Origin of the sequence: Sphingobacterium sp. B29 (assembly GCF_001952815.1) — a bacterium.
Lineage (GTDB): Bacteria > Bacteroidota > Bacteroidia > Sphingobacteriales > Sphingobacteriaceae > Sphingobacterium > Sphingobacterium siyangense.
On sequence record NZ_CP019158.1, the window covers coordinates 1,326,443 to 1,384,113 of the forward strand.

The 57,671-nt window shown below is 38.9% G+C and carries 58 protein-coding genes (2 of these 58 running past the window's edge); 25 read left to right on the forward strand and 33 right to left on the reverse strand.

The window, feature by feature from the left end; all coding sequences use genetic code 11:
• From BV902_RS05590 to BV902_RS05605, 4 genes are all read right to left on the reverse strand, one after another.
• On the reverse strand, positions 1 to 395 hold the 5' portion of the coding sequence (locus BV902_RS05590) for a DsrE family protein (RefSeq protein WP_075991104.1). It extends 76 nt beyond the left edge of the window; the window shows 395 of its 471 coding nt (coding positions 1–395); it begins with the start codon at positions 393 to 395; its stop codon lies beyond the left edge, outside the window.
• Positions 396 to 426: 31 nt separating this feature from the next.
• Entirely contained in the window at positions 427 to 1,407 is a 981-nt protein-coding gene (locus BV902_RS05595; protein ID WP_075991105.1) for a c-type cytochrome, read from the reverse strand.
• A gap of 80 nt (positions 1,408 to 1,487) precedes the next feature.
• Positions 1,488 to 2,390, reverse strand: a complete 903-nt coding sequence (locus BV902_RS05600) for a LysR family transcriptional regulator (protein ID WP_075991106.1) — start codon at positions 2,388 to 2,390, stop codon at positions 1,488 to 1,490.
• 61 nt (positions 2,391 to 2,451) lie between these two features.
• Positions 2,452 to 3,822, reverse strand: coding sequence for a dipeptidase (locus BV902_RS05605; RefSeq protein WP_075991107.1), 1,371 nt, complete (start codon positions 3,820 to 3,822; stop codon positions 2,452 to 2,454).
• A gap of 107 nt (positions 3,823 to 3,929) precedes the next feature.
• Between BV902_RS05605 and BV902_RS05610 the strand changes: the two genes are divergently transcribed.
• The 7 genes from BV902_RS05610 (at position 3,930) to BV902_RS05640 (ending at position 12,628) form a co-directional block, all read left to right on the forward strand.
• On the forward strand, positions 3,930 to 4,244 hold the full coding sequence (locus tag BV902_RS05610; RefSeq protein WP_145327816.1) for a hypothetical protein: 315 nt from the start codon (positions 3,930 to 3,932) through the stop codon (positions 4,242 to 4,244).
• A 7-nt stretch (positions 4,245 to 4,251) separates the two neighbouring features.
• The gene (locus BV902_RS05615; protein ID WP_075991109.1) at positions 4,252 to 4,803 is read left to right on the forward strand and encodes an RNA polymerase sigma factor; all 552 of its coding nucleotides are present in this window, start codon (positions 4,252 to 4,254) and stop codon (positions 4,801 to 4,803) included.
• Complete coding sequence (locus BV902_RS05620; protein ID WP_075991110.1) at positions 4,796 to 5,149, forward strand: hypothetical protein; 354 nt, start codon at positions 4,796 to 4,798, stop codon at positions 5,147 to 5,149. Before BV902_RS05615 ends, BV902_RS05620 begins: the two co-directional genes overlap by 8 nt.
• A gap of 183 nt (positions 5,150 to 5,332) precedes the next feature.
• Positions 5,333 to 8,056, forward strand: a complete 2,724-nt coding sequence (locus BV902_RS05625) for an outer membrane beta-barrel protein (RefSeq protein ID WP_075991111.1) — start codon at positions 5,333 to 5,335, stop codon at positions 8,054 to 8,056.
• 18 nt (positions 8,057 to 8,074) lie between these two features.
• Positions 8,075 to 8,863: a GLPGLI family protein gene (locus tag BV902_RS05630; protein WP_075991112.1), complete on the forward strand. Its 789-nt coding sequence runs from the start codon at positions 8,075 to 8,077 to the stop codon at positions 8,861 to 8,863.
• Positions 8,864 to 9,117: 254 nt separating this feature from the next.
• Positions 9,118 to 11,835 (forward strand): outer membrane beta-barrel protein, encoded by a 2,718-nt coding sequence (locus tag BV902_RS05635; RefSeq protein WP_075991113.1) that lies wholly within the window; start codon positions 9,118 to 9,120, stop codon positions 11,833 to 11,835.
• Between the two features lies 1 nt (position 11,836).
• Positions 11,837 to 12,628: a GLPGLI family protein gene (locus tag BV902_RS05640; RefSeq protein ID WP_075991114.1), complete on the forward strand. Its 792-nt coding sequence runs from the start codon at positions 11,837 to 11,839 to the stop codon at positions 12,626 to 12,628.
• Positions 12,629 to 12,687: 59 nt separating this feature from the next.
• On the opposite strand, the gene BV902_RS05645 is transcribed toward BV902_RS05640, so the two are convergent.
• The 3 genes from BV902_RS05645 to BV902_RS27980 form a co-directional block, all read right to left on the reverse strand.
• Positions 12,688 to 12,867 carry a histone H1 gene (locus BV902_RS05645; RefSeq protein WP_070562307.1) on the reverse strand — a complete coding sequence of 60 codons (180 nt, stop codon included), beginning with the start codon at positions 12,865 to 12,867 and terminating at the stop codon, positions 12,688 to 12,690.
• Positions 12,868 to 12,987: 120 nt separating this feature from the next.
• On the reverse strand, positions 12,988 to 14,694 hold the full coding sequence (locus tag BV902_RS05650) for a S46 family peptidase (protein ID WP_237241983.1): 1,707 nt from the start codon (positions 14,692 to 14,694) through the stop codon (positions 12,988 to 12,990).
• A complete protein-coding gene (locus tag BV902_RS27980) occupies positions 14,666 to 15,127 on the reverse strand; it encodes a S46 family peptidase (RefSeq protein ID WP_237241985.1) in 462 nt (153 codons plus the stop codon). Before BV902_RS27980 ends, BV902_RS05650 begins: the two co-directional genes overlap by 29 nt.
• A gap of 176 nt (positions 15,128 to 15,303) precedes the next feature.
• On the opposite strand from BV902_RS27980, the gene BV902_RS05655 reads away from it, so the two are divergent.
• From BV902_RS05655 to BV902_RS05670, 4 genes are all read left to right on the forward strand, one after another.
• Complete coding sequence (locus BV902_RS05655; protein WP_075994642.1) at positions 15,304 to 16,674, forward strand: DEAD/DEAH box helicase; 1,371 nt, start codon at positions 15,304 to 15,306, stop codon at positions 16,672 to 16,674.
• 6 nt (positions 16,675 to 16,680) lie between these two features.
• The gene (locus BV902_RS05660) at positions 16,681 to 16,926 is read left to right on the forward strand and encodes a hypothetical protein (protein WP_075991115.1); all 246 of its coding nucleotides are present in this window, start codon (positions 16,681 to 16,683) and stop codon (positions 16,924 to 16,926) included.
• Between the two features lie 104 nt (positions 16,927 to 17,030).
• Positions 17,031 to 17,381, forward strand: a complete 351-nt coding sequence (gene gldC, locus BV902_RS05665) for a gliding motility protein GldC (RefSeq protein WP_075991116.1) — start codon at positions 17,031 to 17,033, stop codon at positions 17,379 to 17,381.
• A gap of 27 nt (positions 17,382 to 17,408) precedes the next feature.
• On the forward strand, positions 17,409 to 17,816 hold the full coding sequence (locus tag BV902_RS05670) for an EVE domain-containing protein (RefSeq protein ID WP_075991117.1): 408 nt from the start codon (positions 17,409 to 17,411) through the stop codon (positions 17,814 to 17,816).
• A gap of 110 nt (positions 17,817 to 17,926) precedes the next feature.
• Here the strand turns inward: BV902_RS05670 and BV902_RS05675 are convergent, their stop codons facing one another.
• From BV902_RS05675 to BV902_RS05705, 7 genes are all read right to left on the reverse strand, one after another.
• The gene (locus BV902_RS05675; RefSeq protein WP_046674180.1) at positions 17,927 to 18,454 is read right to left on the reverse strand and encodes an acyl-CoA thioesterase; all 528 of its coding nucleotides are present in this window, start codon (positions 18,452 to 18,454) and stop codon (positions 17,927 to 17,929) included.
• 14 nt (positions 18,455 to 18,468) lie between these two features.
• Entirely contained in the window at positions 18,469 to 19,383 is a 915-nt protein-coding gene (locus BV902_RS05680) for an SDR family oxidoreductase (protein ID WP_075991118.1), read from the reverse strand.
• Between the two features lie 101 nt (positions 19,384 to 19,484).
• Positions 19,485 to 20,429: a M20/M25/M40 family metallo-hydrolase gene (locus BV902_RS05685; protein WP_075991119.1), complete on the reverse strand. Its 945-nt coding sequence runs from the start codon at positions 20,427 to 20,429 to the stop codon at positions 19,485 to 19,487.
• Between the two features lie 88 nt (positions 20,430 to 20,517).
• The gene (locus BV902_RS05690) at positions 20,518 to 21,168 is read right to left on the reverse strand and encodes a lipoprotein signal peptidase (RefSeq protein ID WP_075991120.1); all 651 of its coding nucleotides are present in this window, start codon (positions 21,166 to 21,168) and stop codon (positions 20,518 to 20,520) included.
• A 55-nt stretch (positions 21,169 to 21,223) separates the two neighbouring features.
• A complete protein-coding gene (locus BV902_RS05695; RefSeq protein WP_046674049.1) occupies positions 21,224 to 21,610 on the reverse strand; it encodes a TraR/DksA family transcriptional regulator in 387 nt (128 codons plus the stop codon).
• A gap of 3 nt (positions 21,611 to 21,613) precedes the next feature.
• Positions 21,614 to 25,027, reverse strand: a complete 3,414-nt coding sequence (gene ileS / locus BV902_RS05700; RefSeq protein WP_157625896.1) for an isoleucine--tRNA ligase — start codon at positions 25,025 to 25,027, stop codon at positions 21,614 to 21,616.
• A gap of 215 nt (positions 25,028 to 25,242) precedes the next feature.
• Complete coding sequence (locus BV902_RS05705) at positions 25,243 to 25,593, reverse strand: HesB/IscA family protein (protein ID WP_046674047.1); 351 nt, start codon at positions 25,591 to 25,593, stop codon at positions 25,243 to 25,245.
• A gap of 285 nt (positions 25,594 to 25,878) precedes the next feature.
• Here BV902_RS05705 and glyA point away from each other — a divergent pair, with 285 nt between their 5' ends.
• The 8 genes from glyA (at position 25,879) to purE (ending at position 34,014) form a co-directional block, all read left to right on the forward strand.
• On the forward strand, positions 25,879 to 27,150 hold the full coding sequence (gene glyA, locus BV902_RS05710) for a serine hydroxymethyltransferase (RefSeq protein WP_075991122.1): 1,272 nt from the start codon (positions 25,879 to 25,881) through the stop codon (positions 27,148 to 27,150).
• 532 nt (positions 27,151 to 27,682) lie between these two features.
• Positions 27,683 to 28,279: an RNA polymerase sigma factor gene (locus BV902_RS05715; RefSeq protein ID WP_075991123.1), complete on the forward strand. Its 597-nt coding sequence runs from the start codon at positions 27,683 to 27,685 to the stop codon at positions 28,277 to 28,279.
• Positions 28,280 to 28,722: 443 nt separating this feature from the next.
• On the forward strand, positions 28,723 to 29,418 hold the full coding sequence (locus tag BV902_RS05720) for a zinc metallopeptidase (protein WP_075991124.1): 696 nt from the start codon (positions 28,723 to 28,725) through the stop codon (positions 29,416 to 29,418).
• 133 nt (positions 29,419 to 29,551) lie between these two features.
• Entirely contained in the window at positions 29,552 to 30,892 is a 1,341-nt protein-coding gene (gene ffh / locus BV902_RS05725) for a signal recognition particle protein (protein WP_075991125.1), read from the forward strand.
• A 333-nt stretch (positions 30,893 to 31,225) separates the two neighbouring features.
• Positions 31,226 to 31,816, forward strand: a complete 591-nt coding sequence (locus BV902_RS05730) for an NADH-quinone oxidoreductase subunit A (protein ID WP_075991126.1) — start codon at positions 31,226 to 31,228, stop codon at positions 31,814 to 31,816.
• A 2-nt stretch (positions 31,817 to 31,818) separates the two neighbouring features.
• Positions 31,819 to 32,322: an NADH-quinone oxidoreductase subunit B gene (locus tag BV902_RS05735; RefSeq protein ID WP_075991127.1), complete on the forward strand. Its 504-nt coding sequence runs from the start codon at positions 31,819 to 31,821 to the stop codon at positions 32,320 to 32,322.
• A gap of 31 nt (positions 32,323 to 32,353) precedes the next feature.
• The gene (locus BV902_RS05740; RefSeq protein WP_075991128.1) at positions 32,354 to 33,496 is read left to right on the forward strand and encodes a 5-(carboxyamino)imidazole ribonucleotide synthase; all 1,143 of its coding nucleotides are present in this window, start codon (positions 32,354 to 32,356) and stop codon (positions 33,494 to 33,496) included.
• An 8-nt stretch (positions 33,497 to 33,504) separates the two neighbouring features.
• A complete protein-coding gene (purE, locus tag BV902_RS05745) occupies positions 33,505 to 34,014 on the forward strand; it encodes a 5-(carboxyamino)imidazole ribonucleotide mutase (protein ID WP_075991129.1) in 510 nt (169 codons plus the stop codon).
• A 44-nt stretch (positions 34,015 to 34,058) separates the two neighbouring features.
• Here the strand turns inward: purE and BV902_RS05750 are convergent, their stop codons facing one another.
• The 4 genes from BV902_RS05750 to bshA all read right to left on the reverse strand — a co-directional run bounded on the left by BV902_RS05750 (position 34,059) and on the right by bshA (position 37,788).
• On the reverse strand, positions 34,059 to 35,042 hold the full coding sequence (locus tag BV902_RS05750) for a sugar phosphate isomerase/epimerase family protein (protein WP_237241987.1): 984 nt from the start codon (positions 35,040 to 35,042) through the stop codon (positions 34,059 to 34,061).
• Positions 35,043 to 35,273: 231 nt separating this feature from the next.
• On the reverse strand, positions 35,274 to 35,837 hold the full coding sequence (gene frr / locus BV902_RS05755) for a ribosome recycling factor (RefSeq protein ID WP_075991131.1): 564 nt from the start codon (positions 35,835 to 35,837) through the stop codon (positions 35,274 to 35,276).
• A gap of 29 nt (positions 35,838 to 35,866) precedes the next feature.
• Complete coding sequence (gene pyrH, locus BV902_RS05760) at positions 35,867 to 36,571, reverse strand: UMP kinase (RefSeq protein ID WP_075991132.1); 705 nt, start codon at positions 36,569 to 36,571, stop codon at positions 35,867 to 35,869.
• Positions 36,572 to 36,645: 74 nt separating this feature from the next.
• Positions 36,646 to 37,788 carry an N-acetyl-alpha-D-glucosaminyl L-malate synthase BshA gene (gene bshA, locus BV902_RS05765; protein ID WP_075991133.1) on the reverse strand — a complete coding sequence of 381 codons (1,143 nt, stop codon included), beginning with the start codon at positions 37,786 to 37,788 and terminating at the stop codon, positions 36,646 to 36,648.
• Between the two features lie 362 nt (positions 37,789 to 38,150).
• On the opposite strand from bshA, the gene BV902_RS05770 reads away from it, so the two are divergent.
• From BV902_RS05770 to BV902_RS05790, 5 genes are all read left to right on the forward strand, one after another.
• The gene (locus BV902_RS05770; protein ID WP_075991134.1) at positions 38,151 to 38,870 is read left to right on the forward strand and encodes a DUF1003 domain-containing protein; all 720 of its coding nucleotides are present in this window, start codon (positions 38,151 to 38,153) and stop codon (positions 38,868 to 38,870) included.
• Positions 38,867 to 39,271: an alternative ribosome rescue aminoacyl-tRNA hydrolase ArfB gene (gene arfB, locus BV902_RS05775; protein WP_075991135.1), complete on the forward strand. Its 405-nt coding sequence runs from the start codon at positions 38,867 to 38,869 to the stop codon at positions 39,269 to 39,271. Before BV902_RS05770 ends, arfB begins: the two co-directional genes overlap by 4 nt.
• Before the next feature lie 150 nt (positions 39,272 to 39,421).
• Entirely contained in the window at positions 39,422 to 39,790 is a 369-nt protein-coding gene (locus BV902_RS05780) for a BlaI/MecI/CopY family transcriptional regulator (protein WP_075991136.1), read from the forward strand.
• 30 nt (positions 39,791 to 39,820) lie between these two features.
• Positions 39,821 to 41,554, forward strand: coding sequence for an energy transducer TonB (locus BV902_RS27645; protein WP_075991137.1), 1,734 nt, complete (start codon positions 39,821 to 39,823; stop codon positions 41,552 to 41,554).
• Positions 41,555 to 41,570: 16 nt separating this feature from the next.
• Positions 41,571 to 42,461 (forward strand): hypothetical protein, encoded by an 891-nt coding sequence (locus BV902_RS05790; protein WP_075991138.1) that lies wholly within the window; start codon positions 41,571 to 41,573, stop codon positions 42,459 to 42,461.
• 22 nt (positions 42,462 to 42,483) lie between these two features.
• Here BV902_RS05790 and BV902_RS05795 read toward each other — a convergent pair whose 3' ends face one another.
• The 12 genes from BV902_RS05795 to BV902_RS05850 all read right to left on the reverse strand — a co-directional run bounded on the left by BV902_RS05795 (position 42,484) and on the right by BV902_RS05850 (position 52,539).
• The gene (locus BV902_RS05795) at positions 42,484 to 42,774 is read right to left on the reverse strand and encodes a chaperone modulator CbpM (protein ID WP_075991139.1); all 291 of its coding nucleotides are present in this window, start codon (positions 42,772 to 42,774) and stop codon (positions 42,484 to 42,486) included.
• A gap of 4 nt (positions 42,775 to 42,778) precedes the next feature.
• Positions 42,779 to 43,711 (reverse strand): DnaJ C-terminal domain-containing protein, encoded by a 933-nt coding sequence (locus BV902_RS05800; RefSeq protein WP_075991140.1) that lies wholly within the window; start codon positions 43,709 to 43,711, stop codon positions 42,779 to 42,781.
• Between the two features lie 155 nt (positions 43,712 to 43,866).
• Positions 43,867 to 45,441, reverse strand: coding sequence for a M28 family peptidase (locus BV902_RS05805; RefSeq protein WP_075991141.1), 1,575 nt, complete (start codon positions 45,439 to 45,441; stop codon positions 43,867 to 43,869).
• A gap of 179 nt (positions 45,442 to 45,620) precedes the next feature.
• Entirely contained in the window at positions 45,621 to 46,067 is a 447-nt protein-coding gene (gene rpiB / locus BV902_RS05810) for a ribose 5-phosphate isomerase B (protein ID WP_075991142.1), read from the reverse strand.
• Positions 46,068 to 46,075: 8 nt separating this feature from the next.
• Positions 46,076 to 46,942 (reverse strand): twin-arginine translocase subunit TatC, encoded by an 867-nt coding sequence (tatC, locus tag BV902_RS05815; protein WP_075991143.1) that lies wholly within the window; start codon positions 46,940 to 46,942, stop codon positions 46,076 to 46,078.
• Between the two features lie 76 nt (positions 46,943 to 47,018).
• The gene (accC, locus tag BV902_RS05820) at positions 47,019 to 48,374 is read right to left on the reverse strand and encodes an acetyl-CoA carboxylase biotin carboxylase subunit (RefSeq protein ID WP_075991144.1); all 1,356 of its coding nucleotides are present in this window, start codon (positions 48,372 to 48,374) and stop codon (positions 47,019 to 47,021) included.
• 73 nt (positions 48,375 to 48,447) lie between these two features.
• Positions 48,448 to 48,927 carry an acetyl-CoA carboxylase biotin carboxyl carrier protein gene (gene accB / locus BV902_RS05825; protein WP_075991145.1) on the reverse strand — a complete coding sequence of 160 codons (480 nt, stop codon included), beginning with the start codon at positions 48,925 to 48,927 and terminating at the stop codon, positions 48,448 to 48,450.
• A gap of 74 nt (positions 48,928 to 49,001) precedes the next feature.
• Entirely contained in the window at positions 49,002 to 49,991 is a 990-nt protein-coding gene (locus BV902_RS05830) for a beta-ketoacyl-ACP synthase III (protein ID WP_046672271.1), read from the reverse strand.
• Between the two features lie 7 nt (positions 49,992 to 49,998).
• The gene (gene plsX / locus BV902_RS05835) at positions 49,999 to 50,937 is read right to left on the reverse strand and encodes a phosphate acyltransferase PlsX (protein WP_075991146.1); all 939 of its coding nucleotides are present in this window, start codon (positions 50,935 to 50,937) and stop codon (positions 49,999 to 50,001) included.
• Positions 50,938 to 51,043: 106 nt separating this feature from the next.
• Complete coding sequence (rpmF, locus tag BV902_RS05840) at positions 51,044 to 51,235, reverse strand: 50S ribosomal protein L32 (RefSeq protein ID WP_046672269.1); 192 nt, start codon at positions 51,233 to 51,235, stop codon at positions 51,044 to 51,046.
• A 14-nt stretch (positions 51,236 to 51,249) separates the two neighbouring features.
• A complete protein-coding gene (locus BV902_RS05845; protein ID WP_046672268.1) occupies positions 51,250 to 51,786 on the reverse strand; it encodes a YceD family protein in 537 nt (178 codons plus the stop codon).
• 102 nt (positions 51,787 to 51,888) lie between these two features.
• On the reverse strand, positions 51,889 to 52,539 hold the full coding sequence (locus BV902_RS05850; RefSeq protein ID WP_075991147.1) for an epoxyqueuosine reductase QueH: 651 nt from the start codon (positions 52,537 to 52,539) through the stop codon (positions 51,889 to 51,891).
• 179 nt (positions 52,540 to 52,718) lie between these two features.
• Here BV902_RS05850 and BV902_RS05855 point away from each other — a divergent pair, with 179 nt between their 5' ends.
• On the forward strand, positions 52,719 to 53,888 hold the full coding sequence (locus tag BV902_RS05855) for a hypothetical protein (protein WP_075991148.1): 1,170 nt from the start codon (positions 52,719 to 52,721) through the stop codon (positions 53,886 to 53,888).
• Positions 53,889 to 53,896: 8 nt separating this feature from the next.
• Here BV902_RS05855 and BV902_RS05860 read toward each other — a convergent pair whose 3' ends face one another.
• From BV902_RS05860 to BV902_RS05870, 3 genes are all read right to left on the reverse strand, one after another.
• A complete protein-coding gene (locus BV902_RS05860) occupies positions 53,897 to 54,748 on the reverse strand; it encodes a transglutaminase-like domain-containing protein (protein ID WP_312352434.1) in 852 nt (283 codons plus the stop codon).
• A gap of 97 nt (positions 54,749 to 54,845) precedes the next feature.
• Positions 54,846 to 55,505 (reverse strand): ABC transporter ATP-binding protein, encoded by a 660-nt coding sequence (locus BV902_RS05865; RefSeq protein ID WP_046672265.1) that lies wholly within the window; start codon positions 55,503 to 55,505, stop codon positions 54,846 to 54,848.
• A gap of 101 nt (positions 55,506 to 55,606) precedes the next feature.
• Positions 55,607 to 57,671: the 3' portion of an ABC transporter permease gene (locus BV902_RS05870; protein WP_075991149.1), read on the reverse strand. 329 nt of this gene lie beyond the right edge of the window; only the last 2,065 of its 2,394 coding nucleotides appear in the window; its start codon lies off the right edge, out of view; it ends in the stop codon at positions 55,607 to 55,609.

Below are 57,671 nucleotides of genomic sequence, written 5' to 3' on the forward strand. Positions count from 1 at the left end.
AAATCAAATAGTTCTTCTTTGGCAATATGTTTCTCTTCCAACGTATTCAGGCACTGGGCTACGATAACGCCTTTCTCGACGAGGTCTTTCAAAGGTTTCTCATATTGGCTGTTCTTTTTTAGGTAAGCTTCGGTACCACCGGAAAATGCAACCAACTCAATCTGTAAGTGTCCTTTTAACCGTGGGTCTTTCAAAACATTGTTAATATTACGGATTGCTTTTTCAATTGTTTTTGGATCATTGCTGTCCAGCTGATAAATGGCTTTATACGCTTTTTTCTTAGCAACGGCACCGCTATATTGATGGTTATTGAGCAACAATTTATTGTCCTGTGCTTTCGCTTGAATAGTCATTATCGCTACTAAAATGCAAGCGATTGTAAATTGTTTTTTCATATTTATTATTGATTTAATGGGGTATTTATGTTTAAAAATTAAAAGGTCCGAGTTTATGTTGTTCTGTACTAACGTTATCGGCATAAGGTGGATAGGGGCTATCTTTGGGTTTTTTGCTTAGATTAGGATAGTCCAATTGCTTGTTTGTTTTTTGAGGTCTATCGAAAGAATTGATATATGCTGCGACATCATAGGCCTCGTCGTCTTTCAATTGAGGTGCATCATAAGTTGCGCCTAAAGGCATATTAGCTTTGATAAAACGAGCCGCGGTAAGCAATCGTGCCATTCCAGCACCATCATTGTAGCTGTCTTTTCCCCATAAGGGTGGATATTGATATCCTTTTCCCGCTGTTTGTGGTAGCCCCTGACCATCCTTTCCATGACAACTTGTACATTTATTCTCAAAGACCAATTGACCATGTTTCAAGTCCGCAGCACGGTTGGGAATATCCATTTTTATAAATCCTTGGCCTGCCAACCGACCTTTATTAACTGTATTTATGCTGATGTTTTTAATATAGGTGATAATGGCTCTCATTTCCTTGCTATTTTCAGGAATGGCTCGGCCGTTCATGCTTCTCTCAAAGCAACCGTTGATGCGCTCTTCAAGTGATTCAACCTTATTTTCTCGTCCAATATAGGTTGGAAAGACATTGGTGAGCCCGACATAAGGGGCGGCAAAAGCCTTTGTGCCTCCATTGAGATGGCAGCTGCTGCAGGCAAGCTTGTTCCCGATTTTGACCTCCCCATCATAGAAATAATCGTATGTATTTTTGATTAGCTTTTCACCATAACTGGCCATTTTACCTTCGGGATTATCTTTGAATGAGATTTCCTTAAATTGGGAAACGTGCGTAATAAGCGAGTCGTTGCGCATTTCAAGAGAATCTGTTTGCTTTTTGTTTTCCTCATGTTTTAGTGGAAATACACATAAGGTCGTACATGTAATAACCAATGCTACAATGATCCAGCTGAGTGCCTTTAAATAATCTGTTAGTTTTTTATATTCCATTACGCTAATTCATTTGTACAAATCTAGCCGCCTCAAATCTGGAATTAAAACGAAGTTTGTTTATGAGATATAACATTTGGTTATAACTTGAAGTTTTGCCGCAGACAGAATTGCAGAAACTGGTTGGGCGTACCGGCAAGGCCTCCATATAAATGGGTAAAATAGAAATAACGTTCTATTGTCAATTGTGGAATATCAACAATGGTCAATAGATTATTTAACACTTCTTTTTGCACTGTATGAATAGATAAAAAAGCAAAGCTATTGCGACGAGCAAGGTAGCCTTTGATACTCTCTGTTGAAGGCAAGATCATTTCTATCTGTACTTCGGATAGATTAATGCTTTTATCTTTTAGTGCATTCTCAATAATTGTTCGTGTACCTGAGCCCTGCTCGCGTAGTACCAAAGGTAAGCGCGTGATATCGGATAGTATTGGATTTTTTAATTGAGCTAATAGTGGGTTTTGGCTATTTGTGACCAGAACTAGCTCATCCTTCATAAAAGGAATGTATTTCAGCGCTCGGTTGTCGGTAGACCCCTCGGTGATACCTAAATCCAATGTTTTGTCGATAAGCTGCTCCTCAATACTGCGGCTATTGGATTGAAAAGACTGGATACGGTTGTTGGGATATTGGGATAGAAAATCGGCAAGCAGAGCAGGTAAAACATATTGGGAGATGGTTGTGCTGGCTCCTAAGACCAGATTTCCTTTTCGCCCTTCCTGCAACTCCTGTATTTCTTGGCCCGCCTGATTATACAGATTGATAATCTGTTGGGCATATTTATAGAGAATTTGACCTGAATCGGTTAAATTAAGATTGTTGCCCTTTCTTTCGAAGAGTGGTACGCCAAGTTTCTTCTCTAGTTCTTGGATGTTTTTGCTTACGGCTGGTTGTGAGATGAAAAGGGCCGAAGCCGTTTTGGTGAAATTAAGGTGCTGAGCCGCAGTGTAAAATACAATTAAACGAAAATCAAAATCCATAAAACGATAAAGGGTTATTTCTAAAATTTAAAAATAACCCTTTATCTAATGAAAAACTAAATTATTTGCTTAGTTCCGCGTAATATTTATGAAATAAAGGAATTGTTGATATTCCCATAAGGTAATTCTCAATACCATACTTTTCATTGGGAGAGTGTAGGTTGTCACTATCTAGTCCGAAGCCTAGGAGTACAGTCTTTAAACCCAATACTTCTTCAAAAAGAGCGACGATTGGGATCGAACCACCACCACGCGTTGGGATAGGTTTAACACCAAAGGTGTCATGCAGGGCTTTTTCTGCCGCTTTGTAAGCAACACTGTCGGTCGGTGTGACGACAGGTTCACCACCATGATGAGGTTTAACTTCTACTTTCACATAATCTGGTGCAATAGATTCAAAATGTTTTTTGAAAAGCTCCGTAATACGGTGAGAGTTTTGGTTTGGTACAAGACGCATTGAAATTTTTGCATTCGCTTTTGAAGGCAATACCGTTTTGGCGCCTTCACCGATATAACCACCCCAAATACCATTTACTTCTAAGGTTGGGCGAATACCGGTGCGTTCTAATGTTGTGAAACCTTTTTCTCCCCAGATATTTTGGATACCCAGGTCAGTTTTGTATGCTTCAATGTCAAAAGGTGCTTCATTTAATGCTTTACGTTCTTCAGCCGTCAATTCGACAACATCATCATAAAATCCAGGGATAGCGATATGATTATTTTCGTCATGTAATGATGCAATCAGTTTTGCTAATATCGTCGCCGGATTGGCTACTGCTCCACCATATACGCCGGAGTGTAAATCTCTATTAGGCCCCGTAACTTCAACTTCAACATAAGAAAGTCCACGTAAGCCAGTTTCTAACGATGGTTGAGCCATGCTGATCATCGATGTATCGGAAATAACAATAACATCAGCTTTCAGTCTTTCTGTATTTTCTTTAACAAATGTGCCCAAATTGACTGAGCCCACTTCCTCTTCACCCTCAATCATAAATTTGATGTTGCATGCTAATGCATCATTTTTAATCATGTATTCGAAGGCTTTTACATGCATATAAAACTGACCTTTATCATCGGCAGAACCACGTGCATAGATTTTGCCATCACGAACCGTCGGTTCGAAAGGAGGGGTATCCCACAACTCGTATGGATCAGCAGGTTGTACGTCGTAATGACCATATGTCAACACTGTAGGAAGTGCCGGATCGATAATTTTTTCTCCATAAACGATTGGATTACCAGCGGTAGGACAAACTTCTACATTGTCGGCTCCGGCTTCACGCAATTTCTGAGCAACAAATTCAGCAGTTTTTTCAACATCTCCTTTAAATTTAGGATCGGCACTTACTGATGGTAAACGCAATAAATCAAACAACTCATCCAAAAAACGTTGCTTGTTTGCTTCTACATATTCTTTAATGTTTTGCATATTGTTTGTGTTTGAAACAAATTTACACAAATCGAGACATTTAACTCAATTTGTTGTAACCTTTTCGGGGATGGTTGCGACTAATGTAAAAACTAATTCAAATAATTATGGAAAAGCAATCAGTAGGAGCCATTTTAGGAATCGGACTATTTACATGTATCACCTTGTGTGTTTATTTTATTATGCGGTATCGGAGCGTGGCTGTACAGATTCCGGGTGAAAATAAGAAAAGAGAGTCACTAGATTGGCAAAAGCCCGGGATTTTGGTACTTGGTATAGGAATAGGATTATTCATTGTGGGAATTTTGGACAACTACATGAATACTGATTTGCCAGATTCACTTGCCGTCGCAATTTTGATTATTTCTGCGGGTGTTGCAATGATAATTGCTAACCGATTGGATAAAAAACGCGATATTTAACCCGCCAATGGATGAAATCTATATTCGAAAAGTTCTATCAGGCGATGTGGAATCCTATCGTTATTTTATAAAAACGTATAAAGATATGGCATTTTCTGTCGCTCTTTCTATTGTAAAGGAAGAGCATTTGGCAGAAGATGCCGTTCAGGATGCATTTATAAAATGCTATCAATCGCTGTCTTCCTTTAAAGGGAAATCGAAATTTAGTACCTGGTTTTACCGAATTGTTGTGCATGTTGCTTTTAATGCCATTCGTCATAAGAAACTGGAGTTGGTCAATTTTGATCTATCCCACCATGACATGTCGCATGAAGATTCCGTATTGGATGAAATAATTGAACACGAAAGAAAAGAAATGATCAACGATGCACTCACTATTCTGCCCGCTCGCGAGTCTGTTGCATTACGGTTGTTCTATCTCGAAGAACAGTCGATGGATGAAATTAAAGAGATTATGGGCTGGACATTAGCGAATACCAAAGTGATCTTGCACCGGGCCCGTAAAAATATGCAGATCATTTTAAGTCAGTTAATTAAAAAAGCGGAGTATTATGGATAAGGAACAGGAAAAATTCAAGAAAGTTATGCAAATGAGTAAAATAGAAATGCCATTTGATGATTTTGAACAACGTATCATGAACGGTATTGCTGCGCTCGAGAAAGATAAAGAGAAAGCCCTGTCAAATAAAAAGTATGCGATTACATTTTTTCTTCTTGGGACTGTTTGTGGCATGATGTTCAATAATTATCTGATGGCCAAAATTCAAGTTGCAGACATTGCCCCGGATCTTAAAAATTATAGCACGATTGGTGGCCAGTTATCTTTTGCTGTTTTGATATGCTTTTTCTGTCTTCAGTTGTGGCGTTTGATCAATATGCAAAAGAAGAGGCATTATCAGGTATAGTGAAGATCTTTTGTATGAATACATCGGATCTGAGCTGCTGTAAAAAGGACCTCTTATTTTGCTCGAATGGGGAACTATGAACCAAAATCCAATTTTTAAGAAATAAAATTAAATTTACTGTAACAAAACATTGGTTTTATCTACTAATGTTATATTGATATTAATTTACTATCCAACAATTTTATGAAAAGAGTTTTACAAATTCTCTTATTTTTCATTTTTGCTATTCCTGGTTTGGCTTTGGGCCAATCCAAGATTGCTGGAAAAATAAGTGATGTAAAGGACCAACTAAAGTTATCAGATGCAACAGTTATGCTGTTGACCGCTAAAGATTCCATATTAACAGGCTTTACGAGATCTGACGAAAATGGTCTGTTTTCCTTAGCCAAGCCTGATACAGGAGCTTACGTGCTGATTGTGAGTTATCCCAAGTATGGCGATTTTTATACGGAGATTCAATCTGGTGTGGATTACTCCAAATTGGCTATTGGTCTAACAAATACAGCCACATTATTACAAGAAGTCATCGTTACTGGACGCATCCCAATCACAATTAAAGGTGATACCACAGAATATGATGCCGGCAGTTTTAAAGTTGAGAAGAATGCCAAGGTTGAAGACCTGTTGAAAGCTTTGCCTGGCATCACGGTTGATGCATCTGGAAAGATTACTGCACAAGGTAAAACAGTCAAAAAAGTATTGGTAGACGGTGAGGAATTTTTCGGTGATGATCCGACACTGGTGACACGAAATATCCGATCGGATATGGTGGATAAAGTTCAGGTATACGAGAAAAAATCCGAGCAGGCAGAGCGAACAGGAGTGGATGACGGTCAGCGTGAGCAAACGATCAATGTAAAGCTAAAAGAAGGCTCTAAAAATGGCATGTTCGGAAAAGCGCTTCTTGGCGGTGGAACCGACGACTACTATATGGGGCAATTGATGTTGAACAAGTTTAAGGGATCGCAGAAAATATCAGTTTATGGGCTTTTCGGTAATAATGGTACCACGAGCATGAACTGGCAGGATGCACAAAAGTATGGTGGTGATTCAGGTGTTTCCTATGGTGATGACGGATCGATGAGCTGGTCTAATTTTACGGATCCTTTTTCTGGACAAGGAGTTATTGGTGTACCTAAGGCCATAAATTCGGGCGTTAACTTCTCGGATAAATTTGATAAGGATAAACATACAGTCAACATTAACTATAAATACGGAAGATTGAGCAGCGATGGAAATGATGAAACGATTACAACTGGTTTGATCAATAACAAATCAGTGAAGAATGTAGATTCTGAAAATGACCAGCATCGTGCCAATCTGAAATATGACCTGAAATTAGATTCGTTAAATCTCTTAACCATACGAGGCGGGGCATCAAGAAAGAATCTCTGGTCAGATAACAAGCGTGAAGCTTATCAGTTTGGCCAAAATGCAGATACAACTATTGCTGAGAATACGCGAGAATTGGTGAAAAATAATATCAACGAGTTCAATTTTAGCACTTATTTTACGCACAAATTCAAGAAAAAAGGACGTTCTTTTACATTCGATGGTCAATGGAAAAGAAATGAGATGAAAGGTACTGGACATTTAAATTCCGACCTGAGAAATTATAGCTTAAAAACAGACTCAACTACAGATCAAAGTAAGGTGCGTAACAATACCAGTGACGTGTTAAGCGCTTCAATTTCCTATACCGAACCTTTATCCAAAATTTGGAACCTTGTTGTGGGAACAGGAATTGAGCAAAGTAATAGTAGTTCCATCGTGGAGTCTTTCAATAGTGATGGAGCCGGAAATTATACGCAATTGGATCGGCGTTTCAGTAATAACTATGATTTTGATAGAAGCAGCAATAGGTACAAATTGGCTGTTGTTCATACAACTGAAAAATTTAAGTTCACTGTGGCTAATAATTTCAATAATGACAAATTGAAACAGTTCAATAACTATACAAGCGAGGGGATTACAAGAAGTTACTTTACGTATAATCCAAATGTAAGTGCAGGTTATTCCTTTACAAAAACTAAGGGGTTATGGATGAACTATACCGGTAAAAATCAATTGCCTTCTTTAAGCCAGATCCAACCGATCTTGGATAACTCAGACCAGATTAATCGCTATTTGGGAAATGAAAACTTAAAACCATCATTTAGAAACTCATTAAATCTGAATTATAATTCGTTCCGTGTGTTGACCGGAAACTATGTTTATGTCGGTGGTAATATTTCTACCGAAAAGAACCCGATTACGCAGAATATTGATACCCTAAAAGGGATTAATACATATACTTGGAATAATGTTGATGGTAAGACAAATACTTCCCTGAACGTATGGTCTGGAGTTTATTTCAAGCTGAGCAAAAAACTTGGCCTGTCCAACTCGCCACAGTTTTATGTGAATATGAGTGATAATTATAATATGTTCAATCACCAATTGAATAAAGTAAATACGACGAACTTTAATTTTACGTATAATTTCAAGAGAGATACCAAGACAGGTTTAAATTTTGACCTGAACTTTAGTCCGCAATATCGTTTGATGAAATCAAGTTTGGAGCGCAATACCAACAGTAATGGTTTTGTTTTCGCTTCCAACGGAAGTGTGGAGTATTTTTTCAACAAAACATTTAAGGTTTATACCAATTATACCTACTCCTACGAGGCGGCCACCAAAGCTTTTGATGAGAAGTTTGAGCAGTTTTTGTTGCATCCGGGTGTAAGCAAGAAATTCCTGAAAAATGAATCGTTGGTGTTGGATTTTATGATCAACGATGTTCTTAACCAGAACAAAGGCTTTAGTCGATCGGCATCGACTTCTGTCTTTACCCAACGCCGATATGATACGATACGCAGATATTATATGCTTAAACTATCATGGGATTTTACAAAAATGTTTTTATAAAATATTAAGCGAAATACAATGTTAAAATATATCTTTTTTATCTTCTTCTGTTGTTCAGCCTTAGGTCTTAAAGCACAGTATACGTTGTTTGGTCGATCGGGAACTATTTCCTACGATAAGACGATGTATATGAAGAATATCGTAAGTAAAAAATTCATCGCTAAGGCCGATGATAACTCAAAACAGTTTTTTGAGCGTATAATACCGAGATTACCAGAAAGTGCCGTGTTAAAGAAGTCAATGAAATTCAATACCACGGAGACTTTGTTCGAGTCGGTAAAAGACGAGAGCCTGGATGCAGAGATTAAGCAGTATATTATGATGCTTGCGCTAGACTTTGATGCAGCAACACTTTCAAATATGTCCAACCGATCCTTTTTGAGATACAACGATATCGTAGGTGAAAAAATCATCGTTCAGGATTCCATGAAGCGTATCAAATGGAAAATCACAGATGAATACCGTGAGATCGCTGGCTACAATTGCAGAAGAGCCAATGGTATTACACCGGATTCCATTTATGTCATTGGATACTACTGCAATGAAATTCCTATCAGTGGCGGTCCAGAGTCCATCAATGGTCTTCCGGGAATGATTTTAGGCTTGGTCGTACCTAGTCAGCACGTTTCCTATTTTGCAACAAAAGTTGAACTCAGCAACACAGTTGTGATGGACAAAAAGAAATTTGAGAATACAAAGGTCAAGCGAATGACAAGAAAGGCCATGACAGATCAAATTACAAGTGTGCTGTCTCAACACATGAACAAAGAAACTGTTCAATTTATTATGGAACTTGGCAATTTATAAAGATCACAGCATGCTGTTTAAATAATATGTTGTGTATTTCTAACTGTTTAGATAAAAAAGCTCTTCTTTTGAAGAGCTTTTTTTATGATTTTTAATTTGTATTATGTTGTTAATCAATGGTTTGTTTTATTTTTTTAATATCTTTTTATTACTTGTATTTTTTTTGAGATAAACTAAAATTAACTGAAACAAAATATTAGTTTTGTGCACGAATTTTATTATTTATATAATTATATACTATCCAAAACTATATTATGAAAAGAGTGGGGCAACTACTTTTACTTATTTTATTCTGTTTCTGCGGAATAGTTCATGCTCAATCCCGTATTGAAGGAAAAATCACTGATGTAAAAGATCAGCTTAAGCTGCATAATGCAACAATTATGTTGTTAACAGCTAAAGATTCCATTTTGACCAATTTTGCCCGTTCGGATGAAAATGGTAAGTTCTCTCTTGAGCGGCCTGATACTGGACAATATTTTATCATTGTAACCTATCCGAAGTATGGTGAATATTACGCGGAGATCTTGCCAGGGCAGCATTACAATAACATGTCTATTGGAATGACCAGCAGCGCAACCTTGCTGGAGGAAGTCATTGTTATGGGACGGGTGCCCATTAGTATCAAGGGCGATACAACGGAATATGATGCAGGAAGTTTTAAAGTGGAAAGAAACGCCAAAGTTGAAGATTTGTTGAAAGTCTTACCTGGGATTACCGTCGATGCCTCTGGAAAAATTACTGCCCAAGGAAAAACAGTGAAGAAAATGCTTGTTGACGGGGAGGAGTTCTTTGGTGACGATCCTATTTTAGTAAGCCGGAATATTCGTTCTGATATGGTTGATAAAATTCAGGTCTATGAAAAGAAGTCTGATAAGGCTGAGAAAACAGGGATTGATGATGGTGAACGTACACAGACAATCAACGTGAAGTTAAAAGAGGAAGCTAGACGCGGAATATTCGGCAAAGTGGATGTTGGTGGAGGTAGTGATAAATTCTACGCTGGACAGGGCTTTTTGAACTATTTTAATCAATCGTTTAAAGCTTCGGCTTATTTGATTGCAAGTAATACCGGCAAGAGCGGACTCAGTTATGAGGAGGTATCAAGCATGGGGGGTGATTACGATAGAGGCGATAATTTTAATGGTGAAGGTATTCCTAAGTCCTTGAATACGGGATTTCTATATTCAGATAAAACCGCTAACAAAAAGCATGCTTGGCGAATCGACTATAAGCATATCCGATCCGATGTTGATCTGGATCGCAGCGTGTTTACGCGCAATGCGGCACGCGACACGATATTGACTAGCAATAGCAGCACATTGGCTTCAAATGAGAACAGAAAGCATAATATTGGTTTGAAATATGAATTTAAGGTCGATTCCATGTCGGATTTAACGGTTTGGGCAGGTGCAAACAAAAGACATGATCATAGTTCTTCAGAGACACAATCAACTACTGTAAATCAATTTGATCAAAAGATCAACGATAACATGCGAAAGTTTAAGAACGATTCTAGGTCAGAACAGTATAATGCCTCAGCACTCTATGTAAGACGTTTTAAAAAGAAAGGCCGTTCGTTATCATTCAACTATTTTACATCGGGCAATAAACAGGATGGCGAGCAAGATTTGTTTTCTAAACTTAGATTTTACAAAGAAGGGAATGCTGAAAGAGATTCGACTCTCGACCAGAAGAAATTTGTGAAAAATAGCTCTTTTTCCACGGGGGGTGAATTTGCTTATTCCGAACCGATTTCAAAAAAGATTATCCTTTCTTTCGAATATGGATTGAATCTCAACAGAAATAACAACGCAGTTAGGTCTTTCGATAAAAATCAGAATACCGGTACTTTTGATAGACTAGATAGTTTGTATAGCAATGATTTCTTATATAAAACGATAAAAAACACCTATAATTTCGCAATTAATTACAAGCCCCTGGAAAAGCTGGTGGTCAATGTCTCGAATAAGTTCGAGAACAGTAATCTGTCGCAATTAAACCGCATGGAGAATTCGAGACTCTCACGATCATTTTTTGTGTATAATCCGCTGGTTGATGTTAATTATGAAATACAGAAAAATAAATCGATCAATTTGGAATATCAGGGTACCAATGGTTTGCCCTCTTTAAATCAGATCCAGCCACTCCGGTCGAATTTGGACCCTTTGAATGAATATCTAGGTAACGAAAATTTGAAACCATCCTACACCAATAATCTGAATCTAAGCTTTAGAACGTATTCCGTATTGGAAGATAAGTTTATAGGTATATTTTTAAGTGCATCACGTACAAACAATGCTTTGGTGCAAAATACAACGATTGATTCACTGGGTAAGACTACATTTGTTTGGGGAAATTTGAATCATAATAGCAACAATCAAATTAGTATCAGGCCAATGTATTACGGCAAATTATGGAAAAAAATTCAATTGAGACATGGAGGCGGTCCATCGGTATCTCTCAGCAACAATTATAACTATGTCAATACTGTTTTGGCGAATGCCAAAGTGCAGCGTTATGGATTCAATTATAGTCTACAGCGATCGACAACGAAAGGCTTGGACTTTGGTATTGAATTGTCTCCAGGCTATCTTATACAAGACAATTCCATTGGTGCAATGGAAGATAGTAAGGGATTTACGTTTTCATCTGAAGGAAACCTAAAGTACTTTCTTCCGGCTAAATTTATTGTGCGGGCAGATTTTAGCTATAATTATCAGGCTCCTACGGCGGTGTACAGTAAAAAATTTGAACGATTTGTGCTGAGCCCTGCATTATCGAAAAAATTCCGAAAAGATGAAAAGTTGGAATTGACCTTTATGGTTAATGACCTCCTCAAACAGAATGTGGGTTTTGACAGAAGTCAAAACGGGACACTACTGACCGAACGCCGATACAACACAATCAGCAGATATTATATGGTTAAGCTCACTTGGGAAATAAATAAAATGCTCGTAAAATCGAAATAAAATGAAAGATATCAAAAATTTACTCGCCCTATTGCTGTTCTTTTTCTGGGGAACCACAGCTTTTGGACAATATGCTTATTTTCCTACGCAAGGAACAATTACTTATGACAAAACCGTGTTTCTTAAAAACCTGCTCAAACGCTATGCAACCTATGCAAAAGACGAGGATACACGTAACTCCATCAAAGAAATGATCGGGCAGATTCCCGAAAACCAGGTGTTAAAAAAGAAACTGACATTTTCTAATGATGAGGTCCTCTATGAGCATATTGCTGAAGAATATTCGGATGTTGTTAGCGGGCTGATGCGGTCTGGGATTTTTGAGTCAGGAATAAGTGGCTACCAAAATTTGAAAAGTAAAGCATTTAATTCTGTCTTTGAGTTAGGCGGGGAACGGGTTGTCGTGACAGATTCGACATTAAAGATCAAGTGGAAAATCACGAATGAATACCGTGAAATCGCAGGTTACCCCTGCCGTAGGGCCAATGGACTTGTATTGGATTCCATCTATGCCGTTGCTTTTTATACGGATCAAATTCCTGTTTCGGGAGGTCCTTCGGCCTTTAATGGACTACCGGGGATGATTCTTGGTTTGGCTGTTCCAGAGCTGCATTACAATATGTTTGCAACGAAGGTGGAGTTGGGAGCCGTAAACCCTTCATCGGCTACCCTGTTAAAGAAGAAAGATAAACCCTTGACCAGGCAGCAGGTTTATGATAAACTGAAGGCCTCTTTCGGTGATTACCTGGGTATTAAGATTTATAATTTGGTGATAGCCTGTACATTTCTGTAAAAACCAACAAAAAAGGCCTTTCATTTGAAAGGCCTTTTTTATGTTTAACTTCGAAAAAACTATTTTCCGTCGTTTTTCTTAGCAGTAACTTCGTTACGAAGTTCTTGTGCTAAGGTTTTGATTTCTTGTAATCCTTTACGTACACGTGTACCAGCTGCAGAATTACCATTGTTGAAGAACTTGTCTGCATCAGCTTCGATAGAAGCTACTAACTCTTTTAATTTTACGTAGTTTTCCATTTTTTTATAATTATAATTTTAGTTTTTATGGTTTTTCCTAAACACTCCTTAAATATACAAAAACGAATCAAATAGAAAATAAATTTCGTTTTTTTTTTATCGAAAAAGCTTAAAAAAAAACTATTCAACAATCTTAAGTTCGTCAATAATGTTGGTTGCTCCTGCAAATTTATCGATGATAAATAATACATAACGGATATCAACTGAAATTGTACGTTGTAGCTTATGGTCGAAGATCACGTCACCAGCCATAGCTTCAATATTACCATCAAAAGCTAGGCCAATTAATTCGCCGTTGCCATTTATTACTGGTGAACCTGAGTTTCCGCCTGTTATGTCGTTGTCACTTAGGAAGTTTACTGGTAAATATCCTTTCTTGTCGGCATAACGACCATAGTCCTTATTATTGTACAGATCCATCAAACGTTGTGGTAAATCAAACTCTTCGTCGCCTTTTTTGTACTTCGCAATAGTGCCTTTTAACGTCGTGTAAAAGTTTTTGTCGGCGTCATTACGGGGATCTTGTGGTAGGCCTTTGATCGAACCGTAAGTTAAACGTAACGTACTGTTCGCATCTGGATAGAATTTACCTTTTGGATTCGAAGCTAATACCCCAGCGACATATTTACGATAAGCACCTTCAAATTTGTCGTCTTGTGTTTTCCAGCTAGGATCTACTTGACGGTATCTGTTAAGTAAGGCGGAAGAAAGTTTATACAATGGGTCATTGGCTAAAATTTCAGCGTTAGGGTTCTCCAGGTAATTGTTCAAACGCTCAGCAGAAGCGAAGATGCTGTTCTTCACAGATTCTTTGACATAAGCCGTAAAGTCACCATTATTTTTAGCAGCCAATTCTGCAATATATGGTGCAATATTTCCTGCTTTTTTAGCATAAAGATTCAATTCGTCAATCAAAACTTGCTCTTCAAGCGGCATGTAAATTTTTTCATAACCTGCATCGATGGCGGATTTTAAACGAGGAAGAATAGCGTTTCTTCTTGCTTCATCTCCAGCAGTATATACTTCTAAACCTGATCCAATTGTGTTCGGTAAAGCTGCAATTGCACTAGAACGCAACATGCCCATTAAATAGTTGTCATGTCTAGCTTTCTCGTTTGTCGAAGCATAAAATTCGTTGATTGTTTTGATGACATCACCGTATTCTGCTTTGTTTGCGGCTTTATTTGCCCATTTGTCAAATTTAGCTTCGTCTTTTGCTTTAGATTCCGCAGTTTTATGTAATGTCAAAGCATCAATCATTCCTTGACGGTTTTTCCAGTAATTAGCTACCTGAGAGTATTTTGAAGCGTAGTTCAATTTTACAGCTTGGTCTTGATCCATGAATTTTTTCATGGCATCCATACCTGTTTTAGAAGCTTCCACCCAAGCTGGATAAGCGAATTTAACATTCTGATTGATTCCCCCAGCGGGCATCCAGCGATTGGTACGACCAGGATAGCCTAAGATCATCGCGAAATCTCCTTCTTGAACACCTTTTAAGCTGACAGGTAGGAAATGTTTAGGTTTCAAAGGGACATTATCTTGTGCATACTCTGCTGGATTACCATTTTTATCGGCGTAAACTCGGAAAATTGAGAAATCTCCGGTATGACGAGGCCATTCCCAGTTATCCGTATCACCGCCAAATTTTCCAATGCTATTTGGGGGTGTTCCCACCAAACGGACATCATTGTAATCTTGGTATACAAAATAATAATACTCATTGCCTTGGTAGAATGATTTTACTTCAACTACATACTTACCATTTTCGCTATTCTCTTTTTGAATTTTGGCAATTTCACCAGCAATGATTTTTTTTTCGTTCATCTTCAGCCATTTTGTTGTTGACCAAACCTAAGATGCGTTTTGAAACATCATCCATGCGTACAAAAAAGCGAACTGACAAAGATTTAGGCTTTAACTCTTCATTTTTTGATTTGGCCCAGAAACCATTTGTTAAATGATCATTTTCTGGTGTAGAAAGTTCAGCAATAGCACCGTATCCACAGTGGTGGTTGGTGAATACCAAGCCTTGATCAGAAACGATCTCAGCAGTACAGCCACCATTGAATTGTACGATTGCATCTTTTAAGCTAGAGTGGTTAATGCTGTAGATTTCTTCGGCACTTAAGCGAAGCCCTTTTTTCTGCATATCTGACTCATTCAGACGCTTTAGATACATTAAAAACCACATTCCCTCATCGGCAAATGCAGCAAAGCTTGTTGTGATGAACAACAAACACATCCATAATTTTTTCATATCAACCTGATAAAAAGTTTGTTTATACCCTACAAAAATGCTTTAATTCTCTTAAAAACCAAAATATTAGACTTTATAATATGCTTTTTACCAATTTTTATGTCAATTGAAAGTAAATGTGTACCGTATTGGTTGTCAAGGAAAGTCAAATGGACTCTTTTCCTTATCTTTGCAAGATGCAGCAATCATTTGAAAATTTTAAATTCAATAAACAGATCTTAAATGCGATAGCGGAGGCGGGGTATCAACAACCGACAGAGATCCAAGAAAAGGCAATTACTCCAATATTGGCCGGGCAGGATGTGATGGGAATCGCTCAGACGGGAACTGGAAAAACAGCGGCATTCGTTTTGCCGATGCTGATGAAGCTAAAATATGCTCAGGGAAATGATGCGCGTGCGTTGATTTTGACACCAACGAGAGAATTGGCCATGCAGATCGAAGAAAATATTAAGTTGTTTTCTACTTACCTTGATTTGCGTTCAGTGGTACTTTATGGTGGATTAGGACCAAAAACTCAGATAGAAGAACTCGAAAAAGGAGTGGATATTATCGTGGCAACTCCGGGTCGATTTTTAGACTTGTACCTCGAAGGGCACATTGTTGTCAAATCACTCAAATTTTTGGTCTTGGATGAGGCCGATAAGATGATGGATATGGGTTTTATTAGTAAGATCCATCGTGTACTTGAAATTGTGCCACGCAAACGTCAGAACTTATTGTTCTCAGCAACAATGAGTGAGCTTGTTCGCAAAATTGCAGGTGATTTCTTAGCGTTTCCGACCATTATTGAGGTGTCCGAACAAGCTACACCAGCCAAGACGGTAAGTCAGGCGCTATATGTTGTTCCCAACCAAAAGACAAAATTGAATTTACTTCAACATCTCTTGAAAGATGATGAAGCGTTTAGTCGACTGATTGTTTTCTGTAAAACAAAGCAGGTAGCAGATAATGTCTTCCACTTTTTGGAACGTAAATACGGTAAAGATGAGGTTCGTGTTATTCATGCCAATAAAGGTCAGAATACACGTATCAACTCCATCAATGCCTTTAAGGAAGGGAATATTCGTATTTTGGTCGCAACGGATGTGGCGGCGCGAGGGCTTGACGTTTCTAATGTAAGCCATGTGATCAACTTTGAAGTACCTATTGTTATAGAAGATTATGTGCATCGTATTGGACGTACCGGGCGAGCTTTCAATGAGGGGGATGCTATTACGTTCTGTAATGATGCCGAGAAATATTATGTTCGCAAAATCGAAAAATTGATCAAGCAAAGTATCCCTGTCTACGCACTACCAGAGGATGTCTTTATAGAGAAAACACCCTTTCATGAAAAACAGGATATTGCGCGCGAGATTGATAATCAAAAGCGGAAAGATGATCCAGATTTCCAAGGTGCTTTTCACGAGAAAAAATACGTTATCAAACAGAAAGAAGTGCGGGAGGCACAACGAGCTTCCGGATTTAAACCAAAAGCAAAAAGTAAAAGTAAGTCTGCAGGCGGAAAATCGGGAGGAACAAATCGCAATTTTAAAAAACGTTAATTTATTGTGCGCTTTACACCACTAAATATCGCTAGTGCATGCCTTGTTGCCTGGTTTGTTATGGAAAACCCCAATGACGAAAAGGCCTTATTTACTTGGGGCGCATTTATCCTATTGTTGTTGATATTGACCGTCATTGATATTGTATTTAGGGTCTTTGTAAAGCCAAATAAAAAAATGTGGTTATTACAGTTGGCATTTTTGGTAGTCGTTTGTGTCACCAGTTTAATTGTCAAAGTAACCTTTGGGTAAGAGGTAAAATTAAAAATAAAGACGAGTTAGGTTGTGAATCGATGGCAAATATAGTTCCTGTTTCAAAAAACATAGCTCAATATAAATAGCTCAATAATATTAAAATGAAAAAAGCTGAAATAAAATTACAGGTAGAGTTAGATGAAAACAACGTGCCTGAAAATATCATGTGGTCTTCTACAGATGGAAATAATGCGGATGAATTACCTGCAAAAGCGATGTTTTTAGCCCTATGGGATTCACATTATAAAAATTCAATGCGTATCGACCTTTGGACTAAAGATATGCCCTACGATGAGATGAAACGTTTTTTCTATGAAACGCTGCAAACATTGGGCGACTCTTTTATCCGTTCTTCAGGCGGTGATCCGATGGCGGAAAAAGTTATTGGCGACTTGCGTGATTACTGTGCGCATTTTGCAGATAAAATGGAAGTTTTAATGCCACAACAATAGTTTTTAACGCTTAACAGAAATTTGACCATGCAATACTTCTTAGTAAAATCTGAACCATTTAAATATAGCTGGGAACAATTTAATAAAGATGGCCGTACATTTTGGGATGGCGTTCGTAATTATCAAGCTAGGAATAATATCAAAGCCATGAAAGAAGGGGATCTGGTCCTGTTCTACCATAGCAATGAAGGAAAAGAAGTTGTGGGGGTGGCCAAAGTCGTCAAGGAATTTTATCAAGATCCGACAACAGATGATGAGCGTTGGGTGGTTGTGGATCTGGCGCCTGTAGAGACACTGAAGAAATCCGTTACGTTGGAAACCATTAAGGCTGATGAGCAGTTGCAGGATATCGCTTTGGTCAGACAAGGACGTTTGTCTGTAATGCCGTTGAAGCCAGAAGAATTTGATCGGATTTTAGCGCTTGGCAACGCGTAAGCTATCGCGAATAAATCAACCCAGTGTATGGGGATATAACTAAAAAAGGGAAAACGATCGTTTTCCCTTTTTGATTATTTACACGGTATGTAAGTCATGCACATCAAGCATTAGTTCTTTTGGCTAAAAAGACTGACTAGCGCTTTTAATTTTTTTGCATTTTCAGGCTTTAATTTCCCCGCGAGAATAAGGCGCAGTTCTCTTCGTTGTAATGCATCTTCGTAAGCTTTGTGTTCTATATCTGTTTCCGGAATTAATACCGGCACAGCTTTAGGATTGTTATCCGCATCAACAGCAACAAAGGTGTAATAAGCTTCGTTGGTTTTTACACGGGTGCCTTCCGGTAAATTAGAAGCGAAAATTTCCATGCGTACCTCCAAAGAACTATTAAACGCACGCGTTACCTGAGCTTGTATCGTGACGACCTCTCCAAGTTTAATGGAGCGCTTAAAAGATACATTGTCGACTGATACTGTTACGACGACATTGCTGCAGTGTTTTTGAGCAGCAATAGCCGAACAGATATCCATCCAATACAATAAACGGCCACCCATCAAATTCCCAAAAGTATTTGTGTCGTTGGGTAATACCAATTCGTTCATCTCAGTGTATGACTCTCGCGCAAATTTCTCTATCATATCATTATTTGTCATTATCGTCCAAACGTTTTGAATTGATTATCTATGATTGCCAAAGAATCCATAAATGACGTCGGCACATAACCCAATTCAGCGTTAGATCTAGTCAGATCAAAGCCTGTCTGCCGTGGCCTGTTCTCCGCCTGTCCAATGCTGGCAGCACTGATCTCCGAAATCAATTCTTTGTCTAGCTGCCAATAGTCTGCAATTTTGTAGACAGCCTCATTGATCGACATTAATTCTGCTCCTGAAATATGAAATATTCCCTGCGCTTTTCGGTCAATCGCGAGTTGGCATGCATAAGCTAAATCATCCACAAAGGTAGGCATTCTCCATTGGTCATTGACTACTTTTATGGGTTCATTTTGCGACAACTTACTTTTAGCCCATAATACTAGATTCGAACGATTGGGGTCAGCATTGATCCCATATACTAATATCGTGCGAAGGATAGCATAATTACAGTTGGATTGTACAAGCACTTGTTCGGAAGCATATTTACTCTTTCCATATTCACTTTGTGGATTGGGGAGATCTGTTTCATCATAAGGCGCATTTTTTTTGCCATCAAATACAAAGTCCGTGGATAAGTGGATCAGTTGGGTCTGATGTGCAGTACAATAGGAAGCAAGATAGGTTACGAGATCGACGTTAAGCAATTGACATGCTGCTTGATCTGCTTCACAAGCTTCCACACTGGTCATAGCTGCTGTATGCACAATTGCATCAAAAGTTTGCGCAGATAGAAAATCTGTCAATTTTTCCCGATCCGATAGGTCTACCTGAAAGAAAGCATAATTCACTTGATTCGGGTTGCGATTTGGACCCTTTGAAACGGCAACAACATCATATTGGTCATTTTTAGCAAGTAAATCAACGACTTTTTGGCCAAGGAATCCATTGGATCCTGTCACTAGAATTTTTTTCATCAACAATAATTAAATGGTATCCAAGCACCTGTTTATAAAGACTCGTTTGCAGGGTCTTAAGTGCGCTGTTTAGTTTATTCACAAATCCGCTTTTTTTTGTTTTAGTTGGTCCATATAAAATCCATTTTACTGGATTGTTTCATGATATTTTCAACTACTGTTTTTTCTAGATCCAAAATGGATTTTAAAGCGTTATAATCGATTTTATCGGCATCATCGGTCGGCATATGATAGTCTGGGTGTCCACCAGTATGGAAAAACAACACCGGTATATTCTTTTTATAGAATGAAGTTTGGTCAGATCCGCCGTTGCCATCCTTGCTAAGATTAAATTTTATAGGTGCCTGAACATCTTTGAATATAGCTGGCCATTGACTACTTGTTCCATAGCCGATTACGGCAAGGCCATTGCTGGGATTATAACGGCCGATCATATCCATATTGAGCATGGCTGTGATTTTCTCCAATGGTAGGGTAGGGTGTTCCGTAAAATATTTGGAACCAACTAATCCCAATTCTTCCGCTCCGAAGGCAATAAACAACAAGTTGTAGGGTTCTTTTTCATTGTTGCTGCTAAAGTAACGTGCGAGCTCCAATAAACCAGCTGTACCGGAGGCATTATCGTCGGCTCCATTGTGGATTTTGCCTACCCCTAAGGAATCTTTTGAACTTCCTTGACGACCTGTTCCCAAGTGATCGTAATGTGCGCCTATAACAACTGTTAAGTCTGCACCATTGTCAATAAATCCAATGATATTATCTGCATTACGAATGCTGTCTGCAACTTTTACTTTCCAGACTTTGGCTTTGAAGGATTGGCGGTACCCTTTTTCACCTTTAGGCTCAAGTTTGTATTTTTTGAATTCCTTTTCAATATAATCTGCAGCTTTAAATACTTCCTTACTGCCCGTTCCCCGTCCCTGCATTTTGTCGTCAGCGAGGTAATAAATATGTTTCTTTAAGTTGGAAACTTCGATCTGCTGTGCCTGTGCTATTTGGATTCCTAGTAGGCAGCAAAATGTCAGAAGTAGGCTAATGTTTTTCATGCTAATAGTAGAGTTTAGATAGTTGTATTGGGTTATATGTACAAAAAATAAAAGCCTTGGGATTAACAAGGCTTTTAGGGATATTTCGTTAATCTTCAACGATTTCACTGTGGATGCTGGATTTCTCTTCTTTTTCTGTTTTGAAATACCGTTTTTGAAATAACAGGATCAAAACCACCCCAACAGAAATTGCCGAGTCGGCAATGTTGAATACAGGTCGGAAGAAGAGGAACTCTTCACCGCCCCAAAAGGGCACCCAGGAAGGGAAGTTGCCTTGAATTAATGGGAAATAAAGCATATCGACCACTTTTCCGTGCAGGAAGGAAGAATAACCACCACCTGCTGGGAATAAACTCGCTTTATCATACCAGGTACTTTCACTAAAGATGACGCCGTAAAAAGCAGAATCGATGATATTTCCTAAGGCACCGGCAAGAATTAGGGCAACATTTAGGATGAAACCACGGTTATACTTATTTTTGATCATGTAATGTAGGCCGTATCCAATACCAGCTACGGCTAAAATACGAAATACCGTCAAAAATAATTTTCCATAATCACCGCCAAATTCCATACCATAGGCCATTCCATTGTTTTCAATAAAATGAATTTGGAAAAATTTGCCCAATACATGGTGGCTTTGTCCAATTGTCATTGTGAGCTTAACCCATATTTTTGACAATTGATCTATTAAAAGTATCGCTACGATGAGCGCGATCGGTTTCGTATAACCCTTCATTGTGTTATAAAAATGGTCCTTGCCTAAGCAAAGACCATATATTTAATGCCTAAAATTAATATTGTTTGTTTTTTGCTTCGATGCTCAACGTTGTATGTGGAACAGCTTTCAAACGTTCTTTTTGAATCAGTTTTCCGGTTTCTCTACAGATACCATACGTTTTGTTCTCGATGCGCACCAACGCCGCTTCTAGGTTGTCGATAAATTTCTTTTGACGAGCAGCCAATTGATTTGTTTGCTCTTTTTCTAAAGTAGCTGAACCGTCTTCCAATGTCTTGTACGTTCCAGCAGTATCGTCGGTACCATTAGCATTACTGTTATTAAGCGTTGCGGTCAACGAGGAAAGCTCTTCTTTTGCTATTCTAAGCTTGTCCAAGATAATATCTTTAAATTCTTGTAATTCTGAATCGCTATAGCGTGTTTTCTCGTTGTTGTTTGCCATAATTTAATTTTTTTGGATTAATGCCTTAAGTTCTTTGCCATCGATCTCGATGGTCTCTCCTTCAGTTAGTGAATCTTCAAAGACCAGTGAATCGGCCAGAATTTCGGTGCAAATATACGATAAATTTTCGTTGGCAGCATTGACCACTTCTGAAGCAGCTGTTAACTTTACGTTAATTCTATCAGTGACTTCTAATCCTTTATCCTTCCTTAGATTTTGTAGGCGGTTGATCAATTCTCTTGACAAACCTTCTTTTTTCAATTCTTCGGTGATATGTACATCTAATGCTACGGTCAATTTACCTAGATTTGCTACTTGCCATCCTTCAACGTCTTCTGCTATAATTTCTACATCGCTCAGTAAAATCGTATATGGCGTGCCTGCTAGGGCCAATTCGCCTGTTGATTCCAATGTGCTGATTTGATCTATAGTCAACGATTGGATAGACGAAGAAACTAACTTCATATCCTTACCAACTTTCGCGCCAAGAGCTTTGAAATTTGGTTTTATTTTTTTCTTAATAATACCAGTGGTGTCTGTAATGAACTCGATATCTTTGATATTGGTCTCAGAAAGTATCAGATCTTTTACTTTCTCTACCTTTTCTTGGAAAGCACTATCCAGTACCGGAACCAAAATTTTGTTTAATGGTTGACGTACATTGATGGAAGTTTTCTTCCGTAAAGAAAGTGTCAGCGATGATATATCCTGCGCTAAAGCCATGCGTTCTTCCAGATCTTTATCGACTAGACTTTCATTATAAACCGGGAAATTCGCCAAGTGAACAGATTCAACTTGTTCCTTGTTCGTGGCTGAATTCAAATCCAGGAATAATCTATCCGAGAAGAAAGGTGATATTGGCGACATCAATTTCGCAATTGTATCAAGACATGTATAAAGTGTTTGATAGGCCGAAATTTTATCTTCTGTATAATCTCCTTTCCAGAAACGACGACGGCAAAGACGGACATACCAGTTGCTGAGATGTTCATCAACAAAGTTTTGAATAGCGCGCGCGGCCTTTGTAGGCTCGTAATCCGCTAAGTATTCGTCTACCTCCTTGGTCAACGAATTTAACAAGGAGATAATCCAACGGTCAATTTCAGGACGTTTTTCCAAAGCGATATCTGGTTCTGAATACGAGAACTTATCGATATTGGCATACAATGCAAAAAAAGCGTAGGTATTATATAAAGTACCAAAGAATTTACGGCGGACTTCATCCAATCCTTCCATATTGAATTTAAGGTTGTCCCATGGTGCGGCATTACTGATCATGTACCAGCGTGTTGCATCGGCACTGTATTGATCGATCGTCGAGAATGGATCAACACCATTGCCTAGGCGTTTGGACATCTTATTTCCATTTTTATCCAACACCAAGCCATTGGAAACCACGTTTTTGAAGGAAACCGATTTGTACATCATTGTAGAAATCGCATGTAAGGTGAAAAACCAACCCCGTGTTTGATCAACTCCTTCAGCGATAAAGTCTGCAGGGTATGCATGATCAAATCCAGCTTTAAAAGGAAACTCTTCGCCTTTGGCTAGTTTTTCGTGATCCAATCCCCATTGTGCATAAGGCATTGCGCCCGAATCAAACCATACGTCTATCAGATCAGGTTCGCGGAATAACTTTTGTCCGGCATCAGAAACAAGAACGATATCGTCAACATATGGACGGTGAAGATCCAGTTGCTCGGTGTCGAATTTATCCAAGTAAGCTTTATTTTTCGCTTTTTCATCGTCAGACAAAACGTCTGAGGTCAAAGAAGCTTCCAATAAGGATTTTAATTCAGGTAAGGAGCCGATACAAACTTCTTCATTTTCGTCTTCTGAACGCCAGATAGGAAGTGGAGTTCCCCAGTAACGCGAACGCGAAAGGTTCCAGTCCACCAAGTTTTCTAACCAGTTTCCAAAGCGGCCGGTACCGGTTGCTTCAGGTTTCCAGTTGATGGTTTTATTTAATGCAACCAAATCTTCCTTCACTGCTGTCGTGCGGATAAACCAGCTATCTAATGGATAGTATAGAACAGGTTTGTCTGTACGCCAACAATGTGGATAGGTATGCTCATATTTTTTGACATCGAAAGCTTTGTTGTCCTCTTTTAGTTTGATAGAGATCAACACGTCTGTGGGTTTGAAGTCTTCTTTTGAACGTTCCTCAGCGTTGTAATATTCCTCTTTGACAAATCTTCCGGCAAAATCTGTGATTTCACTTACAAAACGTCCAGTACGGTCAACAGTAGGTACCTCTTTTCCATTTTCATCTTTCACCAAGATGCCCGGTACACCATGTTCTTTTGCTACACGAAAGTCATCCGCACCATAAGTAGGAGCAGCGTGGACAATACCGGTACCGTCTTCAGTCGTAACAAAGTCACCTGGAATAACGCGGAAAGCATTTTCTTGTAAGTCCTCGTTGGTGATATAAGGCAACAATTGCTCATAGCGCAAGCCAACAAGTTCTTCACCTACAAATTCTGCTGCAAGCTCCCAAGGAATTACTTTGTCGCCCAATTTATAGTCTTGGAAGGACGCATTTTCTCCTTCCGCTTTAAAATGTTTGCTGATCAAATCTTTCGCTAACACGACAGATACAGGAGCACCGGTATATTTATTGAAAGTTCGGATCTTAACATAATTTATTTTCTTGCCTACAACCAAAGCTGTATTGGACGGTAAAGTCCATGGCGTGGTCGTCCAGGCAATGAATGCTACATCCTCCGCATCGTCGTCAACTAATTTTTCTATAGCTGGATGAAGCTGACTTTTGATCAGTCTAAATTCTGCAACGATGGTGGTATCTTTAACATCTTTATAGGTGCCGGGCTGGTTAAGTTCATGCGAACTCAATCCCGTACCTGCTGCCGGAGAGTAAGGTTGTATCGTATAACCCTTGTACAAAAGACCTTTTTTGTAAAGTTCTTTCAATAAATACCATAAGGTTTCGATGTATTCATTCTTGTAAGTAATGTAAGGATGTTCAAGGTCAACCCAATAGCCCATTTTGGTGGTTAGGTCATTCCATACATCGGTATATTTCATTACCTCCTTGCGACAAGCGTCATTATATTGTTCTACGGTAATCTTTTTGCCGATATCCTCTTTTGTGATTCCAAGAGCTTTTTCGACAGCAAGTTCAATGGGCAGACCATGGGTATCCCAGCCGCCTTTTCGTTTCACTTGGTAACCTTTCAAAGTCTTGTAACGACAGAAAATATCCTTAATCGTACGTGCCATCACGTGGTGAATTCCAGGCATTCCATTTGCAGAAGGCGGACCTTCAAAAAATGTATAGGTCTTGCTTTCAGGGCGATTATTGATACTTTTTTCGAATATTTTTTCCTGTTCCCAACGGGTCAAAATCTCTTTACCTATCTCGGGTAAATTTAACTGCTTATATTCTTTGTACATCAGACTGTTGTATGCTTCTTTTCTAAAGGTCGCTAATTTAGTGATTTATGATGGAAAATGAAAGAGGGCTTTGTTGTGCTTATATCATTAAATGGAGGTTGAACTTTTTGAAATCTCCCCCTTGATCAACTCGCGAAAAGCGACGGTAGTATCTGCTACGACAAAGGGACTACCCATGGCAGTCCCTTTGTTATTTCATTCTTGCTGAAATTCAGTTATGCTGAAAAACTGCTTCCGCATCCGCAGGTACTTGTTGCATTGGGATTGTTGAATGTGAAGCCCCTTGCATCGAGTCCCGATTTGAAGTCGATTTCCATACCGGCAAGATATAGGCCATGTGCTTTGTTCATAAAGATGCGAATTCCTTGAATTTCGTATTCGTTATCGCCGTCCTTTTTCTGGTCAAAGCCCAAGATATAACTCATACCGGAACAACCGCCGCCTTCAACACCGACACGTAAACCAAAATCATCAGAGATTTCTTGTTGATCCTTTAATTTATTTAGTTCCTTGATTGCCCCTTCTGTTAAGGAAACAGGAGCAACTGCTGTATGTTCTGTACTCATTGTAATAGTGTTTTAGCCAATCCAATACAAAAATACATTTTTTTAATGGCAAAATGCTTGACCGGAATTTTTTGACATTTTCGAAACATTCAATTCTTCGTACGCTTATTCGGTCCGATAGCACCATAAAATGATCTTGACCTAATTAGGTAATTCGCATAAATAAGGCTGTTTTTCTAAGAATATTTAATAAAATAGGACTTTTTGTCGATATTCTTTATGGAATATGCTATCTTTGAGGCATTAAAATAAACTACAAAATTTACTTTACAACATTTAAAAACAATGGAAAGAGATCAAGCCATTTTTAATTTAATAGCTGATGAGCTTAAACGCCAAGAAGAAGGTATTGAATTAATTGCTTCAGAAAACTTTGTTTCAAAACAAGTGATGGAAGCTGCTGGTTCAGTGTTGACAAATAAATATGCAGAAGGCCTCCCAGGAAAACGTTACTATGGAGGTTGTGAAGTTGTGGATGAGATTGAAACCATCGCAATTGATCGTGCAAAACAATTATTTGGCGCAGAATGGGTAAATGTTCAGCCTCACTCTGGTGCTCAAGCAAATGCGGCTGTTTTTTTGGCGACAATCAAACCTGGTGACAAAATTTTAGGTCTTGATTTATCTCACGGTGGTCACTTGACACACGGTTCACCAGCGAACTTATCTGGTAAGATCTATCAACCATTATTTTATGGTGTAAAAGAAGATACAGGTCTAATTGACTACGAGCAATTGGAAGAAACAGCGCTTCGTGAAAAACCAAAGATGATCATCTGTGGTGCTTCGGCTTATTCTCGCGATTGGGATTACGCGCGCATTCGTAAAGTTGCAGACGAGATTGGTGCTATCGTAATGGCTGATATTTCTCACCCTGCAGGTTTAATCGCTCGTGGTTTATTGAATGATCCACTTCCTCATTGCCATATCGTTACGACAACGACACACAAAACGCTTCGTGGTCCACGTGGTGGTATGATTATGGTCGGTAAAGATTTTGAAAATCCATGGGGTATCAAAACACCTAAAGGTGAAATCCGTACAATCACTCAATTATTGGATTTAGCTGTATTCCCAGGTACACAAGGTGGTCCTTTGGAGCATACAATCGCAGCGAAAGCGATCGCTTACGGTGAGGCTTTATCCGATGAGTATATGGAATATATCGTTCAGGTAAAGAAAAATGCAGCTGCATTGGCACAATTCTTTGTAGAAAGAGATTACAAGATCATCTCTGGTGGTACAGACAATCACTTGATGTTGGTGGATCTTCGCAACAAAGATATTTCTGGTAAAGAAGCTGAAGCTGTATTAGGTAAAGCCGGTATTACAACAAATAAAAATATGGTTCCTTTTGATACACGTTCTCCTTTTGTGACTTCAGGTGTACGTTTTGGTACTGCTGCAATTACAACACGTGGTATTAAAGAGAATGAAATTATACAAATTGGCGAGTTGATCGATGAGGCATTGAAAAATGCATCTAACGATGCTCAACTGGATTTGATCCATGGCAAAGTAAGAGCAATGATGGCTGAGTTCCCATTGTATAAATAAGAAATTCCCCTAGGAATAAAAAAAGCGGAATCACCGATGCGGTGTTTCCGCTTTTTTTATTTTCTTACAGCTATTTTCAGCGTAACATGCATGGTATAAGTCCGTACCAATTTAACTTATCAAGGGAATTATATAATAACCTGAACCGTATTTTATACGGTTTAAATAGGGGCTCATCCGAATGAGGCCCCTATTAGGTCCCTATTAACTCCCTATATAGTTCAGATTAAATAATGCCGCATTGGCGTGCCATCCTTCTCATGTACAACTGCTGGTTCTAGCTTGTTTCGGAGGAATTGGGAGAATTGCCTTAAGAGCTCGGTTTGGAAATGTGAGGCAGATAACTTATTTTTAAATGTTAAAAAACCTTAAAATAAATTGTAATAATTTGATTACTCATTTATTTTGCGGTAATTTGGTTTTAGATTAATTGATTGTTTTACAATAAGAAAGGATAGTTATACGGCAAACATTTACATTTTAACACAGAACTGATAATTTATTTGCGAACTGCTAAAAAAGTAAGTGACGTATGAGACTTCTAAAAGGTAAAAGCGATCAAGAGTTGATCCAAATGTATGTCGGTGGCCAAGAGTCCGGTCTAGAGGCATTGTTGAATCGATATAAATCGAAAATATATACTTCCATATATATGAAAGTAAAAGATGAATATCTTGCTGAAGATATTTTCCAGGAGACTTTCATTAAAATCATCAACACATTAAAATCCGGTAAATATAATGAAGAGGGTAAGTTTTTACCTTGGGCTATTCGTATAGCACACAATATGATTGTTGACTTTTTTAGAAAAGCAAAACGTGCTCCAAATATTGTGAATGCTGATGGCTTTGATATTTTTGAGGTGCTCGAATTTAGTGATGAAAGCGCAGAGTCAAAAATGCTCAAACAGCAGGTTGATGTTGATCTTAAGAAAATGATCCAAAAACTTCCGGACGATCAAAAAGAAGTGCTCATTATGCGACACTTTTGTGATATGAGTTTTAAAGATATTGCGGAAATAACCGAAGTAAGCATCAATACTGCTTTGGGGAGGATGCGCTACGCATTGAGTAATTTACGTAAGATGATTGAAGGTACCGATCTTACCCTGCAAATGGGCTATTTATAATAAAGGGGGCATTTCAAAACGCCCCTTTTTATTTACATTCCTAATTGTGATTACAGGTAGTATCGCTTCTTTTGTATTTTACCATCTTTTCTTTTATAATAAGGCGATGCTAGAATCCTCTGTGCATTATGCCGTCAAAAGCCATTTACTTCAATAATTCGCTCCTGATCGAACTTAAAATAACTGTGCGCCTTCGGAAATGACCGATGAGTATGCGTATTGAATTCTTGTTAATCAGTGTAAGTGTTTCGTTGGATAGAAGCTGAAAGCGGGGTTATTTGTTCAAATAATATGGTAATTATGTCATGTGGAGATCAGAAGAACCTGTTCTTTTTGTCAGGTCAAAGACTTTTTTTATCTTAGAAATTTATGCATATACCTTTTTTCAACGATTGGAATAAGGTTTGATAGTCATATTGTAACTATAAAACGATTGAATAGCTATGTACTTGATTTTATTTATTGGAATAATGGTGGTAAGCCTAATTGTCCAAACAAGATTCAAAAACAAATTTAAGAAATACTCCGAAATGCCTTTGAGTAACGGGATGTCTGGAGCTGAGATTGCGCAAAAAATGTTAAATGATAACGGTATATATGATGTAAAGGTATTGTCTATCCCAGATCGTTTGGGAGATCACTATAATCCGTCGGATAAAACCATTAATTTAAGCCCTGAAGTTTACAGTGGCCGCAGTGTTGCAGCTGCAGCGGTAGCGGCGCACGAATGTGGTCATGCTGTACAGCACGCCAAAGCCTATAAATGGTTAGGATTCCGTTCGGCAATGGTACCTATGGTCAATGCGGCTTCCAAAATGACATCATGGGTATTGATGTTGGGCGTTATGCTGTTTGCTTTTTCTAAAGGCGGTAATCCGTGGCTTTTAGCTGTTGGAGTTGGGGCGCTGGCTATTACGACCTTATTTTCTTTTATCACCTTGCCTGTAGAGTTTGATGCATCGAACCGCGCGCTGGAATGGTTAAACCATGCTGGTGTAACCTATAATGGCGAAGAACATGACGGTGCAAAAGATGCTTTGAAATGGGCAGCGATGACGTATGTTGTAGCAGCGTTAAGTGCATTGGTAACACTTTTATATTATGCATCGATTTTATTCGGTGGCCGTAGAAGTGATTAAATACGGATATTGTAACTTTATCCTACAAAAATGCGATTATTTTTTATAGTCGCATTTTTTATGGTGTGTTAATGAGGTTACTATAGACAATTTTTTTAACTTTGCTGTTTATATAGAATAAGATTCAGATTTTATGTTTTCAAATCTTCAAGATAAGTTAGATAGGGCCTTTAAAGTATTAAAAGGACAAGGTAGTATTACCGAGATCAACGTTGCAGAAACGATGAAAGAAATTCGCAAAGCGTTGTTGGATGCCGATGTGAATTATAAAACTGCCAAAACTTTTACCGACGATGTTAAACAAAAAGCTTTAGGCGAAAATGTACTGACAAGTATTTCCCCGGGCCAATTGTTGACGAAGATCATGAATGATGAGTTGACAGCTTTGATGGGCGGATCTGTTACAGAGCTTGAGACTGGAAAAAATCCAACAGTCATTTTAATTGCGGGTTTGAATGGTGCTGGTAAAACAACGTTCTCAGGTAAGTTGGCCTTGTACCTTAAAGATAAAAAGAATAAAAAACCATTGTTGGTGGCTGGTGACGTTTACCGTCCTGCAGCGATTGATCAATTGGAAGTGCTCGCGGAACAAGTGGGCGTACCCGTGTATGTGAATCGTGAATCTAACGATCCTATTGCGATTGCCAAAGCCGGTGTGGAAGAAGCAAAACGTAATGGAAATAATGTTGTAATTATCGATACAGCTGGTCGTTTGGCGATCGATGAGCCATTAATGGTAGAGATTACTGCAGTTAAAGAAGCGACAAAACCAGACGAAATCCTATTTGTTGTGGATTCAATGACTGGTCAAGATGCCGTGAATACGGCTAAAACGTTCAACGACCGTCTGGACTTTACAGGTGTAGTATTGACTAAGTTGGATGGTGATACACGTGGTGGTGCTGCATTATCGATTAAATCTGTCGTTAATAAACCCATTAAGTTTATTGGTACAGGTGAAAAGATGGATGCATTGGATGTATTCCACCCTGATCGTATGGCATCTCGTATTTTGGGTATGGGTGACGTCGTATCCTTAGTGGAACGTGCGCAGCAACAGTTTGACGAGAAGCAAGCTGCAGAGCTCCAAAAGAAAATCCGTAAGAATAAATTCGATTTCAACGATTTTAAATCCCAGATTCAACAAATCAAGAAAATGGGTAATATGAAAGACCTCATGGGAATGATCCCTGGTGTTGGTAAAGCAATGAAAGACATTGAAGTAGATGACAATGCTTTCAAACCCATTGAAGCGATTATCGATTCCATGACACCTTTTGAACGTGAAAATCCAGATGTCATTGATCAAAAACGTCGTTTACGTATTGCGAAAGGATCAGGTACTGATATTAATGAAGTGAATAAGTTATTGAAACAATTTGGTGATATGCGTAAAGTCATGAAGCAGATGTCTAATCCAGCGATGGCAGCTAAAATGATGCGTAATATGCCCAAAATGCCAGGAAAAATGTAATTTTTAGAGAATAGTTACATCATAAGAAGGGCATCGTTTTATACGATGCCCTATTTTTTTCTGAAAGTGTCTGATCCTATTGGCCAGAAAGAACCTTCAGTCCACTTTAATTGCTGTTGGTGTCTGCGAAGTCATGCAGGTTTTGATCATTGTATTGCCTTTTTGATTAATTTTTTCGTTTCTCCTATGCGCCGTGCAAGATGAATCTAGGTTACTTGCGGACAGGATACTGGTGGTTGATTCCGTAAAATTCGAACTGTTTTTAAAGAAATAATTCGTAATTTCAAGTTCCTCACCCGAGTGAACGAAATATTTGTTAAATTTGTAATTATTATGGATGACCCCGCGCAATTATCGGAATACGGCAAAATCCTTATCATTCTTCTGATAGGGGCGCTGTTAGTCTGTGCGACCATTTTTCTTGCACGTTTAATCTCTCCGAAAAAGAATAATCCCATCAAATCTGGTACCTACGAATGTGGAGAGGATCCCATTGGTTCTTCTTGGGTTCAGTTTAATCCACGGTTTTATGTGATCGCCCTTGTATTTTTACTTTTTGATGTGGAGCTTATTTTTATTTTTCCATGGGCCACTGTATTTGGACAGTCTGAATATATTGCGGCAGATGGAAGATGGGGGTGGTTTACCATGATAGAAATGGCTATGTTCATTGGTATTTTAATTCTAGGGTTGGTTTTTGTCTGGAAAAAGGGCGATTTAGAATGGGTTAAACCGAATGTGTCCTTACCTAAAGTTCCTGTACCTATCCCGGATAGCGCCTATGCAAGCCTGAATAGCAAGACTTATCAGGTGCGTGATTATGCACTGGTTGTAGATGAAACTGTCGCGCACAAAACAACGGTAGATGAACAGGTGTCGACGCCGAAACCAGCCTTTAAACCTCGATTTAAAAAACCTGAGTAAGCATGAGTTTAGATAGTCAATTGCAGAATAATGGTGTTATTGTTGCCAAATTAGATGATTTGCTAAATTGGGCAAGATTATCTTCGATGTGGCCTATGAGCTTTGGTATTGCTTGCTGTGCCATTGAAATGATGGGGGCAATGGCTTCAACTTACGATTTAGATCGGATGGGCGTATTCCCAAGGCCTTCTCCAAGGCAATCCGACGTGATCATCATTGCTGGAACGGTTACCTTTAAGATGGCCGATCGTATCAAGAAACTATATGAACAGATGCCAGATCCTAAATATGTTATTTCGATGGGTTCTTGTTCCAACTGTGGTGGTCCATATTGGCAGCATGGTTATCATGTGGTCAAGGGGGTAGATCGCGTTATCCCTGTGGATGTTTATGTACAGGGATGTCCGCCACGTCCAGAGGCACTAATTGGTGCTTTTATTGAATTGCAAAAAAAGATAGACAAAGAAAGCTTGTTAGGTGAGCAATTGTTCAACGGAAAAGCTTAAAAGATAAATTTTATAAGATTTTAAATCAATTATGGCAAAAGATTTTTATGGTGAATTGCAATTGGGTATTCTTGGCGGTGGTCAACTGGGAAGAATGCTCATCCAGGAAGCCATTAATTACAATGTAAATGTTCATGTATTGGACCCGGATAAGAATGCTCCTTGTCGCAAGTTGTGCAATAAATTTGAATGTGGTTCATTGGGCGATTTTGAAACGGTCTATAATTTCGGTAAGGATTTGGACATGATCACGATCGAGATCGAGAAGGTGAATGTAGATGCTTTGGAGAAACTGGAAGGCGAGGGAGTAATCGTGTATCCACAATCACGTATCATTCGTCTGATTCAAGATAAAGGCCTACAAAAGCAATTTTTTAAACAAAACGATATACCAACTTCGGCGTTTCAATTGATATCCAATAAGGATAATTTAGTAAATGCCTCGTTAAACTTACCGTATATCCAGAAATTACGTAAGGATGGATATGATGGAAAAGGGGTGAAGAAGATTGTTACCCAACAGGATATACAAGAGGCGTTCGAAGAAGCTAGCTTAATTGAAGAATGGGTAGATTTTGAAAAGGAAATTGCGGTCATTGTTGCCCGGAATGATAAGGGGGAAGTGTCTACATTTCCAATGGTGGAGATGGAATTTAATCCTCAGGCTAACTTGGTGGAATTTTTGATTGCGCCGTCTTTGTATGGTGTAGAGATTCAACAACGCGCAGAGGCGATAGCAAAAAAGATTGCCGATGATTTGCAGATCGTAGGTATATTGGCTGTAGAGATGTTCCTAACGAAAAATGGTGATATTTTGGTCAACGAATTGGCTCCGCGCCCGCATAATAGTGGTCACCAGACAATAGAGGGTAATTACGTGTCGCAATTTGCACAGCATTTAAGGGCTATATTCAATCTACCGTTAGGTGATACCAGATGCAGAACGAATGCCGTTATGATTAACCTGTTAGGTGAACTTGGCTATGAAGGATTGGCCAAATATGAGGGAGTAGAAGAGGTGTTGGCAATGGAAGGCGTATATATCCATTTATATGGAAAGAAATATACGAAGCCATTCCGCAAGATGGGCCATGTTTGTATCATCAATGATGATCGGGAGAAAGCGATCTCCAATGCAAGAAAAGTACAAGAAATATTAAAAGTTAAAGCTTAAACAATACTATGTCAATCAATAATAAGGCCCAGGTAGGCATTATCATGGGAAGCAAATCAGACCTTCCTGTTATGCAGGATGCTATAGATGTGCTCAAAGCCCTTGGGGTGGAATTTGAGGTAACGATCGTCTCAGCACATCGTACACCACAACGTATGTTTGATTATGCGAAAAATGCGGCATTTCGTGGTTTGAAAGTTATTATTGCTGGAGCGGGTGGAGCGGCGCATTTGCCAGGAATGGTCGCTTCTATTACACATTTACCCGTAATAGGCGTTCCTGTAAAATCATCAAATTCCATTGATGGATGGGATTCGGTACTTTCCATTCTTCAGATGCCCAATGGTATTCCTGTAGCAACTGTCGCTTTAAATGCGGCGAAGAATGCAGGTATATTGGCTGCTCAGATTCTTGGTACACATGATGAAACAATCAGCAAGAATATCATCGAATTTAAAGAAGAGTTGGCGAGAAAAGTAATCGAGACCGCAGTAGATGTAGAAGATACCGAATTTTAAGCTGACAATCTTACAAAATAAAAAAGGGAGCATTGCTCCCTTTTTTATTTTGTAAGATCTGCCTGTACATAATCGTAGCTTTTTTTGAGACTTTCCATCTTATTTGGCATATAGATATTGTCTTGCTCAACAAAAGCATATTTAAGTCCGGCTTTATTCCTTTCTTTAACGATTTCAGGGAAGTTGATGCTTCCGGTCCCCACTTCGGTATACTTGATATCATTGAAGATTTGCTCAATCGGCAATTTCCCATCTTTGGGCCATTCAATAGGATTGGATTTTGTTTTATCCATATCCTTGACATGCCAAAGTTTAAAACGGTTGGGGAATTTTTCAAACAAAGCTATCGGGTTTTTACCAGCTTTCTCTGCCCAGAAAAGGTCTAATTCAAAATCGACCAAATCAGGTTCAGTGAATGCTAACATCACCTCTTCACCCGTTGTATTATTGCCCAGATCCCTAAATTCCCAGAAGTGGTTGTGATAAGCAACTTTTAGACCTAATTTTTTAGCCTGTTCACCAGCCTTATTCAATTGCTCTGCAGCATAGAGATAATCGTCTTTTTTCAATGCATTCAGATCAAACATCGGTGTTACAGGAGCAATTACATATTCTTGACCAAGTTCTTTTGCTGCATCAAAATAAACCGCAAGGTCTTCTTTGTCGGTGTGGGCTTTACTTAGGTATTTGGACATATCGTAATGGCCTGAATGTGTTTTTAGACCGTTATCATCCAATATTTTCTTCAACTCTTTGTAGGGCAATTTCCAGAACTGTTTGGCTGTGGCGTCTATCCCATAGAGCTCAACATGTTTATACCCAATTTTGGCAATTTGTTCCAAAGATCCTTTCGGATCTTTATCCATTAAATCGCGGATGGAATAAAGCTGTACGCCTATATTCTGTAATGGATTGTCGCTGATTGCACCGGCTTTATTTTGACAAGATATAAAGTTGGGCACCAGATAAGCTGCCGAAAGACCTATTCCAGCTTGCTTTAAAAATTGACGGCGAGAATTGTTCATCATATAATTGATTACTTGTTAGTGTACAATGTACAATTATTTGTTCAGAAATCAATGGTGCAACAAGGAATATTTTTGAAGAGTATGTTGATTTTATAAACTATAAAATCTTCGGAGAGCCAAGGTTTTGTAGGTCGGTAAGAGTCCGTTTAAAGGGGGGAGTGGGGAGGTCTTCATACCAATAAAAAAGGTCTGAATATTTTTCAGACCTTTTTTCTATTCAAGTAGGAAAATTTAAACAGTCATGATATCTTTTTCTTTCAGTTCAGCCAATTTATCAACTTTTACAATGAATGCATCTGTTAACTTTTGAACTTCACCTTCGGCAGTTTTGATTTCATCTTCTGAAGCACCGTCATTTTTTAATTTTTTGATGGATTCGTTAACATCCTTACGAATATTACGAACACCAATACGGCCTTTTTCAGTTTCCTCTTTTACTTTTTTAACAAGGTCACGTCTTCTTTCTTCTGTCAAAGGAGGAACATTTAGACGAATAACGATACCGTCATTCTGCGGATTGATTCCTAGGTTGGCGTCTGTGATAGATTTTTCAATTGCGTTGATAAGCGATTTTTCCCAAGGCTGAATGACAATAGTCCGTGCATCAGTTGTATTGATGTTGGCCACTTGTGAAAGCGGAGTGGCGCTACCATAATAGTCTACTGAAATTCCATCTAACATAGATGGAGAAGCTTTACCCGCACGAATTTTAGTTAATTCGGATTCGGTGTGAGCAACTGCTTTGGACATCTTGTCTTTACAATCGTCCAATTCAATTGAAATTAGTTCGTTCATATAAGATTACGTTTTTTACAGATTTAAAATTATTTAACCACAGTTCCGACATGTTCACCATTGGCAAGTTTTAATAAATTGCCAGGTTTGTTCATATCAAATACAATGATCGGTAATTTGTTTTCTTGACAAAGGGTAAAGGCAGTCATATCCATGACATTTAATCCTTTCTCATAAACCTCTGTGAATGATATTTCTTCAAATTTTGTTGCACTAGGATCTTTTTCAGGATCGGCAGTATAGATACCATCTACACGTGTTCCTTTCAATACAGCATCGGCATTGATTTCGATTGCACGCAAAGATGCAGCAGTATCTGTCGTGAAATATGGGTTTCCAGTACCAGCTCCGAAAATAACAATACGGCCTTTTTCCAAGTGGCGAACGGCTCTTCTACGAATAAATGGTTCGCAGATTTGCTCCATTTTGATCGCAGTAAGCAAACGTGTCTTTTTCCCAACTTTCTCAAGCGCATCTTGAAGAGCCATGCTGTTGATTACTGTGGCAAGCATGCCCATATAGTCTGCTTGAACACGGTCCATGCCTGATTTTTCAGCGCTTAGACCACGGTATATATTACCGCCACCGATAACAATTGCAATTTCTAAACCTTGATCGTGAATTTCTTTGATATCATTAGCGTATTGTGATACACGGTTAATATCGATACCATAGCTTTGGTCACCCATTAAGGATTCACCGCTAAGTTTTAATAAGATACGTTTGTATTTCATAATTGTTTTTTTGGAAATTTTCCAAAGGTCAAAGATAAAATATTTTTTTCATCCCTTAAGCCTTAAAGTGATATTTATTGTGCTTTTATTGTTTGATTAATGACTTCTTGGTAATACTGCTCATACAAAGGCATAATATTAGACAATTGGAATCTTTTTGCATGATTTAATGCTGCTTCTTTAAATTTCTCTAAGCGTTCCCCATCTTCCAAGATATAAATTGCATTCTTCGCCATATCATCAACATCACCAACAGCACTGAGAAACCCAGTGATACCGTTTTCATTCAGCTCGGGTAAACCTCCGGTATTGGAAGAGATGACTGGAACTTGACATGCCATGGCTTCTAAAGCCGCAAGACCGAAACTTTCCGAACTTGAAGGCATCAGAAAGAGATCTGATACAGACAATATTTCTTCCACTGCGTCCTGTTTCCCTAAGAAACGGACGTCTTTGCATACATCAAGTTCTCTGGATAGTTCCTCTGCATTTCGACGTTCTGGACCATCACCTACCATCAATAATTTGGAAGGGATTACATCATGTACTTTCTTAAAAATACGAATAACATCTTCTGTATTCTTAACCTTCCTAAAGTTGGAGGTATGAACCAATATACGTTCATTGCCCGGTGCAATGGCTTTTTTGAAATGTGACCGATCTTTATTGCTGAACCTGTCCAGATCAATAAAGTTTGGGATCACTTTGATGTCTCGGGTAATGTCAAAGTATTGGAGCGTTTGATCTTTCAGATTCTGTGATACCGCAGTTACGCCATCGGATTGATTGATGGAGAATGTAACAACAGGACTAAAACTCTTGTCTTTACCAACCAGTGTAATATCTGTACCATGTAAGGTCGTTACTACAGGAATATTAATGCCATACGTAGTGAGTAAGATCTGTTTTGCCATAAATGCCGCCGATGCATGTGGAATGGCATAGTGGACGTGAATCAAATCCAACTTTTCAAAACGAACAACATCAACCAGTTTGCTGGCTAATGCAGATTCATAGGGTAGAAAGTCGAAAAGTGGATACTGCGAAACAGCTACCTCATGGTAGTATAGGTTTTCAGAGAAGAAATCCAGACGTGCGGGTTGTCGGTAGGTGATAAAATGGATCTCATGTCCATTAGCGGCCAAAGCCTTTCCTAGTTCGGTTGCAACAACACCACTTCCACCAAAGGTGGGATAACAAACAATTCCTATTTTCATCTGCGTAATTATGTCTGAGCGTATATGTTTAACGGCATCCCGTTATACGCGCTGTTTAATTTGTGTTTAAAGGTTCCAAGGAACCTAATGTTAGTATTCTGCGTGTTGTCGTCCAAGACATGTGATGTCTATCACATATAAACTATTTTTATTCATAAGGCACCGACGAAGTTATTTACCTTAACAATTGTCTTTTTAAATTATTTCATGCTAACATGAAAAATTGATAACGCTTATTCATGAATTTTGTGTTGCAAATTTCGTCTATTTATGCGTAAAATAACAAAAACCAATTGCCATAGTTTTGTGAATTTTTTGATTGGTTAAAAAGCACTATCTTTAAATAGACATTAAATCGGTATATGGATAACTTTATAAGTGATATTTCAGGACAGCAATTTCCTTCGGAGCAACGTATTTTGGGGGCTTCAATCCGACAACCTATTTTTAAGCTGATAAAAAAGGAATATCCAAGTTTTAGTAAGGACAAGTATGTCGCTGCAAGCGAGTTGAAACGATTTAAGGAAACTTATATCTCCGAATTTCTGAAAGATGAGTCGGGGCAATTAAGTCAATTGGATCAGCAGGTAATCAATAGCTTTAAGGAAAATAAAGTAATCAGCGCAAGTCTGGACGGAGATAATAAGGAGTCAGTCAGCGTAGGAGATCGGGTTGCAGATAAAGTGGCTGAGTTTGGTGGAAGCTGGACCTTTATTATTTCCTTTATCTTATTTTTGATCGTTTGGATTGCAGCCAATATCTTTTGGTTAAATAATAAAGGCTTTGACCCGTATCCCTTTATTTTACTTAACTTGATTTTGTCCTGTGTGGCGGCCTTGCAGGCTCCGGTTATTATGATGAGTCAAAACAGACAGGAAGATAAGGATCGTGAACGCGCAAGAAATGACTATATGGTCAACTTGAAGGCTGAACTCGAAATCAGGGAATTACATGAAAAAATAGATCATCTCATTATCCGAAAAGAACAAGAACTTGTCGAAGTACAACGGGATCAAGTGGAAAAATTGAGCTTTCTATTAAAAAAGATGGAAAAAATAGAAGAAGCATTTAAAAATAAATGAATTTAGAAGGAGTAATAGGAGAACTTACGTTTAGGTTTTCCAGGTCGGGTGGAGCAGGTGGACAACATGTAAACAAGGTGTCATCGAAAGTATTGCTGCAGTGGGATGTTGCGCTATCGACAGCTGTTTCTGCTGAGGAAAAAGCAATGGTGTTCACCGCATTGGCAAATCGTATAAATAAAGAAGGAATACTGCAATTGGAATGCGATATCGACCGGTCGCAGGTCCGCAATAAAGAAATCGCAATCGATCGCTTTAAGCGTATATTGACGGCCGCACTTGTGCCAGCAAAACCTCGTAAGAAAACCAAAACTCCGTATTCGAGTGTTCTCAAAAGGCTGGATCGAAAGAAACAACAATCGCAATTAAAAGCTTCAAGGAAAAAGAATTTCGATGAATAAATATGACAATATTCCGTATTGACAAAAAATAATAAGTTGGTTATCAGTCTATTGTTTTTTAAACTAATTTATTAGTTGTTAAACTATGTTTTTAGTTATAACTTGTCTATTGATTTATTATTCAGGTATTTAATTTATTCTTGAGGAGTTATGGAGGATTTTAAAGAGTTAACGAAAGCTGAAGAGCAGATTATGCAAGAGCTCTGGGAGATGGGCCGTGGCTTTGTCAAAGAGATTATTGATCGACTTTCGGAACCGAAACCTGCTTACAATACGGTCTCGACCATCGTTCGTATTCTTGAAACGAAGGGCTTTGTAACGCATGAATCCTTTGGTAAAAGTCATCAATATTTACCAAAGATTTCAAAAGAGGAATATAAGAAAGGTATTACAGGTAAGTTATTAACCAATTATTTTGATAATTCGCCCAAAAGTATGCTCTCTTATTTTCTGGAAGAGAACAGGTTGGACATCAAAGAACTTGATGACATCTTGTCCATCATCGAACGTAATAAATAACAACCAATACTCTTTTATAAACTTTTGATTATGATTTACTTATTGATTGTCAATATTTCATTGATTATCAGTTTTGTGCTCTACAAACTGATTTTTAGAAAACTTACTTTTTTTCAATGGAATCGGATCTATCTGATTGGAATGGTTGCATTTTCTTTACTAGCTCCCGTGGGTATTTTTATTGAATTGCCCAAGACAGAGATGATTTCCAATCATATTCCACAGGTCGATTTAGGAACATATATGGATGTCGAAATCGGGAGCCCGATCGAAGAAAAACCTCTTTTTCTATTGGATATTCTTACCAAGATCTATTGGATAGGAGTGGCCGTCGCCTTTTTTTTCCTGGCGGTGCGTATCAGGCAACTTGTTCGGGTATTGCGCTCTTCTCCTGAATACCTGAGTTTTTCTTTTTTTAATAGGATCGTGATTGGAAAATCGATTAAAAACAAGGAGAATATTGCATGGCATGAGCAGGTCCATACTGCCCAGGGGCATTCCTACGATTTGGTGTTGATTGAGCTGCTGAAAATTTTTAATTGGTTCAATCCTGTTGTGTATTTCTTTCAAAAGGAAATAAGGTTTCAACACGAGTATATTGTAGATGAAATATGCTCGACCGATAAAGTGGCTTATGCAGAAATGCTGGTTGCTCATGCATTACGTACAGATCAATTGGCTTTTTCACATGAGTTTTCCAATCATTCTTTTTTAAAGCAGCGCATCACGATGTTATTTAAAGTTAAATCCGTACAAAGACAACGCCTGTTATATGTGATTGTGTTGCCCATGCTATTGGTGGTAGCGGGGTCTACGTTGATCTTTAATACGAGTAGGGCCAAGGATATGGTAGCGGATGTTGAAGAAAGCGTCAATAGGTTAACTGTGATTGACGAGCAGACATTATCGAACCAACCTGAGGAGTTAAAAAACGAACAGGTAAATGAAGACAGGAAGGTCTACAAAGACCCGGAGGTATTGGCCATTCCAGTTGGAGGAATGAAAAAGTATGTCATGGGATTGAGCAGTAGAATCCACGTGAGTGATGAAGCAATCAAGAATAATGTGATCGGGGTAATTGTCATCACAGCCATCGTGGAGAAAAACGGTGAGTTGAGCCATATAAAGGCTAAGAATGATTTGGGGCATGGCCTGGCATCAGCTGTGGAAAATGCTGTAAAAGCAAGTGGGAAATGGAAACCTGCAATCGTCAATGGGAAAGTCGTTCGATCGCTGCTTTCCTTGCCCGTCACCGTTGGCGGGAAAACAACTTATTATTGGGAGGAAACCGACACATTGGGCAGAAAGGTCCGGATGTCATCTCATTCATTCCCGGGCGCTGAATCTGGTGAAGAGACGGAAAAACAACTCAAGGAAGTAAAATCGATAAGGACGGAAAATGAGAGCGACCGCTGGAATCTTTCATTGGATTTTCAGTCCGACTTAGTAACTTTTGATAAAGTTGAGGTGCCACCAACACCTATTGGGGGAATGCGATCTTTTATGATCTGGGTAGGCGATAATTTTGTTTTTCCTGAAGCAGCAATTAAACGGGAGGTTAATGGCATTGTTGAAGTGGCTTTTATTGTCGAAAAGGATGGTAGTTTATCCCATGTTGATGTAAAAAAAGATCTTGGTTATGGAATCAAAGAGGCGGCATTGGAGCTCCTAAAAGGTGCGAAAAAATGGAAACCGGGATTAGTCAACGGTAAACCGGTACGCGTGGCTTACACATTGCCGATTCGTTTAAATTTAAAGAAGTAAAGATTAGATCATAAATATGCAGAGCAGATTCATTCAAATTTTCTATTTTATTGTGGTTTTGGCCATGCTTTCTTCCTGTAAGTCCTATAAAGTGGTTCCCAACGGTTTTGCTGTACAAGGAGATGAGTATTTTGTTAATATTAACAAAGAGCTCACCGTATTCCTCGGAGATGATATTATGGAGGATAAAAATTGGCAAGGTAAGACTAATCCGATTAATGCAAAGCAGGTTGACAATCGATTTCGTCGTGTATTGCGCCATTTACGCTATTCAGATACCGCGTATCAGGTTTTGTTTTCTGGACATCTGGAAGGAAAATATCGGTATGACATGCTTGCTGTAGTCAACAATTCGCCAAATGTAAAAGGGAAAAAAAATCACCTACTTGATTTAAGTTCTTTTCAACGGGAGCAAAATAAGGAGGGGCGATATTTTTATACGACTACAACTTTTAAAGGGCAAAAACTGCTTCATTTTGTAATACCTTTTAATGGGCGCCTTTGGCAAGAGAAAATGGTGTCGCTGATCTTTCTCTTCCCTGAGGATTTTACCGATATCGCGTGGGCGAAGGATGTAGTGATGTCTAATGTTGCTATGTATCGCGATCGTTATAAATTTACCCCGAGCCGCACGGAGATTTTATGCCCCGATGATGGTAGTAGCCGTTCGCATTTGGATTATAAAATACCTGAAGAAAAGGTGAATAAAACAGGCTATATGTTAATGAAGGCTTATGGCGAAGTTGACGGAGAACGAAAGCTGGTTGTTTACCGCGTGATGAAGCCCGGAGATTTTTATGGGTCCTTTGTGACCTGTAAAGGGGATTATGAAATTCTGTATACCACATTGCAAGACAAAATTGTTTGGCAGACTAAGGTGAATACAGAGCGGGATGTCGAATTCTAAAGAAAAAATTGAAAGCCTTGGATCAATAATCCAGGGCTTTCAATTTATTCTTTAAATGTAAAATTTCATTTTGGAGCTGCTCAACTTTTTCCAATAGATGGCTAGCAACCTGAATTCCTGCAGGATTTACTTCAAGATCATAATAGAGATTTGAAAAACGCTCCAATTTTTGGAGCTCCTCTTCATCAATATATTGTTCTTCTTGTTGAATGACAATATGTATGAGTCCGTATTCCTCCATGCTTTGAAGAAAGGCTGTTTCAACCTTTCTGGACTGGCAGAAGTCGATGACTTTAATGAGTGTCGTTTCCATAAGATTATTGTTTTAAATCCTTCAACTGTTGGAACAATGCCTTTTCTTCGGCAGACAGATTATTGGGCATTTGGATATTCAATGTGACATAAAGGTCGCCAAATTCACCTTCTTTACGGTATAAGGGAAATCCTTTTCCTTTAAGTCGCATTTTTGCGCCATTTTGACTTTCGGCTTTAATCTTCAGTTTAACCTTTCCGCCGAACGTATCTAAGGTCACTTCGCCGCCTAGAATAGCTGTATAGAGGTCTACATCAAGTGTAGTGTATAAGTCATTCCCCTGGCGTTTAAAATGGGCATCTGGTGTGATATTAATTGTGATATAGAGATCTCCCTTTGGCCCCCCGTTGATGCCCTCACTGCCATAGCCTTTCAGTTTGATTTTTTGACCATCCTCCACTCCGGCATGAATCGTGATGCGGATACTTTTTCCATTGATATTGAAGGTCTGTTGATGTGTCGTGTAAGCTTCTTGTAAGGTTAAGCTGAGTTCGGCATTAAAGTCCTGTCCACGAAATGTACTTTGGCGGCCTCCCCCGCGTCTGCTGCCAAACATCTGTTCGAAGAAATCCGAGAATTGCCCATCATCAAAGTTTCCGGTGTACTCGTGGGAACCGCCGCTTCCAAATGGATTTCCCCCAGCTCCGAATGGATTTCCTCCGGCGGATTGGGACTGACGGTATTGTTGCTGCGCTTTTTCATACTCCTCTCCATGTTGCCAATGTTCGCCGTATTGGTCATATTTTTTGCGCTTTTCGGGATCGGATAGTACTTCATTTGCCTCATTAATCTCCTGAAATCGTTGTTTGGCCTCATTGTCATTGGGGTTGACATCAGGATGGTATTTACGGGCTAGTTTTCGATATGCTTTTTTGATCTCATCAGCTGAAGCTGTTTTATCAATGCCAAGCACTTTATAGTAATCTACAAAAGCCATAAATTATACTTGTTTTGTATTAAAGATAACAATAATTGTGGATAAAAGGTTTATGATAAAGGTCATTTTAATACATAAAAAAAGCAAGTAAACAATCATTTACTTGCTTTTTTATTTAGTATAAAGTAATCCTTATTACAGCCGATAATTTGACCTTACTCTTTATTATTGTCAACCACCAGGCGATTTTCCCGATTGGCTATTTGCCATGCGGTGTAAAATGCGAGCTTTTCACGTTTAACCATCAATGGAAAGTCGATCTTGTCATAGGTATCTGCAGGTGTGTGGTAGTCCGGATGCAAGCCCGAAAAGTAAAATACAGATGGTATACCTTTCTTGGCAAAGTTATAATGATCGGAGCGATAGTAGAGGCGCATAGGATCCTTTGGATTGTCATACATATAGTCAATCTCCAGTTTCGTATGTTTTTCATTCTCATTTTTATTGATCTGATATAACTCCGAGCTCAATTTATCTGAACCGATCGCATGGATATAATCGTGATTACCTTTGAGATGTTTGTCGTCAACACGGCCAATCATATCAATATTAATGCAGGCAACGGTGTTTTTCAGTGGAAATATGGGATTTTCTGTATAGAATTTGGAACCCAATAAACCTTTTTCTTCTGCCGCATAGGTGATGAACAAAATACTGCGCCGAGGGCCATTTCCGGTTGATTTAGCTTTCGAAAAAGCACGTGCCAACTCTAGGACAGCTGCTGTGCCCGAGGCATTGTCATCGGCCCCAAAGAAGATATTTCCTTTGGAATCCATTCCATCGTGGTCATAGTGGCCCCCGATCACAACGATTTCGTCTTTTTTATCTGTTCCTTCCAGATAGCCAAGAATATTAGGATCGGCTAAAGGTGCAGCATTGGTGCCAAACTCAGCTTTAAAATTTGTTGAAATAGAAAAGGAATTCGGTTGTCCCGTACGATTAATTTTTGCAACCACAGTAGCAAGATTGGTTCTCGCCAGGTTTAGAATATAATTTGCTGCATGGTCTGTAATATTGACCACGGGGATCATGGGCGACTTTTCCGGCGCAGGTTGATCCACCGCCAAATTATAACGGCCCTCAATAGCTCGGTCTCCTGCATCCTCCAAAAGTTGAGACAGCTGACTATTGATGGCTAGTACCATTTTGGGACTGTGTTTAAGGATTTCCTTGACTTTTTTATTTCGGGTTGTTGCCCAGTCCGAAGTAGTCTTTTTGCTGGTAATCCATGAATTCCCTTTCTCATCTGTTGGCTCATTCTCATTGATCAACATAACGATCTTATTGCGGAGATCCATGCCTGAGATATCCGAATACTTGGGATCATCTATACCATAGCCAATAAACACAATTTCATTGCTTTCGAAGAACTTGTTCTCATTGTTGCCAATGACAAAAATGTCCTTACCGTGTTGGAAGGGTCTATCGTTAATACTAAATTGCTTTACCTTAAAGCTGTTGCGAATTAGCTGCAGGGGTTGGAAATAGGATCCATTGACAGGCGCACTGAGTCCATATTTTTTAAATTCATTGGCAATATATTCTGCTGCCAGGCGCCCCCCTTTTTGGCCGGTCCCTCGGCCTTCAAAATCGACAGAAGCTAAAGTACGCAGATGCTTCTGCGTCGATTCTACTGTGATTTCATCCGCATATTTACTGTTTACGTCCTGTGCTTTTGCGCAGCTCATCAGGGAGCATGCGATCCAAAGCAGGTTGTATATTTTTTTCATTGTTTATTTTTTACTAGTGCGACTTTCAACGCTTTATTTTTGTAATTCTAATTAACCGGATTAAGCGAGCATCATCTGCTTAATCTTATAACAGGTGTCAGTATCTGCACAATATATAAAAAAAAGCGGATGAAAAGTGTAGTTTACCTTTCATCCGCTTCTTAAAAAATGTTAATTTATTAACAGCTACAAGCTATTTTGTTTACACGATTAGCGTGACGTCCACCCTCGAATTCCGTGTCCATAAATGTGTTGACGATCTTTTTAGCAAGGTCAATGTCAATAAAGCGTGCAGGTATACATACGACGTTCGCATCATTATGCTGACGGGCTAAAGCCGAAATTTCCTCCAGCCAACAGATAGCAGCACGAATATTTTGGTGTTTATTCGCTGTGATAGCAACACCATTTGCACTTCCACAAATCAAGACTCCGGCATCAGCTTCTTTATTTTCTACTGCTGATGCAACTGGGTGTGCGAAATCTGGATAATCAACTGAATCTGGAGAGTTTGTTCCAAAGTCTGTTACTTCATAACCCAGTTCATTCAAAAAGCTTACCAAAGCTGTTTTGTATTCAAAACCAGCATGGTCACTTCCAATCGCAATTTTCTTTACGCTGCTCATTTTTATTGTTATTTTATTTTTCTTGTGCTAATTTTTTTTCTTTTGACATCCGCAGAAACCATAATACTGATCTCATATAATAAGAACATTGGTGCTGCAACGGTCAACATGGTGATCACATCTGCAGAAGGTGTAATGATCGCTGCTATCACTAAAATAATTACAGTTGCATAACGACGGCTGGCTCGCATAAATTCAGGGGTCATAATGCCTATTTTCGAGAGAATAAACACCAGTATCGGCAGTAGGAAAACAATTCCACAGCCCAATGTTAATGTTGCTATCGTAGAAAGGTAGTTATCGATGGTAATCTGGTTGACGATTTCATCACTTAGGGATACATTTGCCAGAAAGTTGATGGATAAGGGTACAACGATGTAGTATCCGAAGAGTGCTCCTAAAATAAACAATAAAGAAGAGTAAAAAACAAAACCACGTGCAGACCGTCTTTCCACATCGGTCAATGCTGGTTTTACAAATAACCAGATTTCAAAAAGAAGGTAAGGGAAGCCCATCATCAAAGCCATCAATAAACAGGAGTTTATCTGAAGCATAAATTGACCTGCTAGTTCGGTATTGATGATATTAAAAGGAATTTTCTTGACACAGAAGTCCGCTAAATTGAAAGCATCTGCGGCTTTACACATCATGCGATAGGTCCAAAAATTTAAATTCTTTGGCCCCATGATGATATCGTTGAATACGAAATCGTAAAATGTAAAGGCAATACCTGCAAAGATACAGATCGCAATTGCTGAACGGACCAAATGCCATCTCAAAACCTCAAGGTGGTCAAAAAAAGACATTTCTGCTTCTATATTCTTCCCTTTATCTTTAATAGCTTGTATTAGATCTTTCGAATTAGGTGTACTCATAAAAATTGTTTGGAAACAAAAATACCATTCTTATTGTAAAGAATGGTATTTTTTATGTATGTAAAGATAATTTTATTTAATCTTCTGCTGGATATTCCGTTAGGTCGAAAGTTTCCATAAACTTTGTCGTGAAATTGCCGGCTCTAAAGTTAGGGTCGCGCATCAATCTCAAATGTAAAGGAATGGTTGTTTTGATCCCTTCAATGACGAATTCGCTTAACGCACGTTCCATGGTACAGATTGCTTCCTCACGTGTTTGTGCAACAGTGATCAATTTAGCAATCATAGAATCATAGTTCGGCGGAATGGAATAACCAGAGTAAACGTGTGTATCTACACGTACACCATGTCCACCTGGTGAGTGGAAGTTGGTGATTTTACCTGGTGAAGGGCGGAAATTGTTAAAAGGGTCCTCCGCATTGATACGACATTCAATTGCATGCATTCCTGGTTCATAGTTTTTACCAGAGATCGGAATTCCTGCGGCCACTTTTATCTGTTCTTTGATCAAGTCAAAGTTGATTACCTCTTCCGTTACAGGGTGTTCTACTTGGATACGAGTGTTCATTTCCATAAAGTAGAAGTTGCGGTGTTTGTCAACCAAGAATTCGATTGTACCAGCACCTTCATAGTTTACAGCTTTAGCACCTTTGACAGCAGCCTCTCCCATTTCAGCTCTCAATTCGGGAGTCATAAAAGGTGATGGAGATTCTTCGATCAATTTTTGGTGACGACGTTGTATCGAACAGTCACGTTCAGATAGGTGACATACTGTACCGAACTGATCGCCCACAATTTGGAATTCGATGTGACGCGGTTCTTCTACATATTTTTCAAGGTAGATGCCATCGTTACCGAAAGCCGCAGCAGATTCAACACGTGCAGAATCCCAAGCTGGTTCGAACTCTTCATCTTTCCAAATGATACGCATACCACGACCACCACCACCGGCAGTTGCTTTGATGATTACTGGGTAGCCGATTTCATTCGCTAATATAATACCTTCTTTTACGTTTGAGATCAAACCATCCGATCCTGGAACGGTTGGAACACCAGCTTTTTTCATGGTATCCTTAGCACGGGATTTATCACCCATTTTTTCGATCTGTTCTGCAGTAGCACCAATAAATTTGATGCCATATTCTGCACAGATTGCTGAAAAGCGTGCGTTTTCCGATAAGAAACCGTATCCTGGATGAATCGCATCTGCATTTGTCAATTCAGCTGCAGAAATAATATTTGGAATGTTTAAGTAAGAGTCTCTACTCGGTGGAGGACCAATACAAACTGCTTCATCCGCAAATCTTACGTGTAAGCTGTCTCTATCAGCAGTCGAATATACTGCAACACTTTTAATACCCATTTCACGACAGGTACGGATAATGCGCAGGGCAATCTCGCCTCTATTTGCAATTAATATTTTTTTGAACATTGTCTTGAATTATGAAGTTTGCAAAAAATGTAGCCCTTTGGAGGCTACATATATTCATTTACGTAATTGTAAATTACTTAGGCTCAACTAAGAATAATGGTTGGTCGAACTCAACAGGTTGAGCGTCTTCTACCAAAATCTTAACGATTTTACCTGAAACTTCAGATTCAATTTCGTTGAATAATTTCATAGCTTCAACGATACATAATACAGAACCGGTATTGATATCATCACCGATATTAACGAAAGATGGTTTACCTGGTCCAGCCGAACGGTAGAATGTACCGATCATTGGTGATTTGATTGTTATCAAGTTTGCGTCAGCGTTTACCGCTGGTGCTGCAGGGCTAGCCACAGGAGCTGGCGCCGCTGCTTGTGCAACTTGAGGAGCAGCAATTGGAGCAACAGCAGGAACAGTAGCTGTCACGTACGTAGGCTCTTGATTTGTCTTTATTGTAATTTTAAAATCTTGCTCTTCAATTGAGACTTCATTCACACCTGATTTTGAAACGAATTTAATCAAGTCCTGAATTTGTTTGATATCCATACCCATAGTATTCTAGGTTTTGTTTGTTTCTAAAAAATTCTAACTGTCAAAAGTAATAAATTATACCATAAAATGGACAATTAATACGCCCATTTTAAATAGATGGATCCCCAAGTGAAACCACCGCCGAAAGCTGCAAGGATAAGATTATCTCCTTTTTTCAATTGAGATTCCCATTCCCATAGGCATAAAGGAATAGTACCACTGGTGGTATTTCCATATTTTTGAATGTTCACCATCACTTTTTCTTCCGGAAGACCCACACGTTCTGCAGTTGCATCAATAATACGTTTGTTGGCCTGATGAGGTACCAACCAAGCAATATCTTCTGACTTTAAGTTATTTTTGACCATAACTTCATGTGCTACATCAGCCATATTGGTTACTGCAAATTTAAACACCGTACGACCTTCTTGGTAAGCATAATGTAATCCTGCATCTACAGTTGCATGCGACGCCGGATTCAGTGAACCTCCACCTTTGATATTCAAAAACTGTCCTCCGGAACCATCGGTTTTTAAAATAGCATCCTGTATACCCATTCCTTCTTCATTTGGCTCCAACAATACACAACCACAGCCATCACCAAATAGGATACAGGTATTACGGTCTTGATAATTTATTACTGAAGACATTTTATCTGCACCGATAACAAGGACTTTTTTATGTGTACCAGCAGTGATAAATTGTGTTCCTGTATTCAGACCGAACAAGAAACCTGAACAAGCAGCCTGAAGATCAAATCCCCATGCATTTGTAGCTCCGATTTTATCGGCCAGAATATTTGCAGTCGCAGGGAACAGCATATCTGGTGTGCTTGTGCAAAAGATAATAAGGTCAATATCTGTAGCAGCTATACCTCTTTTTTTCAATAAACCTTGAACTGCAGGTACAGCAAGATCTGAAGTAGCAAGCCCTTCACCTTTTAAGATGCGACGCTCTTTGATTCCCGTTCTGGAAACAATCCATTCGTCGTTGGTGTCGACCATTGTTTCCAATTCTTTGTTAGTAAGGATATAATCCGGAACGTAACCATTTACAGCCGTGATTGCGGCGTGAATCTTTGACATAAATATTCTAATTGAAAATAGATCTGATGCTGTCAATGAACTTAGACTCGATCATATCTCTTGAAAATAAAACCATATTTTTAATGGCCTCAGGTGTCGAAATACCATGGCCAATAATGACAGGAGCATTAACTCCCAAGATGGGGCTTCCGCCGTACTGCTCGTAGTTGAATCGGTCGAAGAAATCATCTTTAAAACCTTTTTTCAACGTCACTACATAAAATGATTCTGCGAGTTTCAAGACGACGTTGCCTGTAAATCCATCACAGACGTAAACGTCGGCATGGTCACTGAACAGGTCACGGCCTTCTGCATTTCCGATAAAGTTAATCTTGTCGTTGGCTTTAAGTAGGGGGTAGGTAGAGGTTGTTAGGATGTTTCCTTTTTCTTCTTCTTCTCCGATATTCAATAATCCAACTTTAGGATTGGATACATTAAACACATGTTCGGCAAAGACACTTCCCAAGATTGCAAATTGGTTCAACATCTCTGGTTTACAGTCCGCATTAGCGCCGACGTCCAATAAGATTCCGAAGCCTGATTTTAATTTGGGAACAATGGATGCTATTGCAGGACGTAATACGCCTGGGATAGCTTTAACGCTGAACATTGAGCCCACAAGCATGGCGCCAGTATTACCAGCAGAAGCGAATGAGTCAATTTCTTTGTTTTTTAAATATTCAAATCCCTTCGCAATACTTGAGTTGGGTTTTTGAGTTATTGCTTTGGTAGGATGTTCACCCATTGCAATGACTTCTGGAGCCTCTACATATTCAAAGTCAGATGAATTTCCTCCGGCTTGATTGATTAATTGTTTAGTCTCTTCAGTGTTACCAAAAAGGACTATTTTTTGGTCTCCAGTAAGCTGTTTTTGTGCTTCAATAGCACCTGTTATCGTTGCTTTAGGAGCATAATCTCCTCCTAAAATATCTAAACCAATCTTCATCCGTTATTATTTAGTAAATCAATAATACGCAAAAAACATCCCAAAGTAAAGCAAATTTCTAAAATAGTGCTTGTCTGGGATGTTTTGGTGTTATGAAAGGTTTACCTTAGACAACAGCTGTATTTTCAATGATCAATTTACCGTTGTAGTACAAGTTTCCGTCTACAGTATACGCACGGTGAGGTAAATGAACTGCGCCAGTTTCTTTACATACTGTCAAGCTTGGAGCTTCAGCTTTATAATGTGTTCTTCTTTTGTCTCTTCTTGATTTAGAAGTTTTACGTTTTGGATGTGCCATCTCGTATTTTTGTTTTAGTTATTTTTAATATTTCTCAATGCTTCCCAACGTGGGTCGATAATTTCTTCTTCTTTTTGTTCTTCTGAATCAGGCTCGCTTGTAAATAACGCGAGCATCTCAGGATCACATTGTATACCTTGTCCCTGCTCTTCACATTTTACGATATAGGGAACAGCTAAATTAATGTATTCGTATAATAACTCAGCTATATCCAACTCATGGTCGCTTTTGGATAAGATCAACACCTCTTCGGTATTATCTGTCCAATCTTCATCCGTGAATTTGACTAATATTCGTTCTTGAATTGAAATCGGTGACATAAACTCTTTTAAGCAGGTATCACAAGTCAATTGAATTTCGCCTTGGATATCAAAATGCAAAATCAATAGATTTTCTTGTTTTTGCAATTCAACTTCTGCTTTCAGATTGCCATCTTTTACAATCGAATGTTCGTAACAGTCAAAGAACTTTTTATTAATGTCAAACTCAAAATTGTGCTTTCCAGCGTTGAGCCCCGAAAAGGGAATTCTGTATTGTTTTAGATGTTTCACAATCTTGCATTTGAGCCTGCAAAGGTATGTATAAAATCATTAGGATAGAAATATTTTTTTAAATATTCCGAAGCAAAGCTTTATATACACCAGTAACAGGGCTTATTCATAATAATTTTTGCCTAACTCTATCTTTTCGCGCCCATTTGCCATACGCCATTTGTTGGTGTCACGTAGCGAATAAGCACAGCCGCAATATTCCTGCATATAGAACTTCTCCTTTTTGGAGACTTCAAGCATACGGGCAGAACCACCTTTCTTGCGCCAGTTGAATGTCCAATACTCCATCCCTTCATGGCGGGAGGCCGCACGTAAACCACAGTCATTGATTTGCTCCATGTTTTTCCAACGGGAAATACCCAGCGAACTTGAAATCACATCAAAGCCATTCGCAGCTGCATACTCAGCCGTTTTTTCAAAACGCATATCAAAACACATGGTGCAGCGAATGCCTCTTTCAGGCTCTTGCTCCATCCCTTTGGCCAAATCGAACCAATGATCAACATCGTAATCCGCATCAATAAAAGGGATATTATGTTTTTCCGCAAATCGGATGTTCTCGTCTTTGCGTAAATCATATTCTTTGCGGGGATGAATATTGGGATTGTAAAAATAGATTGTAAAATCGATATCCGAAGCAATGAGTGCTTCCATCACTTCTCCAGAACAAGGAGCACAGCAGGAGTGTAAAAGTAATTTTTTGCCCTCTCCCGGTAATGCCAACCTCTCCCTTACAAATTCTTTATTTTCCATAATCGTATGTGCTAACAAAAAACAAGGACAATTTTAATCAAAAAGTAGCGAATTGACAAATATTTCCGTTTTACTTATACGAGTTTGCCCTTAAAAGAATCATATAAATTCGTTTATATGCTGCATATATTAGTAGATTTGTATGTTTAACGCAATACACTATTTTTAATAAAAAATATATGAAATTTTCGTTTCGATCCTGTATTATCCTATTCTTTGTTAGTGTAATAGGTTTTACATCATGCAAGAAACTGGATGATGAACCTGTAAGAACGGGTGCTACTTTGATCTCCAGATTGTATGTTTCTTTCTCGGATTACGACCAGAACAATTCCGCGCTTAAAAACATGATGATTATCGATCCGGCTGATACAACCAACTTGGATAATATCTATCAATATCTTTCTCCGGCAAAAGGTGGTGGCCCAATTCTTTTTGATGCAGCAGCCCGGGCTATCTTTCAGGCAAGTGTTACAGCACAAGATACTTTTCTTCAAGTGATTCCATTTGCCAATGAGATCTATGGAATTCCTGGTAATGCAGGTGCTATTGGATATACTGGTTTTACAAATGTAAGGGGTTTGGCTTATTATACTTATGCCCAACAAAATGGTACTTCTGGATCTGTTACAACACCATTTCTTTTGGCTGTTACAAATCGCGGAGCAGGTAACTCCATGTTATATGCTATAAGTACACCAAGTGGAAAAGTAGGATCAAAAGGCGGAGCACCGATCATTGACAAACAGATTAACCTGGGGACCATTGTTCCGAGTTCACTGACCTTATTGAACAGCATCACGAGTGATAGTAATGAGAAATTGGTGCTGGTTGGTTTTAATAATGAAGGAACAGAAAATAAAAGTGGTTTTGCGGTATATTCACAACTCAAACAAGAACTCATCGACCGTGCTCGCGATACCATTGTAGCTTCCACTAGATTTACGCCAATGATGAAAGTATATATCAATGGTAAAACGGGATTAGGCTCGGTATCCTACGCTCCCAAAAAGAACTTGTTGGCGGTAACTTCCGGTAGTGAAGTACTATTTTTCAAAGATCCAAATACCTTATTTAGCGGCACCACGGATAAAATGAACGTGGAACCGGATTATGTTGTCGGTGGGGCTAATACAGGCTTAGTAAAACCTTGGGGTGTAGCGATTGATGACCGTACGGACCAAGGAAAATTCTTTTATGTTTCTGATCTAACGAATCGTACAATTTCGCGTTTTCCATTGGTTGGCTTAAGTGAAGGCAATGTAAAACCCGATATTGCGGCGAAAACCTATGGCTCCATGACGCCTAATTATATCTTTTTAGATGCTCGTGAAGCTAATGTTTTCTAACATGCAGTTTAAGCAAGCAACTGGAAAAGCTCTTTGATTTCCTGTTGCTTGTTTGAACTTTCATGTTCCTCGTAGGCAGACATTAGGTTTCGCAAAGCTCGTTTAATGATAGTCACATTGTCGCAAGGATAGGTAAATTCTCTATCTGGATTGAGGTTCAGTTGCTTCAAAAATGAATTTACATCGCTTTTTTGCATAACCTGACCACGATTAAAGGCATTGATGTAAAACAGCACATTTTCATTCCCTTCTTCATCCGAATCCATATACGCCAATACAAAATGCTTTGGTAAATTGATACCGTAGATTGGAATGTCCAATTTTTGTGCAATGATACTATAAATGCAGGATAGGGTTAAGGGATTCCCCTGTTTGGTATCGAGTACTTGACCAATATAGGAATTCTGTGGGTGATGATAGTCCTTTGTATTTCCTGTTAGGCCGAAAGAGCCAAAAAGAACATGATTCATTAGGTTCACTTTTTCCAGTGGGCTCATGTCGTAATGCAAACCGCGCCATACCTCAGTTTTGAGATCTTCTATCGCCAAAATAATCTTGTGGTCTTCATAAGAAGGATATTGATAATTATTGAGGATAATTAATCCTTCCAGTAGATTGAATGAGTTACTCAGGTTCCAGATCTGTAACTCGTTTTTGGTCTGATCAAATTGAATTTCATGAATGATATTCTCTAAACGTCCCTGTATTCTGGGATCGAAGCTTGATTCCCAAAATTTTTCCAAATAGGGTACAATCTCAGGACCTTGGCTTTTTAACTGGTGTTCCACTTCCTGAATAATCTGTTGGTCGGTGTCGTCCAACAGGGATATTAGCGATTTCAACTCTCTCTCATTCATCATAACGAAGTTAAAGAATTGATTCGAAATATGAGCTAAAAAAATCCCTACCGTAATTGATGTACTGCGTAGGGATTATCCAGGTTAAATTGGCATACAATTATTTGAGCTGACCATCCAGCATATTGACAACTCTTTTACCGTATTCGGCATTCTTTTCAGAATGGGTTACTTGTATGATCGTAACACCATCATCGTTGAGCTGTTTGAATAGATCCATGATTTCTTCGCCTTGTTTGGAATTTAAATTACCCGTAGGCTCATCGGCTAACAATAACTTGGGCGATCCCGCTAATGCACGCGCTATACCTACAATCTGTTGTTGGCCACCGGATAGTTGGGCTGGGAAGAGATCCTTCTTACCAACAATACCAAAGCGATCGAGCATATCGGCAACAATAGCTTTTCTTTCTTTGCTCGAAATGTCCTTATAGATCAAAGGTGTTTCAATATTTTCATATACAGTCAATTCATCCAGGAGATGGTAAGCTTGAAATACATAGCCGATGTGGGATTGGTATAGTTGCGTTCTTTTTTTCGCTTTCATTTCCAACACATTCTCGCCCATAAAGATATATTCACCTTCATCAGGCTCGTCGAGCATACCGATAATATTTAATAAAGTCGATTTTCCGGACCCTGAAGGTCCCATGATGGAGATAAAATCACCTTCAGCGATATCGAGACTTACATCTTTAAGGACGAATGAGCGTGTACCACCTACATTATACCACTTGAATAAATTTTTTAATTGTATCATTTTTTAGTATTGAGATCTTAGATATTCGTATTTATATTTTTACCGGTAACCATAATTATTGTTCGACTCTGGGTTAAGGCCATCACTGCTCATATTATCTTTTATTCATCGCGCAGACTATCTATTGGATTGGTTTTTGCGACTTTGAGAGATTGGAAACTGATGGAAACCAATATGAGGATAAATATGCAAAATATTGGAATCAAAAACGACCACCAGGAAAGCTGAATGTGATAGGCGAAATTAGAAAGCCATTTATTCATGAGCATATAGGCTAGTGGAAGGGCTATGCCAATACCGATCAAAAAGAGTTTGAAAAATGGTTTGTTCAATTGAACAAAGAGCAATTGTACCGATGCTCCCAGTACTTTTCTGATGCTCATTTCCTTTTTTCGTAATGCCGCCTGATATGCCGCCATACTGAACAGCCCTAAGGCCGCGATGATCACAGAGAGGCTAGTGAAACTATTAAAAGCCGTCTGCAATTCTTGCTGTTTTTTGTGCTGTAAAGCATATTGCTCATCCATAAAGGAATAATCAAGGGGGAGGTCTTTTGCGGTTGGGTTTTTCGCCCACTCTGCTTTGACTGTTTGAATTGCCTGATCGACCATGCCTTGTTTTGTTTTGACCATAAGTGTCGTCTGAAAACGCATAGTGCCACATTCATTTTTAAATGAATAGATGGTCGGTTGAACTACATTCTCAAAGCCATAAGCTTTACTGTCTTTGACTAAACCGACAATTTCAAAGTCTACATCACAGCCCTTAATTTTTGCACCCATAGGGTTTGAAAGTCCTAAATTTTTGGCTGCAGATTCGTTTATAATAGCATAATGGGCTAAGGAATCGCGAAGCAATTGGTCCAATGAAATATTGGTATTCCCCTGTGTACTGGAGATGTTTAACGTCTTGAAGTATCCAGGATCAATGCCGACATGTGCAAATGAAATGTTTTTTTGGGCATAGGAAAAATCCATTTTGGGAGGCTGCTCACCTTCTCCCGGAATATTGGTCGCCGATGCGGTAGATGCAATACTCGGATCATTTTCTAATCGCCTCTTTAATTGTTCGTAGTTGTTTTTATTGTAATACATACCTACTCCCTTGAAATTGATAACCTGCGCTGGCTCAAACCCTTTATCTGCCTGCTGCATGTACTGAAGTTGGCCCCGGATGATTAACATACCCGAGATAAACAAAATCGCCATGCTGATTTGAAAGGTTAATAAGGCATTGCGGAAAGTTCCTTTTTTGAGTACTGATGTTAGTCCGCCTTTAAGGAGATTAACGGATTTGAAGCCAGAGAGTACGATAGCTGGGTATATTGCCGATAGAATTGTTGTCAATAGTACGGCAATAGCAAGTTGGGCGATTGTCTCCGAGCTCAAAATATACCCCTTAAGATCATCGTTGAACCATTTTTGTAGAATATTTCCTGTGAGAGCCAAAGTGACGAAACTTAAGATTGCAGCACTGAAAGTCAGGATAAATACTTCCAGTACCAATTGCCTGACGATAGCCCAGCGTGAGCTGCCTAATATTTTTTTAAGCGCGAGTTCCTTAATGCGTTGATCCGCCTGTGCCATAATCAAATTGGCAAAATTGGCAGCGGCAAGTAAGAGGATCAAAACGGAGAGAATACCAATAATCCACGTAATGATATAAGCTGTGTCAGTACCTGTTTTTGGCCTTAGATGAAGATTGGCTAATGGATCCAAATAGATTTTTCCCTTGGCATAACTAGAAGAACGTATTTTATCTTTTGGTGCAATTTCTTTCTGGTAAAGCGCATTGATGCGATTAGTCAACTTTGGGATATCCGTACCGGGACGAACCTGAATATAAGTTTGATACAAAAAAGGATTATTATCGGCGAAGAGATCCTGCGGTTCGCGGATAAAAAGGAGATCGTAATCAATGATGGACAGACTCTGTTTTTTGATCGTACCATAAATCGTCTCCTGCATACCTAGAGCAAGGCTTTGAGTTGGAACCGAATGGGGACTGTCAAAATTTAGATCTTCTTTTTTAAACAGTTGTTCGGCAATAGGACTTTTGACCAAGGTCGCTTCCTTTTGGTCTTTGTTTTTATAGAGCGGTCCAGTCGCATTTTTTACCTGAAAAATTTGCGCAGCAGAAGAATCAATTAATGCCGCGTTTTTGATA

Bases quoted from the DNA above. Each gene is read 5' to 3' on its own strand.
- arfB (WP_075991135.1), top strand. From the start codon at position 38,867: ATGAATTTAGAAGGAGTAATAGGAGAACTTACGTTTAGGTTTTCCAGG.
- BV902_RS05855 (WP_075991148.1), top strand. From the start codon at position 52,719: ATGAAATTTTCGTTTCGATCCTGTATTATCCTATTCTTTGTTAGTGTA.
- BV902_RS05735 (WP_075991127.1), top strand. From the start codon at position 31,819: ATGAGTTTAGATAGTCAATTGCAGAATAATGGTGTTATTGTTGCCAAA.
- BV902_RS05675 (WP_046674180.1), bottom strand. From the start codon at position 18,454: ATGATAGAGAAATTTGCGCGAGAGTCATACACTGAGATGAACGAATTG.
- BV902_RS05730 (WP_075991126.1), top strand. From the start codon at position 31,226: ATGGATGACCCCGCGCAATTATCGGAATACGGCAAAATCCTTATCATT.
- BV902_RS05620 (WP_075991110.1), top strand. From the start codon at position 4,796: ATGGATAAGGAACAGGAAAAATTCAAGAAAGTTATGCAAATGAGTAAA.
- BV902_RS05630 (WP_075991112.1), top strand. From the start codon at position 8,075: ATGTTAAAATATATCTTTTTTATCTTCTTCTGTTGTTCAGCCTTAGGT.
- BV902_RS05615 (WP_075991109.1), top strand. From the start codon at position 4,252: ATGGATGAAATCTATATTCGAAAAGTTCTATCAGGCGATGTGGAATCC.
- purE (WP_075991129.1), top strand. From the start codon at position 33,505: ATGTCAATCAATAATAAGGCCCAGGTAGGCATTATCATGGGAAGCAAA.
- BV902_RS05695 (WP_046674049.1), bottom strand. From the start codon at position 21,610: ATGGCAAACAACAACGAGAAAACACGCTATAGCGATTCAGAATTACAA.
- BV902_RS05740 (WP_075991128.1), top strand. From the start codon at position 32,354: ATGGCAAAAGATTTTTATGGTGAATTGCAATTGGGTATTCTTGGCGGT.
- BV902_RS05865 (WP_046672265.1), bottom strand. From the start codon at position 55,505: ATGATACAATTAAAAAATTTATTCAAGTGGTATAATGTAGGTGGTACA.
- BV902_RS05705 (WP_046674047.1), bottom strand. From the start codon at position 25,593: ATGAGTACAGAACATACAGCAGTTGCTCCTGTTTCCTTAACAGAAGGG.
- BV902_RS05790 (WP_075991138.1), top strand. From the start codon at position 41,571: ATGCAGAGCAGATTCATTCAAATTTTCTATTTTATTGTGGTTTTGGCC.
- BV902_RS05650 (WP_237241983.1), bottom strand. From the start codon at position 14,694: ATGAACGAAAAAAAAATCATTGCTGGTGAAATTGCCAAAATTCAAAAA.
- BV902_RS05750 (WP_237241987.1), bottom strand. From the start codon at position 35,042: ATGATGAACAATTCTCGCCGTCAATTTTTAAAGCAAGCTGGAATAGGT.
- BV902_RS05770 (WP_075991134.1), top strand. From the start codon at position 38,151: ATGGATAACTTTATAAGTGATATTTCAGGACAGCAATTTCCTTCGGAG.
- BV902_RS05690 (WP_075991120.1), bottom strand. From the start codon at position 21,168: ATGAAGGGTTATACGAAACCGATCGCGCTCATCGTAGCGATACTTTTA.
- BV902_RS05720 (WP_075991124.1), top strand. From the start codon at position 28,723: ATGTACTTGATTTTATTTATTGGAATAATGGTGGTAAGCCTAATTGTC.
- BV902_RS05685 (WP_075991119.1), bottom strand. From the start codon at position 20,429: ATGAAAAACATTAGCCTACTTCTGACATTTTGCTGCCTACTAGGAATC.
- BV902_RS05780 (WP_075991136.1), top strand. From the start codon at position 39,422: ATGGAGGATTTTAAAGAGTTAACGAAAGCTGAAGAGCAGATTATGCAA.
- BV902_RS05805 (WP_075991141.1), bottom strand. From the start codon at position 45,441: ATGAAAAAAATATACAACCTGCTTTGGATCGCATGCTCCCTGATGAGC.
- BV902_RS05655 (WP_075994642.1), top strand. From the start codon at position 15,304: ATGCAGCAATCATTTGAAAATTTTAAATTCAATAAACAGATCTTAAAT.
- glyA (WP_075991122.1), top strand. From the start codon at position 25,879: ATGGAAAGAGATCAAGCCATTTTTAATTTAATAGCTGATGAGCTTAAA.
- rpiB (WP_075991142.1), bottom strand. From the start codon at position 46,067: ATGAGCAGCGTAAAGAAAATTGCGATTGGAAGTGACCATGCTGGTTTT.
- BV902_RS05800 (WP_075991140.1), bottom strand. From the start codon at position 43,711: ATGGCTTTTGTAGATTACTATAAAGTGCTTGGCATTGATAAAACAGCT.
- BV902_RS05830 (WP_046672271.1), bottom strand. From the start codon at position 49,991: ATGTCAAAGATTCACGCCGCAATCACGGCTGTAAATGGTTACGTTCCG.
- gldC (WP_075991116.1), top strand. From the start codon at position 17,031: ATGAAAAAAGCTGAAATAAAATTACAGGTAGAGTTAGATGAAAACAAC.
- BV902_RS05715 (WP_075991123.1), top strand. From the start codon at position 27,683: ATGAGACTTCTAAAAGGTAAAAGCGATCAAGAGTTGATCCAAATGTAT.
- BV902_RS05860 (WP_312352434.1), bottom strand. From the start codon at position 54,748: ATGATGAATGAGAGAGAGTTGAAATCGCTAATATCCCTGTTGGACGAC.
- tatC (WP_075991143.1), bottom strand. From the start codon at position 46,942: ATGAGTACACCTAATTCGAAAGATCTAATACAAGCTATTAAAGATAAA.
- bshA (WP_075991133.1), bottom strand. From the start codon at position 37,788: ATGAAAATAGGAATTGTTTGTTATCCCACCTTTGGTGGAAGTGGTGTT.
- BV902_RS27980 (WP_237241985.1), bottom strand. From the start codon at position 15,127: ATGAAAAAATTATGGATGTGTTTGTTGTTCATCACAACAAGCTTTGCT.
- plsX (WP_075991146.1), bottom strand. From the start codon at position 50,937: ATGAAGATTGGTTTAGATATTTTAGGAGGAGATTATGCTCCTAAAGCA.
- pyrH (WP_075991132.1), bottom strand. From the start codon at position 36,571: ATGAAATACAAACGTATCTTATTAAAACTTAGCGGTGAATCCTTAATG.
- BV902_RS05640 (WP_075991114.1), top strand. From the start codon at position 11,837: ATGAAAGATATCAAAAATTTACTCGCCCTATTGCTGTTCTTTTTCTGG.
- BV902_RS05645 (WP_070562307.1), bottom strand. From the start codon at position 12,867: ATGGAAAACTACGTAAAATTAAAAGAGTTAGTAGCTTCTATCGAAGCT.
- BV902_RS27645 (WP_075991137.1), top strand. From the start codon at position 39,821: ATGATTTACTTATTGATTGTCAATATTTCATTGATTATCAGTTTTGTG.
- BV902_RS05850 (WP_075991147.1), bottom strand. From the start codon at position 52,539: ATGGAAAATAAAGAATTTGTAAGGGAGAGGTTGGCATTACCGGGAGAG.
- BV902_RS05625 (WP_075991111.1), top strand. From the start codon at position 5,333: ATGAAAAGAGTTTTACAAATTCTCTTATTTTTCATTTTTGCTATTCCT.
- accB (WP_075991145.1), bottom strand. From the start codon at position 48,927: ATGGGTATGGATATCAAACAAATTCAGGACTTGATTAAATTCGTTTCA.
- ileS (WP_157625896.1), bottom strand. From the start codon at position 25,027: ATGTACAAAGAATATAAGCAGTTAAATTTACCCGAGATAGGTAAAGAG.
- frr (WP_075991131.1), bottom strand. From the start codon at position 35,837: ATGAACGAACTAATTTCAATTGAATTGGACGATTGTAAAGACAAGATG.
- BV902_RS05670 (WP_075991117.1), top strand. From the start codon at position 17,409: ATGCAATACTTCTTAGTAAAATCTGAACCATTTAAATATAGCTGGGAA.
- BV902_RS05635 (WP_075991113.1), top strand. From the start codon at position 9,118: ATGAAAAGAGTGGGGCAACTACTTTTACTTATTTTATTCTGTTTCTGC.
- BV902_RS05795 (WP_075991139.1), bottom strand. From the start codon at position 42,774: ATGGAAACGACACTCATTAAAGTCATCGACTTCTGCCAGTCCAGAAAG.
- rpmF (WP_046672269.1), bottom strand. From the start codon at position 51,235: ATGGCACATCCAAAACGTAAAACTTCTAAATCAAGAAGAGACAAAAGA.
- BV902_RS05600 (WP_075991106.1), bottom strand. From the start codon at position 2,390: ATGGATTTTGATTTTCGTTTAATTGTATTTTACACTGCGGCTCAGCAC.
- accC (WP_075991144.1), bottom strand. From the start codon at position 48,374: ATGTTCAAAAAAATATTAATTGCAAATAGAGGCGAGATTGCCCTGCGC.
- BV902_RS05680 (WP_075991118.1), bottom strand. From the start codon at position 19,383: ATGAAAAAAATTCTAGTGACAGGATCCAATGGATTCCTTGGCCAAAAA.
- ffh (WP_075991125.1), top strand. From the start codon at position 29,552: ATGTTTTCAAATCTTCAAGATAAGTTAGATAGGGCCTTTAAAGTATTA.
- BV902_RS05595 (WP_075991105.1), bottom strand. From the start codon at position 1,407: ATGGAATATAAAAAACTAACAGATTATTTAAAGGCACTCAGCTGGATC.
- BV902_RS05610 (WP_145327816.1), top strand. From the start codon at position 3,930: ATGGAAAAGCAATCAGTAGGAGCCATTTTAGGAATCGGACTATTTACA.
- BV902_RS05605 (WP_075991107.1), bottom strand. From the start codon at position 3,822: ATGCAAAACATTAAAGAATATGTAGAAGCAAACAAGCAACGTTTTTTG.